Here is a 57,088-nt window from a genome sequence, read left to right on the forward strand (position 1 = left end):
CAAACACCAAAAAGCCCGCGTTAAACGCGGGCTTTTTGCTGTCTACGATTTGCCTTTCACGCATCCTTTCTCGTCGAACACGATCTCCGCGCTGCGACCTTTTTTCGCTTTGTAGGTATACCGCGTGCTCGAATTCCTTATTTTGATTGAGTGGGGTTTGCCCAGGGCGCTCTCTACGTCCTGCTGGCTCATGCCGGCGATGATGCGCTGGTTCATGATCGCTTCGCGGCGTTGCCTTGCGTCGATCAGATTTGCGCAGCGGTCTTCGAACTGGCCGACAACGGTCAGCTCCTTGCGCGAGGTTCTATTACTGGATGTTTGTCGGGGCTCTGCTTCGGGCAGTAACGACTCGGTTATCGGTCCGCTGGTGCCCGGGCTGTACGGATGAATCTGCTGCAGCGACAGGTCTTCTCCCGGGCCGCAGCTCAACGTCGTGAATGTGACGTGCCCCACACTACTTTCGCAGCGATGCACGGTCTGCCCGGCAGCCCATACAGGCAGGCAGGGCAGGGTGGCGAGCAAAAAAAGGTAATGATTGGCGGGCATGCGAGCGTCCTCCTTGACGATAAAAAACAGAAGGCTAGCCGCTGCATCTCTCCTGGGGCGTGTGTTTTCTTTTCAGGATAAGTCGTCCAAAGCCAGAGGTTCAGCCTGCGTTCAGGTTTGTCTCGCAAGCGCTTGTTCTTGCCATGATTTTTTAACGTTTTAAAGCGTCAAGCGGTGTATGATTGCGCCCGTCAGCCCCGCCGGGGCTTTGGAATATTTCCATGGACTTACCCAGTAGTTACTCAATATCTAGTTTTGCCAATCATGAATTAACTGATTGATCCTTCCGGCGTGCTCCACTGCTGGGAGTGGAGTTCGCCTATGTCCCAAGTAGAAGTCAAAAAAACGCAGGAAAGCCTTCAGGATCGTCTCGCTCAAGTCGTTGAGCTGCTGCAGCGCCAGCGGGTCGTGGAAGACCTGACGCATCGCCAGGAAGGCCCGCATCATGACCGGGTCGAGAACCTGGTCCACCGGCAGAATCTCGTTGAGCTGCAACGCAAGCTCGATGACCTGCACTCCGCCGACGTCGCCTACATTCTTGAAGCCCTGCCACTGGAAGAGCGTCTGACGGTCTGGCAGTTGGTCAAGGCTGATCGCGACGGTGACATCCTGCTCGAAGTGTCCGACTCGGTTCGTGAAACCCTGATCGCCGACATGGATGATCACGAGTTGTTGGCGGCGGCCAAGGAAATGGACGCCGACGAACTCGCAGACCTTGCGCCCGAGCTGCCACGGGACGTTGTCCACGAACTGATGGAAACCCTCGACGGCCAGCAGCGCGAGCGTGTGCGCTCGGCATTGTCCTACGACGAGGAGCAGGTCGGTGCGCTGATGGACTTCGAGATGGTGACCATCCGTGAGGATGTCAGTCTTGAAGTGGTCTTGCGTTACTTGCGTCGTCTCAAGGAGCTGCCGGGGCATACCGACAAGCTGTTTGTGGTCGATTACGACGGCGTGCTCAAAGGCGTGCTGCCCATCAAGCGTTTGCTCGTCAATGATCCGGAAAAGCAAGTGGCCGAGGTGATGGCCAGCGACCCGGTGAGCTTCCACCCGGACGAAGACGCGTATGACGCGGCCCAGGCGTTCGAGCGTTATGACTTGATTTCTGCGCCGGTGGTCGACAAGAACGGCAAGCTGATCGGCCGTCTGACCATCGATGAAATGGTCGACTTGATTCGTGAGGAAAGCGAAAGCGAAGTCCTCAACATGGCCGGTCTGCGCGAAGAAGAAGACATCTTCGCTTCGGTCTGGAAATCCCTGCGTAACCGTTGGGCCTGGCTGGCAATCAATCTGATTACGGCTTTTGTCGCCTCTCGGGTGATCGGGTTGTTCGAGGGCTCCATCGAGAAGCTGGTGGCGCTCGCGGCGTTGATGCCCATCGTTGCCGGCATCGGTGGCAACTCAGGCAACCAGACCATCACCATGATCGTCCGCGCGATGGCGCTGGACCAGGTCAGTACCGGCAATACCTCGCGATTGATGCGCAAGGAGCTGGCCGTGTCCCTGATCAATGGCGTTATTTGGGGTGGGGTGATCGGTGTGGTGGCTTATCTGCTCTACGGCAGCTGGTCGCTGGGGGTGGTCATGACCGCCGCGATGACCCTCAACTTGTTGTTGGCGGCGCTGATGGGGGTATTGATTCCCATGACCCTGGCCCGCATGGGGCGTGACCCTGCCATGGGTGCCAGCGTAATGATCACCGCCGTGACTGACAGCGGTGGGTTCTTTATTTTCCTGGGGTTGGCGACGATTTTCCTGCTCTGAATCACTCGTCAAGAAAGCCCGCCTATCTGGCGGGCTTTTTCATGGATGCTCAAAAATTCAAATCAGGGCCAAACGCCAGGCAAAAAAAAGCCAGCACAAGGCTGGCTTTAAGATATTCGTTGCGATCAGGACGCGTCTGCGGCCATTTCGGCATCATGGGCAATCAGCGAAACAAGGGCGTTTTGCTGGCGATGGGAGAGTTGTCGGAATCGTTGCAGCAGCTCGCGCTCATGCAAGGACAGCTCAGGGCTGTCCAAGCGCATGCTGAGCTCTTCACCAAGAGCGCCTTCTTGAATAAGGCTTTGCTCAAGGCGCGCGATGATTTCAGAGTTCATGCTGCGATGATGATTGCGAGCCACCTCGGCAATGCGTTCCCGCATTCCGTCTGGCAGACGTACCACGAACTTGTCAGCTGTACGGCTGGAGTAAACTGCCTGTTTCAATGGGCGCATATATTTAACCGGTTAGTTCAGGGGAGCGGTTCTCGGGATTGGCCGCAGGATGTCGTTAGGACAAGGCCTGTAGCCAAATGTTCAACCTGAATTGTTAAGAGGCCCGCATCATGCCTCAAAATTGCCAGATCATTGGCGCCAATTCTGTGACAAATATTGATCCGGGTAAAGGCGTTATGCCAGCACCCTTCATCAAAAATGCGGACTGGTTTGAAAAATCAACAGGTCCGCATTTGTGACCACTGCATCGTGTCTATGTGCCATACCGTCCGGCGGATAACCGGCGCGAGGGCAAAGGCGCGTGCTGTCCTTGTTTTGTATAGGATAGTGGCAATTTGCCGATTTACTAGCGTGAGGTGAGTCAGGGCAGATGAGTGGCGGTTGAATATCAGCTGTCTTCGACCTGTGAGTCTGGCCAGCGGTACCCTTTGGCTACACTTAAAAACCATGGACGACATGACAAACGCAGGACTGGCCGTTAACATGCACGCCGTCCTTCGCACCGCGTTTCTCGTGGTCGACTCGTGTCTCAGTAGCTCAATTGGATAGAGCATCCCCCTCCTAAGGGGAAGGTTGGCAGTTCGAACCTGCCCTGGGACACCATATTTTCTCGCACCAAACCCCTTCAAACCCCTTCAAGCCTCTTGCCTATAATCTGCTTAACGGAACGTCATTTTCGGCCGATAACCAGTTGAGCCCCGTTCTCTCCAGCGTTTCGGCGTGCAGGAACGGCGTGCAATGTGCACCACGGCACAGCCAGGACAAGAGGTTCGGAAAACCCTTGATCGTAAGTGGCTGGTGGCTATCATCTGCGCGCCTTGCCGGCTATGAGACAGCGTTTCGTTGCTTGCCATTGGGTTATCTTCTTACTTGCCTGGACATCCTCGATGCTGGCGTACCACCAAAAAAGTTTTCTGATCGTCGATGATTTCTCGGATTTTCGCAGCTCCGTCCGGTCCATGCTGCGTGAGCTGGGTGTCAAGGACGTGGACACCGCTGACACCGGTGAAGTCGCGCTGCGCATGTGCTCGCAGAAACGCTATGACTTCATTTTGCAGGATTATCACCTGGGCGACGGCCGCAAGAACGGCCAGCAGGTGCTTGAAGATTTGATGGTCGAGAAGCTGATCAGCCATGAAAGTGTGTTTCTCATGGTGACGGCTGAAAGCAGTCAGGCGATGGTGCTCAGTGCCCTGGAGCATGAGCCCGATGCGTACCTGACCAAGCCGTTCAATCGCTCCGGCCTGGCTCAGCGGCTGGAGCGGCTGGAGCAGCGCAAGACCCTGCTCAAGCCGATCCTGCAAGCCCTTGATCGTGGCAAGCCGATGGAGGTGCTCAATGCCTGCATCGCCCTGTGCAAACAGGATCCGCGTTATGGACCGTTGTGCCTGCGTTATCGGGCCGATGCGTTGCGCGACTTGAATCAGAACGAAGCCCTGGAGCGTCTGTACAACACCATCCTCGCCGACCGTCCGTTGCCATGGGCCTATGCGGGCCTGGGGAAGTTGCTATTCAAGCGTGGCCAGGTCGGCCAGGCCAAGGATGTTTATGAGAAGGCCCTGAAGGTATTTCCGATGATGCCGGCGTTGTACGACGGCATGGCAGAAGTATTGGTGGCCGAAGGCGATACGAAACAGGCGCAACACGTACTGGAAGAGGCGGTGCGCCTGTCGCCGCTGGCGGTGCGCCGGCAATCGCTGCTGGGCAAGTTGGCGATGACCAACGAAGACTACGAAACGGCATCCAAGGCTTATCGCCAGGCGGTCGGGCAGGGGGCGCAGTCGCGCTTCAAGGATCCGGAAAGCAATTTAGGCCTGGCCCATGCACTGATCAGCAAGGGCAGCGAGAAGGGTCTGGATACCCGGACCCGGCTGGAGATCAACACGACCCTCAGTGCTGTGGCCAAGGAAAACCTCAATGACCCGGGACTGCAGGTGCGGGCGCGGCTGATGAAGGCCACGAGCCTGCTGTTGAACGATGCTGAAACTGCCGAAAAGCTCACTGAGCAGGCCTTGCAGCGCCTCGACGGCATGGAGCAGTTCATGAGTGCCGAAGCGGCCTTGTTGGTGGCCAAGCAGCTACAAATGCTCGGCCAGACCAGTGCCGGCGAGTCGATGCTCAAGAACTGCGCGGAGATCTACGGCGACGACCCGACGGTGATGCAAGGCATTGCCAAGTTGACCGACGACCCGAACATTCTCAATCAAGGCAATGCCGCCGCCGAGCTGAACCGCGAAGGCGTGCGCGTCTACAAGACCGGCGCGTTGCCCGAGGCGCGGGAGCTGTTCCGTCGTGCCCTGAAGATGCAACCGAAGAACATCAGTATTGCCCTGAACATGGCGCAGTCCCTGCTGCATGGTACCGATACCAGCGTGGAATCGGAGCTGCTGCAGGAATGTCGCGCCTGCCTGAAACTGGTGGGCATGATGCCCGACACCGATGCGCGTTTTGCGCGTTATCAGAAACTGCGAAGCAAGGCATTTGGCGATGAATGACAGCGAACAGGCACTCGATTTTTCCACGGTGATCGCGTCTACCGTACACGACATGAAGAACTCCCTGACTTTGCTCATGCAGGCGCATACGCAATGGCTTGAGCGTTTGCCCGATCCCGAGCGGCAGACTTCGGAGCAGGGCGTCATCGAGTTCGAGTTCGCTCATCTCAATGGCTTGCTGGTGCAACTGCTGGGGCTGTACAAGCTGGGCGTCAACCAGCTGCCGCTGCACCCGGCCTACCATGAGTTGGATGACTTTATCGAAGCGCAGCTGGCCGGCCATCAGGACGTGTTCCGTAGCCGCGGGATCATGGCGACGTACGAAGTCGATCCGCTCAGTCCTCTGGGCTTTTTCGATCGCGAGCTGATTGCTTCGGTGCTCGATAACAGCATCAACAATGCCATTCGCCATGCGCGCCAAACGTTGTTGATCAGTGCGAGCGACGAAGCCGGGCAGTTGGTGCTGACCATCAATGATGACGGCGAAGGTTATCCGCCCGAGATGATCGAGCGTCAGGCCGAGTATGTGCAGGGCATCAACCACAGCAGCGGCAGCACCGGGCTGGGCTTGTACTTCGCCGCGCGGATCGCCGGGCTGCATCAGCGTGGCGGCCTGTGCGGGCGCACCGAGATTGCCAATGGCGGTGTGCTCGGTGGTGGGGTGTTCCGGATTTATCTGCCCTGAGCCTGCCTGCGCAAATAACCCTACCAACACAAATCCCCTGTGGGAGCGAGCAAGCTCGCTCCCACAATGTATTCCAGAAGCTTGGGGTTTATTGTCCTGGGATGCTTGATATTCCGAACAGGTGAAGCCTATTTTGTACGGGTTGCCGTTCGCGGCTCGCACATAACAAGGATTGCGTCATGACGACCGATGGCCAGCGTTCACTCGCGCAGCGACTGACGGGCATTGATGAGATTGAATGCGTTACGCCGGATTTGAATGGCGTGCCGCGAGGCAAGGTGATGACCGCCGAGGGTTTCCTCGAAGGTCGACGGTTGCAGATGGCGCGGGGCGTGCTGCTGCAATGCATCATGGGTGGTTATCCGCCGTCGCGCTTTTATGGCAGCGACGACGGCGATCTAGCGCTGGTGGCCGATCCGAAACAGATCCATCGCCTGCCCTGGAGCCAACAGCCCCGTGCCTTGGCGATTTGCGACGCCGATGAGTTGACCGGCGAAAGCTCCCGGCTTTCCACGCGCGGGCAGCTCAAGGCCGTCATCGCTCGCTATGCGGCCCTGGGCCTGGCGCCAGTCGTGGCCACCGAGCTGGAATTCTTTGTCTTCGCACCCAACCCGGACCCGACCCAGCCGTTCCAGCCGCCGGTGGGCCTGGATGGCCGTCGCGAAGAAGGTCATTCGGCATTCAGTATCAGCTCCAACAATGGCCTGCGACCGTTCTTCAGTGAAGTCTATGCATGCATGGCGGCGCTGGGCTTGCCTCGCGACACCTTCATGCATGAAATGGGCGTGAGCCAGTTCGAGATCAATCTGCTCCACGGCGACCCTTTGTTGCTGGCCGACCAGACGTTCCTGTTCAAGCACCTGCTCAAGGAAGTGGCGCTCAAGCACGGCCTGACTGTGGTTTGCATGGCCAAGCCCCTGGCCCATACACCAGGCAGTTCGATGCATATCCACCAGAGCGTCGTCGAGCTGGGCAGCGGTCGCAATGTGTTCAGTGATGCGACGGGTGAGCCGACGGCAGCTTTCCGGCACTTCATCGGCGGACAACAGGCCGGCATGGCCGATTTCACTGCGTTGTTCGCGCCGAACGTGAACTCCTACCAGCGCCTGTGCCACCCATTTGCATCGCCGAACAATGCCTGTTGGTCCCATGACAATCGTTCGGCCGGGTTGCGTATCCCTGCCAGTTCGCCGGTGGCTCGTCGGGTCGAGAATCGCTTGCCGGGAGCGGATGCCAACCCTTACCTGGCGATTGCCGCCAGCCTGGCAGCCGGGCTCTATGGCATTGAAAATCACCTGGAGCCGAGCGCCGCGATCCAGGGCGAGTTCCAAGTGCCGGATAATCTGTCGCTGCCATGTACCTTGCATGCCGCCCTGGAGCGTCTGAAGCGTAGCTATCTGGCGAAGGAACTGTTCGGTGCGGAGTTCATCGAAGGCTACGTCGCTTCGAAGTCCATGGAACTGACCAGCTTCTTTGATGAAATCACTCCCTGGGAGCGGCGTGTTCTAGCGGCCCAGGCATAACGAACCGTCGCATTAGGGCTATCTTCAGGGGTAGCCCTTACTTATCTCAAGGAGCCGCTCGGAACGCCGATGCGCCAAATCTGGAAACCTTTTCGAGCACTGTATTTCGCCTCGCTGATGATGTTGATCGGCTCGGGCTTGTTGAGTACTTACCTAGCCCTGCGTCTGGCCGCCGACCATGTCGACAGCCTGTGGGTCGGTGCGCTGATGGCCGCCAACTACTTTGGCCTGGTGCTGGGTGGCAAGATCGGCCACCGGCTGATCGCTCGCGTCGGGCATATCCGCGCCTATTCGGCCTGCGCCGGGATCGTCGGGGCGGCGGTGCTGGGCCATGGACTGGTGGACTGGTTGCCGGCCTGGATCGTGCTGCGGACGATTGTCGGCCTGGGCATGATGTGCCAGTACATGGTCATTGAGAGCTGGCTCAACGAACAGGCGGAGGCCAAGCAGCGTGGCGTGGTGTTCAGTGGCTACATGATCGCCTCGTACCTGGGGCTGGTACTGGGTCAACTGATCCTGGTCATGCACCCGGCCCTTGGGCTGGAGCTGCTGATGCTGGTGGCGCTGTGTTTCGCCCTGTGCCTGGTGCCGGTGGCGCTGACCCGGCGGATTCACCCGGCGGCGCTGCATCCGGCGCCGATGGAGCCGCGATTCTTCATCAAGCGCGTGCCGCAATCGTTGAGCACGGTGTTGGGCTCCGGGCTGATCGTCGGCTCGTTCTATGGCCTGGCACCGCTGTACGCCTCTCAGCAGGGCCTGTCGACCGAGCAGGTCGGTCTGTTCATGGGTAGCTGCATCTTCGCCGGACTGTTGGTGCAGTGGCCGCTGGGCTGGCTGTCCGACCGCTATGATCGGGCGTTGCTGATTCGGTGTTTTGCGCTGGTCCTGGTGGTGTGCGCGTTACCGCTGGCGATCCTGCCGAAAGTACCGCTGGAGGTGCTGTTCGTCGCGGGATTCTTCTGTTCGCTGGTGCAGTTCTGCCTGTATCCGCTGGCGGTGGCGTTTTCCAACGACCATGTCGAAGGGGATCGTCGGGTGTCGCTCACGGCAATGCTGTTGGTGACCTACGGCGTCGGTGCCAGTATCGGGCCGCTGGTGGCCGGGGTGCTGATGAAGATGTTTGGCAGTCAGATGCTATATGCGTTCTTCGCGTTCTTCGCGTTGGTGCTGGTGTGGCGGATCCGGCCGAAAGCGGTGACCAACCTGCATCAGGTCGATGACGCACCGCTGCATCACGTGGCAATGCCCGACAGCATGTCGAGTTCACCCCTGGTGGCGTGCCTCGATCCGCGAGTGGATGAGCAGGTGGTGCAGGAGCAGATGCAGGCGCCGGCCAATCCAGACGTTGAGTCAGAACCGGCTGCAGAGCCGGTCGCTGAAACCGAAGCGGCGCCTGACGAGCCAGAGACCCCCAGTTTTACTCAAGCCAGGCCTTGAACCAGGCATAAAAAAACGGGCAGTCACCGCAAGGGACTGCCCGTTTTTCGTGGCGCGAAGAAGATCAGAGGTCGTCTTTATCGAAACGCCGGGCTTCGCGCTGCAGCTGATAGACGAAACGCTCAACCTGCCGTTGCACCAGGCCAGTGATATTGTGGAAGCGCACACCCGCGAAGGTGGTGTTGATCCGCTCTTCGAAATGCAGGTAACGCAGTTCAACCGGTGCAGTCATGTTGCCAAAGGGCAGGGCTGCGATGAAACGTTCGTAAACCTGGCCCAATTGCAGGCGCGCGGTAATGTCGCCTTCGAAGCGCAGCTTGCAACCGGTTGCCGAGATATCCAGCAGCTTGCCGTTGACGGAGGACTTGAGCTTTTCGCCACCCAGTTCGACGTCCACCAGTTGCGCCAGTTTCAGGGCGGCGCGGAAGGCGTTGCGGCGTTGGTGGTAGACCACTTCGTCGGGCAAGGCGCCGCGATAGCAGCGACCGTCGCTGGATTCGGTGATGGTCAAGGGGCCTTTGCCTTCCCATGCGATGCGCACGCCGTCATGGAAACCCTCGACACGAAACGGTTCGCCTGCCAGCAGGAAGCGTTCACCGTCCCGGGGAATCATTTCATCCAGGGCGATGGAGTTGCTCTCGCGATCGATGTCCACCAGGTAGCTCTGGAAGCGCTGGGTACGTTCGTGGAAGGTAATGATCAACGGGTCATGGCTATCTTGCAGCATCCGCAGGTTGCCGGCGATTTCCAGGGGCGTGCTGAGCACCTTGGGTGGCTGCGGAGCATCATCCGCGTTTGAGTCATTGAACACGGTGGGTCAATCTCCAGGCAAAATACGACTACAAAAAGCCAGCATTTTGCCAGCATGTATCGCGCGTTGATAGAGCGCAGGCATTGTTCGTTTCATGCCTGGCTGAGCGGGCGGTGCTTGACCATCTTGGCGGTCGAGCCGCGAGCGTCATACAGGGTCGGCACTTCGCCGCCATTGAGGATGCGCAACTGGTTGGCAGTGGCGGCCTGCTGGACCTGGATCGACTGGCCATTGCGAACGTTGGCGGCCTGGCACTGGGCGAGCAGCTCATTGAGCACTGCGCTTTGGGACAGCAACTGATCGCCGATCGATGATTGGCTGGCCAGTTGTTCAAGGCCTTCGTGGTTGGCGGGCAGGTTGAGGCTGGCGAGGGTCTCGCTGCGCTTGCGGCCATGCTGATCGAGCAAGATGATCAATGCCTGTTTCTGCGCCAGGATATTTTCCAGCAAGGGCATATCGCGACCATACAGTGCCAGGGATTCGGCCTGCAATAACTCCAGCAATTGTTGTGCTGGAATAAAGTCGTCGGTGATCAGTTGCAACAAATTAGTGTCGTGCATGGCTGGCCTTGGGTCTTAAGCGTCCAAAAGCCTGGCGCTGGCGGCAGCCTAGCGCTGGGCTTCGAAGTTGAGCAGTTTGCTGGCTACGCGGCTGCTGTCGACTTTATAGCTGCCATCGGCGATTGCTGCTTTCAACTCGGCCACGCGGGCGTTGTCGACGACAGGTTGATCGCGCAGCTTGTCAGTGACCTTCTGCAACTGCTGAGCCTCATTGCTGAGGTGTACCGACTCTCCGTTGCTGACTTGTTCGGCCGGGGTAGGCAGCGGTGCGGATTTGTCGGTTTCGACAGTTTCCTTGCTCACGCTGGTACGCGTAGTGCCTGTCAACGGTGAAGAGCTGTTTAAACGATTGAAATCGATGACCATGGTAAAAAACCTCTGGGTATTTGGACGCTTGCCATGTTTTCGGCCATCCCCAAAAAAACTTTAGGCTCATTTATTCAATGAACGTGCGCACGTCTGCGCTTGCCTTTGCGTAAGGCACAGTCTAGGGAACACCGGGATCAAGCGCCAGCTTTCTACCCGTCTCTACCTTATCGCTACATAGCCACTTCCACCTGGCCCGGGGCCATCACCTGCGCCTTGATTACCCGTTGGGAGTTGAGGTTCTTTACCCGGATCTGTTCACGCATACCGCCGTTGGACAGGGCTTCGCCCGGCATCCGCACGGCCAAGGTTCCGCTGCGGGCGGTGATGACTACCTGGTCGCCTTTGCGGATCACTTCGGCCTGCTCCAGGTGCACCAGGGTAACGACCTGGTCGGCGACCATTGGTCGGACAAGTTTCTGGCCGATCGCCTGGTCGACGGAGGTCAGGAAACCCTGGGTGATCTGGCTGATATCCCGTTCGCGCAACATCACGTCCTGAGGCTCGACAATCCCGGCTCGCTTGAGCGGACGGGTGGTGGTGACAATTTCGCGGAACAGGCGCACTTGAGCGGGCACGAACACCGTCCAGGGGGCAGCGCTGTCACAACGCACTTTCACGGTGACGCGGCCCATGGGCCGGGCCGGGCTCTCCAGCGAAGCAGTCAATTCCTTGTCGCACATCGGCATGCGCAACCGTGGGTCGAGTTGGTTGACTTCGATTTCGTAGCGGCCTTCGGTTTGACTGGTAGCCAGGTAGTCTTCTACGGTGAATTCAAGAAAGCCCTGAGTGACGCCGATAAGTAGATCAGGCAAGGTAACCGGAACAGCAGCGAGGGCAGGGCCGCCCGAAGTGAACAGGCAGACAGCCAACAGTGCACCGAGCCAATGGCGGCAGTGAGTGATCAGGCGTCGAGAAAATGTCGTTTGTGCGTTCATGCCGGTTGAATAGCAAGCCCCGTGCCGTTTAGTGATGAATGCGCGTCGGACACATTAGCGTTAGGTAGGAGTCAGGGCATGGCGGGAGTAATGGACTCGGTAAACCAGCGTACACAGCTGGTCGGTCAGAATCGCCTGGAGCTGTTGCTGTTCCGTCTCGACGGCCAGCAATTGTATGGAATCAACGTATTCAAGGTCCGCGAGGTGCTGCAATGTCCTAAGCTGACCCTGATGCCCAAGTCCAGTCCCGTCGTGTGCGGTGTGGCGAATATCCGGGGAGCGACCATCCCGATTCTCGATCTGGCCATGGCGACCGGTTCCGGTCGGCTGCTGGATCAGAGCAATCCGTTCGTGATCATCACCGAGTACAACACCAAGACCCAGGGTTTCCTGGTTCGCTCGGTGGAGCGCATCGTCAACATGAACTGGGAAGAGATTCATCCACCACCCAAGGGCACGGGCCGCGATCACTACCTGACGGCGGTGACCCGGGTCGATAACCAGTTGGTGGAAATCATCGACGTGGAGAAGATCCTCGCCGAGGTGGCGCCGACCACCGAGACGATCTCCTTGGGTGTGGTGGATGCCGAAACCCAGCACAAGGCGATATCGCTGCGGGTACTGACTGTCGATGATTCTTCGGTAGCACGTAAGCAGGTCACCCGTTGTCTACAAACGATCGGCGTTGAAGTGGTAGCGTTGAATGACGGGCGGCAGGCGCTGGATTACCTGCGCCAACTGGTCGATGAGGGCAAGAAGCCCGAAGAAGAGTTCCTGATGATGATCTCCGACATCGAAATGCCGGAAATGGACGGGTACACCCTGACGTCGGAAATTCGCAACGACCCGCGTATGCAAAAGCTGCATATCATTTTGCATACTTCGTTGTCGGGGGTTTTCAACCAGGCGATGGTCAAGAAGGTCGGTGCCGATGACTTCCTGGCCAAGTTCCGGCCCGATGACCTGGCCTCCCGAGTCGTCGACCGGATCAAAGCAGCAGAATAAAGGTCGGGCGCGTTGTGCGCCCGGCAAGCCAACACAATGAAAGAGGCGGTATCTTGTCTACGGGTAATTTGGATTTCGAACAGTTCCGGGTCTTCCTGGAAAAAGCCTGTGGCATTTTGCTTGGTGAGAACAAGCAATACCTGGTGTCGAGCCGTCTCAACAAGTTGATGGAGCAACAGGGCCTTAAATCGTTGGGCGAACTGGTGCAGCGTATCCAGACCCAGCCGCGCAGTGGTTTGCGCGAGATGGTGGTGGACGCCATGACCACCAACGAAACCCTGTGGTTTCGCGACACCTATCCGTTCGAGGTGTTGAAGAACAGAGTGTTGCCGGCGGCCATCAAGGCCAGCCCGGGCCAACGCCTGCGGATCTGGTCGGCGGCCTGCTCGTCGGGGCAGGAACCCTATTCGCTGTCGATGTCCATCGATGAATTCGAGCGGACCAACATCGGCCAGTTGAAAGGCGGCGTGCAGATCGTTGCCACGGACCTGTCCGGGACCATGCTCAATAACTGCAAGACCGGTGAGTACGACAGCCTGGCCATTGGCCGCGGCTTGTCGCCTGATCGTCTGCAACGCTACTTCGACCCGAAAGGGCCGGGTAAATGGGTGGTCAAGGCACCGATCAAGAGCCGGGTGGAGTTCCGCTCGTTCAACCTGCTGGACAGTTATGCCAGCCTGGGCAAGTTCGACATCGTGTTCTGCCGCAACGTGCTGATCTACTTTTCCGCCGAAGTGAAGAAAGACATCCTGTTGCGGATCCACAGCACCCTCAAGCCTGGCGGCTACCTGTTCCTCGGCGCCTCTGAGGCGTTGAACGGTTTGCCCGATCATTACCAGATGGTCCAGTGCAGTCCGGGGATCATTTACCAGGCGAAGTGATTCGTTGGGGATGTCAAAAAACGGTAGTCCTCAGGGGCTCCCGTTTTTTTATGCCCGCCTACTTTCTCCCGCTCCTACAGTTGGAATGTCATTGCCCTTGAGAAGCGGCAGAAAAGCGGCAGCCAGCGGAAGCCGATTGCCGCTTTTCTGGCATTGCCGCGTTGCCGATCCTCGCAAAGCCCCGGTTTATGGGCTTTTTCAAAGTGGCACGACGCTTGCTAAGTTCATCGTACGTAAATTCTGGTCACCCATAGGTTTCCGACATGAGCATCAGCTTCGATAAAGCGCTCGGTATCCACGAAAAGGCCCTGGGCTTCCGCGCCCAACGTGCCGAAGTCCTGGCCAACAACATCGCCAACGCCGATACCCCGAACTACAAGGCTCGGGATCTGGACTTTTCTAAAGTGCTCGCCGAGCAGAACGAGAAAGCCAAGAACGGCCATTTCGCTTTGAATATGACCAACAGTCGTCATATCGAAGCCGAAGGCTTGGGCAATGGCGATGAGTCGCTGATGTATCGGACACCGATGCAGCCTTCGATCGACCAGAACACCGTGGACGCTCAACTGGAACAGTCCAACTACACGGAAAACTCCGTGAACTTCCAGGCCAGCTTCACCCTGCTCAACAGCAAATTCAAAGGGCTGGTATCGGCCCTGCGCGGAGAGTAAGCCATGTCGATTGCGAGCGTATTCAACATCGCCGGCAGTGCCATGAGTGCCCAGACCACTCGCCTGAACACCGTCGCCAGTAACATCGCCAACGCCGAGACCGTTTCGTCGAGCATCGACCAGACCTACCGCGCCCGTCACCCGGTATTCGCCACCATGTTCCAGGGCGGCCAGTCCGGCGGCAGCGACTCGCTGTTCCAGGAGCAGGACGCGGCCGGGCAGGGCGTACAGGTGCTTGGCGTGGTCGAAGACCAGAGCAACCTCGACGCACGTTACGAGCCGAACCATCCGGCCGCTGACGCCAAGGGTTACGTCTACTACCCGAACGTCAACGTCGTCGAAGAAATGGCTGACATGATTTCTGCCAGTCGTTCATTCCAGACCAACGCCGAAATGATGAACACCGCCAAAACCATGATGCAGAAGGTCCTGACCCTCGGTCAGTGATAAGGGGCGAGTCACATGAGCGTTACCAACACCACCAGTGGTTTGAGCCTTAACGAAATTCTGGCCAACTCCTCGGTCAAGACCAACGCCACTACCGATGGCCTGTCCTCGCTGACAGGTGCGACAACTGGCAAAAAGGAGCTGGGCAAGGATGCGTTCCTGCAATTGCTGGTCACCCAGCTGAAAAACCAGAACCCGCTGGAACCGCAGGATAACGGCGAGTTCGTTGCTCAGTTGGCGCAGTTCAGCAGCCTGGAAGGCATCACCACCCTTAACGACACCGTGAGCGGTCTCGCCAGCAACTACAGCTCGTCTCAGGCTTTGCAGGCTTCGTCACTGGTCGGGCGCTCGGTCATTGCTCCAGGCAACAAGGCCGTGGTCGATACCTCCAAAAGCCTTAACGGCACGGTGGTGGTGCCGACTTCGGTGTCCTCCCTCGAGCTCAAGGTCGTGGACAAGGATGGCAAGACCGTCCGCACCATCGACATGGGCAGCCAGAATGCCGGCAATGCCGCTTTCATCTGGGACGGCAAGAACGACTCGGGCACCACGGTCGAGTCGGGCACTTACACCTTTACGGCCTCGACCACCATCGACGGCAAGGCTACGTCGCTGATCACCAACCTGCCGGCAACGGTCAGCAGCGTGACGATCAGCCAGACGGGCGGTGAGCTGATGCTCAACCTGGCCGGGCTGGGCAGCATTGCCCTGTCCAAAGTACAAACTATTGGTATGTAGAGCCGACTAACCCGGCAAAAGGAGTGGAACATGTCTTTCAACATCGGCCTTAGCGGTCTCTATGCTGCCAGCAAACATCTGGACGTGACCGGTAACAACATCGCCAACGTGGCGACCACCGGTTTCAAATCGTCCCGTGCGGAATTCGAAGACGTCTACTCGGCCACCAGACTCGGCTCGGGCAGCAAGACCGTCGGCAACGGCGTGCGCCTGGCCAACGTTTCCCAGCAGTTCGGCCAGGGTGACGTCAACAACACCGGCAACGTGCTGGACATGGGGATCCAGGGTTCCGGCTTCTTTGTCCTGAGTAACGACGGTTCCCTGAGCTACACCCGTGCCGGTACGTTCAAGACCGACAAGGATGGCTTCATCACCAACACCGATGGCACCTCGCGCCTGCAGGGCTATGGTGTGGATGCCAATGGCAATATCCTCAACGGTATTTTGACCGACCTGCGCATCGACACCTCCAACCTGCCGCCGACTGCCACCAGCGTGGTTTCGTCGACGATCAACCTGAACTCGACGGCGTTGCCGATCACGGCGGCGTTCAATCCTACCGATACGGCCACTTTCACCAAGCAGTTCACCACCCCGGTGTACGACACCCAGGGTAACCAGCATTCCATGGACCAATACATGGTCAAGACTGCCGGCAACACCTGGAATGTCTATACCTTGATCGATGGTCGTAACCTGAACGGCAGTTTGCCGACTACGACGGGTGTGACCGCACCGGTTCCTTCGACCATGACCTTTGATTCGAGCGGTAAGCTGGTCCAGGTCAGCACCCCGCCAGCGACTATCAACAGCGATTTGGTACTGACCGGCTGGGTGCCAGGCACCGTAACCAACGGCGTGTGGACCGCCAACGGTGCCGCCAGTGCGCCAACCATCACGATCTCCATGGGCAACACCACCCAGTACAACGCCGACACCGCGCGCTCGATTCCGACCCAGAACGGTTACGCCACTGGCCAGATCACCAACCTGACCATCGACGGCAGCGGTGTATTGCTGGCCAACTTCAGCAACAACCAGACCAAGCCGATTGGCCAGCTGGCGCTCGCCAGCTTCACCAACGAACAAGGCCTGCAGCCTGTGGGCGGCACCAGCTGGAAGGAGACCTTTGCGTCGGGCATTCCGGGCTATGATGCCCCGCAAACCGGCACCCTGGGTTCGATCGTCTCCAACTCCCTGGAAGAGTCCAACGTCAACCTGACCAACGAACTGGTCGAGCTGATCAAGGCGCAAAGCAACTACCAGGCGAACGCCAAGACCATCTCCACCCAGAGCACCATCATGCAGACCATCATTCAGATGACTTGATAGCTGGCTGTTTTAAAAAACCGATGTCCCGAGGCATCGGTTTTTTTATGCGCGAAATTCTTCACGGAATAACGACCGTTTGTCGGCTGGCTGGTGCGGAACTTGCACTTCAGTCCCAAACGCTCACCGAGCGTCAAGTTTCCATACGACTGTCATCGAGTCTGTATTGACTGACGACAGGGATGTCACGAAAACCAAGGGACGGATACCAGTTGAAACCCCAGAACGCTATCAGTGCGCCTGTCGTTGCACCTTCATTGAAATCGGTACTGCGTCGGGGGCTGCTGGGCGCTGCGCTGTTTTCCGGTGTGATCAATATTCTGGCGCTAGTTGGCCCGGTGTTCATGCTGGAAGTCTACGACCGGGTCATTCCCAGCCAGAGCGTCCCGACCCTGATCGCCCTGGGGCTGCTGGCGCTGGGGGTTTATGCGCTTTCAGGCCTGCTGGATGTCATTCGCTCCCGGGTCATGGTTCGAATTGCCTCCTCGCTGGATCTGGCGTTGTCCGCCAAGGTCTTCAATGTCATCGCCAGTGCGTCGCTGAAAACGCCCATTACCGGCGATGCGTTGAAGCCGGCCCAGGAGCTGGATCAGATTCGCGGTTTTATTGGCGGACCGGGCCTGGTGGCTTTTTTCGATTTGCCCTGGATGCCGGTTTACCTTGCGGTTTGCTTTTATATTCATCCGTTGTTCGGCCTTTTGGCCGCCGGCCTGATGATTATCCTCATTGGTCTGACCCTGATCACTGACCGGCAAACCCGCAAACTGATGCAGGCTTCGGCCGATGCGTTGAACAAGCGCAATCACCTGGGTCAGCAAGCTCACCAGAACGCCGAAGCGCTGATGGCCATGGGCATGTTGGCCAACACGTCGAATATCTGGCAGATAAATCACAGCACCTTCATCACCCTGCAGCGCCGCTCGATCGACATTGGCGGCTTTTACGGTGGCATTTCCAAGACCTTGCGCCAGGTCGTTCAGTCGGCCGCCCTGGCCCTGGGCGCATGGCTGGTGATCCAAGGCGACTTGAGCGGTGGCACGATGATCGCGGCCTCGATTATTGTGGCGCGGACTCTGGCACCGGCGGAGCAGGTCATTGCCACGTGGCGCAGCCTGTTGGGTGCCCAGATCGCCTGGAAGAAGCTGCTGGAAGTGTTCTCGCTGTTCCCGGATGCCCAGAGCAAGACCGAGCTGCCCGCTGCCCATCGCAGTTTGCAGGTCGAAAGTGTTTTCGCCGCGCCGCCCGGCGCACAGCGCCTGACCTTGCAAAATATCAACTTCATGGTTGCCGCGGGCACCGCCGTTGGTGTGGTGGGGCCGAGCGCATCGGGCAAGTCGTCATTGGCGCGCGTGTTGGTCAATGCCTGGGCACCGGCTCGCGGGCATGTCCGGCTCGATGGCGCGCCGCTGGATCTGCTGACCGAGCAGGCTCGAGGCCGGTTGATCGGTTATCTGCCGCAAAGCGTTGGGCTGTTTACCGGAACCGTCGCCCAGAACATCGCTCGGTTGGCCCCCTCGGCACAGGACAGCGCGATTGTCAGCGCTGCGCAGTTAGCCGGGGTCCATGAGCTGATTCTGCAACTGCCTCAAGGTTATGAGACTCAAGTGGGCGAGGGGGGTATCAACCTCTCGGCCGGCCAACGACAACGGGTGGCGCTGGCCAGGGCATTGTTTGGCGATCCGTTCCTGGTGGTGTTGGATGAGCCGAATTCAAACCTCGACGCCGAAGGCGAACAGGCGCTGGCCAAGGCCATCCTGGCGCTCAAGGCCCGGGGTGCCATTGTGGTGGTGATTGCCCATCGCACCAATATCTTGTCGGTGATCGATCAGGTACTGATCCTCGAGAACGGCGTGCAAGCCGCTTACGGTCCCAGGGATGTCGTCCTTAAACGAGCTCCTGTAGCACCCCCACGGCCCTCCAATAATGTCGTGGAACTGGGAGCATCCAACTGATGCATAGCGATCAAGAAATTACCCTGACCGATTCCTTGTCCCGTCATCTGCGCTGGGGGGCGATCTCATTGGTGGTGCTGCTCGGTGGAGGGTTGACCTGGGCGGTGTGCACCAACCTGTCCGGCGCCGTCATCGCTACGGGCGTGGTTGCCGTGGAAGGCAGCGTCAAGACTGTCCAGCATCCTACCGGTGGCGTTGTCGCTGAACTCCTGGTCAAGGAAGGGCAGGCGGTCGCTGCGGGGGACGTGCTTTTGCGCCTCGACGCCACATTGCCCGCCGCCAGCCAGGCCATCGTCAGTAAATCATTGAACCAGGCTTGGGCCCGTCTCGCCCGCTTGGAGGCCGAGCGGGACAATGCCCGCGAAGTAGCGATACCCCAAGAGTTGCTGACCCGCATGAGTCTGGATGAGGCCAAGTCGGTCATGGCCATCGAGCAGCAATTGTTCCTTGACCGCCGCGCTTCCCGCGAAGGTCAGAAGAAGCAACTGCGCGAGCGCGTCCAGCAACTCAACGAAACCATTGCCGGCCACGACATCCAGCAGAAAACCAAGCTGGAAGAAGTCGAACTGATCGATAGCGAATACCAGGCCGTCAAGAAGCTGTTCGACAAAGGCATGATGACCCTTGACCGGGTCAATGCCCTGGCTCGGGGGATCGCCCGGCTGCGCGGAGAGCGTGGGCAATTGATGGCCTCCATTGCCGAGGCGCGGGGCAAGATCGCCGAGACCGAGTTGCAACGACTCCAGGTTGACCAGACTTTCCGCAGTGAAGTGTCCCAGGAGCTGAGAGATTTGCTGGCCCGTCAGGGCGAATTGATCGAGCGGGAAATCACGGCCAGCGATCAGCTCAAGCGCATCGACATCACCTCGCCTATCGCCGGGCGCGTGCAGCAACTGGCCGTGCACACAATCGGTGGCGTCATCTCACCGGCCGAGGGGCTCATGCAGATTGTGCCCGCTGACGATGAGTTGTTGGTGGAGGCGAAAATCAGTGCCCAGGACATCGACCAGCTAACGGTCGGGCAATCCGCGACTTTGCGCTTGAGCGCGTTCAACCGTAACACCACGCCCGAATTGACCGGCACGGTGGTGCGGTTGTCAGCGGATCTGATTCAGGATGAACGTACCGGAATAGGGTTTTATCGGGCGGGTATCAAGATTCCTCAAAGCGAATTGGCAAAGCTGCAAGGGCTTGCCCTGGTGCCGGGAATGCCCGTGGAGTCGATGATCCAGACCGGCTCGAGGAACGTCATGTCTTATTTGCTTAAACCGATCAGCGATCATGCTCAGCGGGCCTTCCGGGAAGGATGAGGCTCTGCTGATTAGTCGACGCACAACCGATTCATCAATACGGCAAGGAAGAAATAATGGCAGTGATAAATGGGACATCGGGTACGGACACTCTGGTTGGGACTTCGAGCGCGGATGAGCTGTACGGGTTAGCAGGGAATGACTCGCTGAGTGGTGGGGACGGCAACGATTGGCTGGAGGGGGGCGCTGGCGCGGACGTCCTGAATGGAGGAACAGGTGTCGATACGGCGTCCTACGTGAATTCGACTGCAGGAGTGACAGTCAATCTAATCACAGGGACTGGCCTGGGTGGGGATGCTCAGGGCGATACATTGACGGCCATAGAAACCGTGGTCGGCTCGTCCTTCAACGACAGGCTGACCGCCCAAAGCACCGGGCACACCCTCAGGGGCGGTGCCGGTGATGACGTTTACGTCGTCGGCGGAACGTCGGTCAACGTCATCGAAGTGGCCGGCGAAGGCAATGACGAAATCCAGACGAACCTCCTCAACCTGACGATGGCGGCCAACGTCGAGCGCCTGACCTATACCGGCACGGGCAACTTCGTCGGTTATGGCAACGCCTCGGACAACATCATCACTGGCGGAGTGGGCAATGATTTCCTGCTCGGTGGTGCGGGTGCGGACCAGTTCATCGGCGGTGCCGGAAACGACACGGTCAGCTACACCGACAGTAACGTGGCGGTGAACATCAACGCCAAGACCGGTGTGAACAGTGGCATTGCTGCCGGCGATACCTACGTGGGCATCGAAACGATCCAGGGTTCGCAGAACCACGATTCGTTTACCGCCAGCGAAGCGGCAGACCAGTTCGACGGCACCGGCGGCATCGATACCATTGACTACTCCACCTCGGCCAGTGCCGTGACCGTCAGCCTGATTGCTGGCGCAGTGGGTGTCGGCGGTGATGCGCAAGGCGACAAACTGTCGAACTTCGAAACCGTGGTCGGCTCGTCCTTCAACGACAGGCTGACCGCCCAAAGCACCGGGCACACCCTCAGGGGCGGTGCCGGTGATGACGTTTACGTCGTCGGCGGAACGTCGGTCAACGTCATCGAAGTGGCCGGCGAAGGCAATGACGAAATCCAGACGAACCTCCTCAACCTGACGATGGCGGCCAACGTCGAGCGCCTGACCTACACCGGTACGGGCAACTTCGTCGGTTACGGCAACGCCTCGGACAACATCATCACTGGCGGGGTGGGCAATGATTTCCTGCTCGGTGGTGCGGGTGCGGATCAGTTCATCGGCGGCGCCGGAAACGACACGGTCAGCTACACCGACAGTAACGTGGCGGTGAACATCAACGCCAAGACCGGTGTGAACAGTGGCATTGCTGCCGGCGATACCTACGTGGGCATCGAAACGATCCAGGGTTCGCAGAACCACGATTCGTTTACCGCCAGCGAAGCGGCAGACCAGTTCGACGGCACCGGCGGCATCGATACCATCGACTACTGCACCTCGGCCAGTGCCGTGACCGTCAGCCTGATTGCTGGCGCAGTGGGTGTCGGCGGTGATGCGCAGGGCGACAAACTGTCGAACTTCGAAACCGTGGTCGGCTCGTCCTTCAACGACAGGCTGACCGCCCAAAGCACCGGGCACACCCTCAGGGGCGGTGCCGGTGATGACGTTTACGTCGTCGGCGGAACGTCGGTCAACGTCATCGAAGTGGCCGGCGAAGGCAATGACGAAATCCAGACGAACCTCCTCAACCTGACGATGGCGGCCAACGTCGAGCGCCTGACCTATACCGGCACGGGCAACTTCGTCGGTTATGGCAACGCCTCGGACAACATCATCACTGGCGGGGTGGGCAATGATTTCCTGCTCGGTGGTGCGGGTGCGGACCAGTTCATCGGCGGTGCCGGAAACGACACGGTCAGCTACACCGACAGTAACGTGGCGGTGAACATCAACGCCAAGACCGGTGTGAACAGTGGCATTGCTGCCGGCGATACCTACGTGGGCATCGAAACGATCCAGGGTTCGCAGAACCACGATTCGTTTACCGCCAGCGAAGCGGCAGACCAGTTCGACGGTACCGGCGGCATCGATACCATCGACTACTCCACCTCGGCCAGTGCCGTGACCGTCAGCCTGATTGCTGGCGCAGTGGGTGTCGGCGGTGATGCGCAAGGCGACAAACTCTCGAACTTCGAAACCGTGGTCGGCTCGTCCTTCAACGACAGGCTGACCGCCCAAAGCACCGGGCACGCCCTCAGGGGTGGTGCCGGTGATGACGTTTACATCGTCGGCGGAACGTCGGTCAACGTCATTGAAGTGGCCGGCGAAGGCGATGACGAAATCCAGACGAACCTCCTCAACCTGACGATGGCGGCCAACGTCGAGCGCCTGACCTACACCGGTACGGGCAACTTCGTCGGTTACGGCAACGCCTCGGACAACATCATCACGGGCGGGGTGGGCAATGATTTCCTGCTCGGTGGTGCGGGTGCGGACCAGTTCATCGGCGGCGCCGGAAACGACACGGTCAGCTACGCTGACAGCAGCGCGGGCTTGACCATCAACACGCAGACGGGCGTCCATACCGGGATCGCGGCGGGGGATACCTACAGCAGCATCGAAGTGATTACAGGCTCCAATTACAGTGATGTATTTGTCGGTGACGCAGGTGTCAATGTCTTCAATGGCGGCACCGGCATGGACATGCTGAGCTTTTCCAATGAAGGCTCAGGCATCACGCTGGATCTGAGTGCGCCTTTGGTGGGGGGTATCGCGGCAGGCGATAGCTACACCTCCATTGAGATTTTCCAAGGCACTGCCCAGGCCGATACTTTCACCGGCAGTACCGCCGCTGCGGAAAACTTTATCGGTGGTGCAGGCGCCGACACGCTCAATGGCTTGGGCCGTGGTGACGGTGCCTGGTACCTGACCAGCAGCGATGCTGTGCAGATCGACCTGCTCGCGGGAACCGCGTCGGGTGGTGATGCCCAAGGCGACGTGTTGGCCAATATCGATAATCTGATCGGCTCGCAATTCAACGACACGCTGACGGGCAACGCCTACTCGAACAAGCTGGAAGGTGGTGCGGGTAACGACTTGCTCTATGGCGGTGATGGCGATGACTTTATCTATGGCGGTACTGCAACGGATACCAGCGCTCTCGGATTGACACCTTCCACCAGCGTCGAGGCCGATACGCTTTATGGCGGCAATGGCAATGACACCATGCGTAGCAGCGGTAACGACGCTGGCAGCGTGCTTTACGGCGAGGCTGGCAGTGACTCGCTGACGGTCTCTTCCGGTATTGCCTATGGCGGCGATGGTAACGACACCTTGACGGGAACCGGTTATGGCTATGAACTTCATGGTGGTGCGGGTTTTGACACCTTCAACATGAATGCGTCCGGTGACGCCTATGGCGGGGAAGGGGGGGATGCCTACGTGGTCAACTCCAAAACCATGGTCGCCATTGAAGATACAGGAACGACAGGTGCCGATACGGTCACGTTGAAAAACATCCAGAGCGTCAACGACGTGCAGGTTATCCGAATCGATACAGGCGCCTACATCTTCAATGCCGCCGATTACCAGAGCGGCAACCTGGATTCCGGTGTTTTCCTGAAAGACTGGTATGCAGGCGCAAACACCATCGAGACGTTCTTTACCAACAACGGCGACTCTTTCACCCTTCCGGTCTAAGTGCCATCTGGCCACCGCAGCATCCGTCGCTTTTCAGTGGATGTTGCGGTGAGATAAACACAAACGGCAAAGCCACAACCCTGGCTTTGCCGTTTTTTTTAGCGAACTTTCCCGCAGGCAAAAGAAAACCCCCGATAAACCAGCGGTCTATCGGGGGCTTCTTTCAGCAGGCGCCTTTACGCGCCCACCCACTCAGCTTATTGGCAAGCTTCGCAATCCGGCTCGTCAATCGCGCAGGCCTTTGGCACTGGCGCCGGACCTGCTGGAGCAGCCAGGACCGAATCGTCACCGTGGTTGCCGCCGCTGGAAACAGCGTTCAGCTTGCCGGTGTTGATGGTCGACTTCTCGGTGCTGGTGGCGGCCAGGGCACGGAGGTAGTAAGTGGTTTTCAGGCCACGGTACCAGGCCATGCGGTAGGTCACGTCCAGCTTCTTGCCCGAGGCGCCAGCGATGTACAGGTTCAGCGACTGAGCCTGGTCGATCCACTTCTGGCGACGGCTGGCGGCGTCGACGATCCACTTGGTGTCCACTTCGAACGCGGTGGCGTAGAGCGCTTTGAGCTCTTGCGGGATGCGCTCGATCTGCTGCACCGAACCGTCGTAGTACTTCAGGTCGTTGATCATGACCGAGTCCCACAGGCCGCGGGCCTTGAGGTCGCGAACCAGGTACGGGTTGATCACGGTGAATTCGCCCGACAGGTTCGATTTCACATACAGGTTCTGGTAGGTCGGTTCGATCGACTGCGACACGCCGGTGATGTTGGCGATGGTCGCGGTCGGTGCGATGGCCATGATGTTGGAGTTACGGATGCCTTTCTGTACACGGGCGCGAACCGGTGCCCATTCCAGGGATTCGTTCAGGTCAACGTCGATGTACTTCTGGCCACGCTGGGCGATCAGGATCTGTTGCGAATCCAGCGGCAGGATGCCTTTGGACCACAGCGAACCCTGGAACGTCTCGTAGGCGCCGCGCTCGTCGGCCAGGTCGCAGGAAGCCTGGATCGCGTAGTAGCTGACCGCTTCCATGGACTTGTCGGCGAACTCGACCGCGGCATCGGAACCGTACGGGATGTGCTGCAGGTACAAAGCGTCCTGGAAGCCCATGATGCCCAGGCCGACCGGACGGTGCTTGAAGTTGGAGTTCTTCGCTTGCGGCACCGAGTAGTAGTTGATGTCGATCACGTTGTCGAGCATGCGCACGGCGGTGTTCACGGTGCGTTGCAGCTTGGCGGTGTCCAGCTTGCCGTCGACGATGTGGTTCGGCAGGTTGATCGAGCCCAGGTTGCAGACCGCGATCTCGTCCTTGTTGGTGTTCAGGGTGATCTCGGTGCACAGGTTCGAGCTGTGGACCACGCCCACGTGCTGCTGCGGGCTGCGCAGGTTGCACGGATCCTTGAAGGTCAGCCATGGGTGGCCGGTTTCGAACAGCATCGAGAGCATCTTGCGCCACAGGTCTTTGGCCTGGACGACTTTGAACAGCTTGATCTTGTTGTACTCGGTCAGGGCTTCGTAGTACTCGTAGCGCTCTTCGAAAGCCTTGCCGGTCAGGTCGTGCAGGTCCGGTACTTCGGACGGCGAGAACAGGGTCCACTTGCCGTCATCGAAGACGCGCTTCATGAACAGGTCAGGGATCCAGTTGGCGGTGTTCATGTCGTGGGTACGACGACGGTCATCACCGGTGTTCTTGCGCAGCTCGATGAACTCTTCGATGTCCATGTGCCAGGTTTCCAGGTAGGCACAGACCGCGCCTTTGCGCTTGCCGCCCTGGTTGACCGCGACCGCAGTGTCGTTGACCACTTTGAGGAACGGCACGACGCCTTGGGATTTGCCGTTGGTGCCCTTGATGTACGAGCCCAACGCGCGAACCGGAGTCCAGTCGTTACCCAGGCCGCCGGCGAATTTCGACAGCATGGCGTTGTCGTGGATCGCGCCGTAGATGCCCGACAGGTCGTCCGGCACGGTGGTCAGGTAGCAGCTCGACAGCTGTGGACGCAGGGTACCGGCGTTGAACAGGGTCGGGGTCGAGGCCATGTAGTCGAAGGACGACAACAGGTTGTAGAACTCGATGGCACGGTCTTCACGCTGTTTCTCTTCGATCGCCAGGCCCATGGCCACGCGCATGAAGAAGATCTGCGGCAGTTCGAAACGCACGCCATCCTTGTGGATGAAGTAACGGTCGTACAGGGTTTGCAGGCCCAGGTAGGTGAACTGCTGGTCGCGCTCGTGGTTGATGGCCTTGCCGAGTTTTTCCAGGTCGAATTCGGCCAGCACCGGGTTCAGCAATTCGTATTCGATACCCTTGGCGACGTAGGACGGCAGGGCCTTGGCGTACAGGTCGGCCATCTCGTGGTGGGTCGCGCTCTCGGCGACTTCCAGGAAACTCAGGCCTTCGGCACGCAGGGTGTCCATCAGCAGGCGGGCGGTCACGAAGGAGTAGTTCGGCTCGCGTTCCACCAGGGTGCGCGCGGTCATCACCAGCGCAGTGTTGACGTCCTTGAGTGCGACGCCGTCATAGAGGTTCTTCAGGGTTTCGCGCTGGATCAGGTCGCCATCGACTTCTTCCAGACCTTCGCAGGCCTCGGTGACGATGGTGTTCAGGCGGCCCATGTCCAGCGGCGCCAGGCTGCCGTCGGCGCGGGCGATGCGGATCGATGGGTGAGCTTGTACCGGTGCGTCGGCCGGGGTGCGGATGGCACGTTCCTTGGCGCGCGAATCACGGTAGATCACGTAGTCGCGAGCCACTTTCTGCTCGCCGGCACGCATCAGGGCCAGTTCGACCTGGTCCTGGATTTCTTCGATGTGGATAGTGCCGCCCGATGGCATGCGACGCTTGAAGGTCGCGGTGACCTGCTCGGTCAGGCGGGCCACGGTGTCGTGGATTCGCGACGAAGCGGCAGCGGTGCCGCCTTCAACTGCGAGGAACGCTTTGGTGATGGCGACGGTGATCTTGTCATCGGTGTAAGGAACGACAGTGCCGTTACGCTTGATCACACGCAGTTGGCCCGGCGCGGTGGCGGACAGATCCGGGCTCGAATCGGCGGCCAGCGGCGCGGTGCCCTGCGGGTTCTCGCGAGTTGTGTCGGTGTGCATGGGTGTCTCCACGTTCTTTATGTTTGTTTGGGCACCATCACGGTGCCCACCGTTCCGTCCTGAAGCACTACAACCGACTGGCGCCGGGCATAACAACTTCGGGACAGTAGGAGGCAGGCGTTAAATGCCGCTTCCATCCGAAGTTCTTGGGTTCCAAGCCAAGGCTCGAAACCGGATTGCGGGGTGGCAGCAATGGACTGCAACACCCGTACCGTTTCGGTCGTTTTCGACCTTGAAACAGTTGCCATCCGCAGGGGCGGTCTGGGCTTGGGAAAAATGCGCTGTTTCAGGTAGACAGAAGCAAGAAAAGCGCTTGAATTCTCTGTCCGACTTGTGTTTGGTTTTTGGCCTAAAACCCTACATGTAGGGTTTTTTACGCGGCGGGCTACAAGATAATGCGTTTTGGGGGGTGAATGCAACGTACTACCTGTGGATAAGCCTGTGCGTAATTTGTGTGCGAAACGTGGAACTGCTCTGTAGGCCGCGACCTAGCTGGAGTGGACCTTTTTTCATCGTTTTGACGGCTCGAAAACAGCCCGATGGTTTTTTCGGGCGCGGACGTTACCACACAAGTCGCGCGCGACCGAATGCATTTGTCCGCTTGTTTTCTCCGAGGGCGACGTTTATACAATCGGCCCGTGCATGAGCATGTTTATCCTCCTTTAACATGACAAAAAGATGGGGGAGGCGCTGTGTTCGAATACCTGGAGTGGGCACCTTTTGTGGCGAGGGAGCTTGCTCGCCACAGGTGAGTGCCGATCCTTCCTTTTATATTCGCAACAAGACGAGGCCCCCGTGGAACAAGAAGCCTGGCAGGTATTGATCGTCGAGGATGACCAGCGTCTGGCCGAGTTGACCCGTGAATACCTTGAAAGCAACGGCCTGCGCGTGGCCATCGAAGGTAACGGCGCCGTGGCGGCGGCGCGGATCATCGCCGAGCAGCCGGACCTGGTGATTCTCGACCTGATGCTGCCCGGCGAGGACGGCCTGAGCATCTGCCGCAAGGTGCGCGCGCATTACGACGGGCCGATCCTGATGCTCACCGCCCGCACCGATGACACCGATCAGATCCAGGGCCTGGACCTGGGCGCCGACGACTACGTCTGCAAGCCGGTGCGCCCGCGTTTGCTATTGGCGCGCATCCAGGCCTTGCTGCGGCGTAGCGAACCGGAACCGTCGGGGCCACAAAAGCAGCGGCGCCTGCAATTCGGTCCGCTGGTGGTGGACAACGCCTTGCGCGAAGCCTGGTTGCAGGGCAATGGCATCGAACTGACCAGTGCCGAATTCGACCTGCTGTGGCTGCTGGTGTCCAATGCAGGACGCATACTGTCCCGGGAGGAAATTTTCACGGCCCTGCGTGGCATCGGTTATGACGGCCAGGACCGCTCCATCGATGTACGCATCTCGCGCATCCGCCCCAAGATCGGCGACGACCCGGACCATCCACGGCTGATCAAGACCATTCGCAGCAAAGGCTACCTGTTCGTTCCTGAAGCTTGCGTAGACCCGGCGCCGTGAACTCGATCTTCCTGCGCATCTATGGCGGCATGTGTGCCGCACTGGTGCTCGTGGCGGTACTCGGCGTGTTGGCCTTGCATCTGCTCAACCAGACCCGCAGCGAGCAATACCGCGAGCGCCTGGCCCACGGTACGTTTTCCTTGATGGCCGACAACCTGCGGGCAATGAACGACACCGAGCGTCGGCGGGCGTTGGCGGTGTGGGAGCGCCTGCTCGGCATCCCCCTGGCCTTGCAGACCTTTGCCCAGACCGACCTGGACCTCCGCCAGCGCACTGGCGTGCTGCGCGGCCAGGCATTGGTGGAGCAGACCGGGCCCCATGCGGCGAAGGTCTATCGGTTGGTCAGCGATGGCGAACAACTGATGCTGGTGGGGGAGGTCCAACAGATCAGCGAGCAACTGGCCCGGGCGACCATCTACCTGCTGGCCGACGAGCTGGTGCGCTACCCGGTCGGCGAGCAGCCTGAACGGCTCGCGCAACTCAAGCAGGAAAAAGGTTTCGGTTTCGACCTGCGCCTGATGACTGTCGCGGCGGCGGACATGGACGAAGACCAGCGCCGTCGGGTGTCCGAGGGCGACACGGTGATGGCGCTGGGCAAGGGCGGCGATTCGATCCGGGTGTTCGCCGGCATGGTCGGTACGCCGTGGGTGCTGGAGATCGGCCCGCTGTACCAGATGAACCCTTATCCACCGCAATGGTTGGTGTTGATCGCGGCGCTGGGGCTGAGCCTGATCGGCTTGATCGTCTATCTGTTGGTGCGCCAGTTGGAGCGGCGCCTGCGCGGCCTGGAATCGGCCGCGACCCAGATCGCCCAGGGCAGCCTGGAAACCCGCGTACCGGCCCGGGGGGCCGACTCGGTGGGGCGGTTGGCCGCCGCGTTCAATGGCATGGCCGAGCATTTGCAGCAGCTATTGGCGATTCAGCGTGAGCTGGTGCGCGCGGTGTCCCATGAACTGCGTACCCCGGTGGCACGCCTGCGTTTTGGCCTGGAAATGCTCGGCAGCGCCACCACGCCCCAGGCCCGGGACAAATACCTGGCGGGTATGGACCACGACATCGAAGACCTCGATCGACTGGTGGACGAGATGTTGACCTACGCGCGGTTGGAGCAGGGTTCGCCGGCCCTGAATTTCCAGCGGGTGGATCTGGATGCGTTGGTCAATCAAGTGATCGAGGAGTTGGGACCGCTGCGGGTGGGGGTTACGGTCGAGCGCGGTCTATGCCTGTCCGCCGCCGATTGTGACGGCGCCTGGGTCGAGGCCGAGCCACGCTTCCTGCACCGCGCCCTGCAGAATCTGGTAGGCAATGCCATGCGCCACGCCAGCTCGCGGGTGACCGTCAGCTATCAGGTGGGCCAGTTGCGTTGTCGGGTCGACGTCGAGGACGATGGGCCGGGCGTGCCGGAGGCGGCGTGGGAGCGAGTGTTCAAGCCTTTCCTGCGCCTGGACGATAGCCGCGCCCGTGCTTCGGGTGGTCATGGGTTGGGGTTGTCGATTGTGCGACGGATCATTCATTGGCACGACGGCCGGGCGTTGGTCGGCAAGAGCAAGAGCCTGGGTGGGGCCTGTTTCAGCTTGAGTTGGCCGAGGCATCAGGATAGGTCTTGAGAGGTGTGGCACCTGTGCCGGCCTCATCGCGAGCAAGCTCGCTCCCACAGAGGACCGCATTCCAATGTGGGAGCGAGCTTGCTCGCGATGGGGCCCTTCCAGGCACTACAGAGTTCAGGCCTTGATCCCCACCAGACTCAACAACTGCCCATCCTTGACCCCAAACTGCCCCTGCAGCTCGCTGCCATGGCACCACTCGGTCGACAGGTTCGTCAGTAGCCGAAGTCGCACCTGTCCGCTGTGTGTCCATTCCAGCACTTCGGCATGCTCGAAATAAAAGCGCTGCCCGACGATCGGGTACAGCGCCTTGAACAGGCTTTCCTTCACTGAAAAGGTCAGGGTCACCAGCAATGCCCGCTCATCTTGCGCGAGGGTGGTCATGCGCAGGAGCTCGGGCGGGGTGAGGATTTCGCCAGCCAGGCGCTCGGCCCGTTCGGCGTCGAGCAGGTTTTCCAGGTCCATGCCCAAGCCTTGCCAGTGATCTTTCCTGGCGACGATGGCCGCCGCCCGACCCGTGCTGTGGGTGATCGAACCGCTGACATGGGCCGGCCATACGGGGGCGCGATCTTCGCCGATGGGCGGCACGCAGGTCTGGCCGTTCAACTGGCGCAACGCCGCTCGGGCGCAGATCCGCCCGGCAAGAAACTCCGCCTGACGCTTGGCCACCGAACGCTGGATGCTTGCGGGTGGTTCGATGGCACTGTGCAAAAAGTCATTGCCGCTCAGCAGCAACGGATCGAAGCGGGTGCTCAGCAGCACGGTATTGGGCAGCGCATCGGGCAGGAGCCAGTGTTCATCCAGAGGCGTACAGCAGGCGGGCAGGGCGGGGAGTGCATTCATGCCCGGCATTTTGCCGGGTTGGCTTGGCGCTGGGTAGTGGGGCCGAGCTTTTGTGGCGAGGGGATAAATCCCCTCGCCACAAGGTCTGCGTCAGTTAAAAAGTTTCTTGAAGAACTTCTGCATATCCGCCCAGGACTTTTCATCGGCTTCTTTGTTGTAGCCAATGTCCGGCCCGCCATGTTCGCCGTGGCTCAGGCGGTCGGCGTCCGGGTTGCTGAAGCCGTGCTTGGCGTCCTTGAGGCTGACAAATTTATAGTCGGCGCCGGCCTTGTCCATCTCGCTCTTGAACGCGCTCACGTTGTCCCCGGTGACCATGCTGTCCAGCGCACCGTGTTCGACAAGAATCCTGGCCTTGACGCTGCCAGGCGTGGCCGGGGTGTTGGTCACCAGTGCGCCGTGGAAGCTCACCACACCGGCCAGTGGTACACCTTGGCGTGCCGCGTCCAGCACCACCTTGCCGCCGAAGCAGTAACCGATGGCGGCGATTTTGTCCGGGTCGGTCTGGGGTTGTTTCTTCAGCAGGTCGAGCCCGGCCTGGAAGCGCGCACTGGCTGCCTTGCCGTCCTTGAGCGCCGCTTGCATGAAGGCCATGGCGTCCTTGGGGTGCTCGGTGTTCTTGCCATCGCCGTACATGTCGATGGCCAAGGCGCTGTAGCCCAAGCCCGCGAGGTCACGGGCGCGGCGCTTGGCATAATCGTTCAGCCCCCACCATTCATGCACCACCACCACGCCCGGGCGTGGACCCTTGATGGCGTCGTCATAGGCGTAATAGCCGATCAGCTTTGTGCCGTCGGCACTGCTGTAGGGAATCTCTTGGGTCTGAATGGCGGCGTGGCTCGTACCGCTCAGGGCCAGAAGGACAACAGCAAGCAACCTGCGCATGACGGATCTCCTTAAAAAGTAGTTCGAACAGACTAGCCGATTCATTCAGCGCAGGTTCAGAGAACGTTCAAGAGGTGTTCAGGGAGTGCTGGTTAACGTGACTGCGACTTCACACACACTTCACGCTTCAAAGGAGCTTGACCATGACTCAGATGAAAAAACTGCTGTTGGCTTTCACCGTGTTGGGCGTCAGCGCCATGGCCCACGCCGATGACAACTTCGCCAGCCTGACCCTCGGCCAGACCAGTGACAAGGTAAAGAAATCCGATGCCTTGGACAGTGCCCTGAACAACCCCAACGCCGACGGCATCATCGGTAAGGACACCACTTACGGTGTGCGCCTGGGCCGGCAAAACGACCAGGGTCGCTACTACGCCACCTACGACAATGTCTCGGGGACCCACAATGGCATCAAACTGCGCCAGGAAAATCTGCTGGGCAGCTACGACGTGTTCTATCCGGTGACCGCCAGTACCAAACTGTTCGGCGGCGGCACGGCGGGCCTGACCAAACTGACCCAGGATTCCCCTGGCTACAGCCGCGACACTGACATCGGCTACGCGGTGGGCTTGCAGGGGGGCGTCCTGCAACAAATTTCGCAGAACACCTCGGTGGAACTGGGTTACCGTTACCTGCGCAGCAACGCCAGCACTGAGATGAGCCCGCACGGTGGCGGCAAGGTCGGCTCGCTGGACCTGACCAGCAGTGCCCAGACTTACCTGTCCGCCAACTACACGTTCTAAGCGGTCGATGGTGAGTGCATTGCGCCGGATCGGCCCAAGACGATCCGGCGCCTTTCGTTGCGAGGCGCAATGCTGGACTGTTTGATTTGCCTGGGGAGAGGCTCCATGAAATTACTGGTTGTCGAAGACGAAGCGTTATTGCGTCATCACCTGCAAACCCGTCTCACCGACAGCGGCCATGTGGTGCAGGCCGTGGCCAATGCTGAAGAAGCCTTGTATCAAGTCCATGAGTTCAACCACGACCTGGCAGTGATTGACCTGGGCTTGCCGGGCATCAGCGGGCTGGAGCTGATCCGCCGGCTGCGTTCCCAGGACAAGGCGTTCCCGATCCTGATCCTGACCGCCCGGGGTAACTGGCAGGACAAGGTCGAAGGCCTGGCCGCCGGGGCCGACGACTACCTGGTCAAGCCGTTTCAGTTCGAAGAACTGGAGGCCCGCTTGAATGCCCTGTTGCGCCGCTCCAGTGGTTTCACCCAGTCGACCATCGTCGCCGGTCCGCTGGTGCTGGACCTCAACCGCAAGCAGGCGTCCCTCGGCGAAGAGCCGTTGGCGTTGACCGCCTATGAATACCGCATCCTGGAATACCTGATGCGCCATCATCAGCAAGTGGTCGCCAAGGACCGCTTGATGGAGCAGCTTTATCCCGATGACGACGAGCGTGATCCCAACGTCATCGAAGTGTTGGTGGGACGCTTGCGCCGTAAACTGGAAGCGCCGGCCGGCTTCAAGCCGATCGACACCGTGCGTGGCCTGGGTTACCTGTTCAACGAGCGCTGCCAGTGATTCGTTCGCTACGCCTGCGCTTGATGCTGGCCGCCATGACCCTGGCGGTACTGTTCATGCTGGCGCTGTTACCGGCCATGCAAGGTGCGTTCAGCCTGGCGTTGCAGGAGTCCATCGAGCAACGCCTGGCTTCGGACGTGACCACCCTGATTTCCGCCGCCCGGGTGGAAAACAAGCAATTGAAGATGCCGGCACAGTTGCCCGATGAGCGCTTCAACCTCGCCGACGCCCGCCTGCTGGGCTACATCTATGATCGTGAGGGGCGGTTGGTCTGGCGATCCAAGGCGACCCAGGAAGAAAACATCAACTACACGCCGCGCTATGACGGCCAGGGCAACCAGTTCGCGCGCATCCGCGAGAACGACGGCCAGGAATTTTTTGTCTATGACGTCGAGATCAAGCTGCTCGGCGGCCAGAGCGCGGCGTTCAGCATCGTCACCCTGCAACCGGTGCGCGACTACGAGGTAACCCTGCAAGGGTTGCGGGACAATCTCTACCTGGGTTTTGGCGCCGCCCTGTTGGTGCTGCTGGCCCTGTTGTGGATCGGCCTGACCTGGGGGCTTCGGGCATTGCGGCGGCTGAGTCAGGAGCTGGACGAAATTGAAAGTGGAGCGCGGGAAAGCCTCAGTACCGAGCATCCCCGCGAGCTATTGCGCCTGACCGGTTCCCTCAATCGCCTGCTGGACAGCGAGCGGGAGCAGCGTAGCCGTTACCGCGACTCTCTCGATGACCTGGCCCACAGCCTGAAAACCCCGCTGGCGGTGTTGCAGGGCGTCAGCGAAGACATGGCCCGGCGCCCCGAGGATCGTGGGCAGGCCTGGGTGCTACAAACCCAGATCGAGCGCATGAGCCAGCAGATCGGCTATCAGCTGCAGCGCGCCAGCCTGCGCAAAAGCGGGCTGGTGCGCCATCAGGTGCGCTTGCGCCCGGTGCTGCAAAGCCTGTGCGACACGTTGGACAAGGTTTATCGCGACAAACGGGTCAATGTCAGTTTCGACCTGCCAGAGCACTGCCAGGTGCCGATCGAACAGGGCGCCTTGCTGGAGATGCTCGGCAACCTGCTGGAAAACGCTTATCGGCTCTGCCTGGGCGAGGTGCGCGTCAGTGTGCACCAGACGCTTGGCGGTATTGAGTTATGCGTCGAGGATGACGGGCCGGGCGTGCCACCGGATCAACGCGCGCGGATTCTCCAGCGTGGCGAACGGCTGGATCGCCAGCACCCGGGGCAGGGCATTGGCCTGGCGGTGGTCAAGGACATCATCGAAAGCTACGGCGCCAGGTTGACCCTGGGGGATTCCGAGCTGGGCGGGGCGGCTTTCAGGATTCACTTTTCGGTGGTTTGACTGGAATATTTCGCTGTGTCAGCGGGCCCTTTCGCGAGCAAGCCCGCTCCCACGCTGGATCTTCAATAGCCACAAATCTGTGTTCGCCGCAGATCAACTGTGGGAGCGGGCTTGCTCGCGAAGGGAGCGGCGGGCTCCCCACAGAAGTTGGATCTCACCACTCAATTCTCCTGCTCCCGATAAGCCCCCGGCGTCACCCCCGTCCACTTCTTGAACGCCCGGTGAAACGCCGACGGCTCCGAGAATCCCAACTGCTCGGCAATCTGCTGTAACGACAGGTCCGCGCGGCCCAGGTGATAGATGGCGATATCCCGCCGCAGCTGATCCTTGAGCTCCTGGAAGCTGGTGCCTTCCTCTCGCAGATGCCGGCGCAAGGTCTGGGGGCTGATGTGCAGATGCGCGGCGACGCTGTCCAGGTCGGGCCAGCGTGCCGTGTCGCGGCTGAGCAGGCGGCGCAACTGGCTGCTCAGGCTGTGGCCATCGTCGGGTCGCGACAGCAGGTCGGCGGGGGAGCGCTCGAGGAAATGCTTGAGGGTCCGTTCGTCCTGCAGCAACGGCATGTCCAGGTAGCGACGGTGGAACAACAGGCTGCAGCGTTGTGCTTCGAACACCAGCGGACAGGGAAACAGCAAGTCGTATTCGGCACCGTGGGCGGGCTTGGCGTAGCCGAAGGTCGCCTGTTCCAGGTCGATCCGCTGGCCGATCAGCCAACTGCCGAGGCGATGCCAGATCACCAGCAGACTTTCACTCAGGAAATGATCCGGGTCCCGCAACGTCGAGTCGTCCAGCACCAGGCGTACTCGCTCGCCTTCGGTCTCCAGCGTCAGGTCCGGGGCATCAGGGAACAGGCTGTAGAACAACAGGCCGCGCTGAAGGGCTTTACCCAGGGTGCGGCAGTGGATCAGCGCGTGACACATCATGGCAAACGTCCCGGGTTTGCTCAGGCCCCGGCCGAACCCCAGGTATTCGTCGTCCAGGCTTTGCCACAGCGCTTGCAACAGGCGGGTGAACTGTTCCGGAGCGATTCGCGCGCGCGGTTCATCCAGCAGCTCAGGGCTGATGCCCAACTGTTGCAGCAAAGGAAAATAGTCGAACCCCTGGCGACGTGCGCCGCCCAGGGCAGCGCGGGCGAAGTGACTGGCGATCGTGCGTTGGCGCATGACAAAAAATCCGTCCGTTAAGCGGGCGATGGTAGCAGGGGGTGGGGGCTGAACAAGGCGGATATCCGCCAAATCCCGGAACAGGGAGCGGCCTTCGGGCGGAAATCCGCCATCGTGTACGCCGAGTTTAACCCCTGTGGAATTCGCAAACCCGCGTGTAATACGGGGTGTAGGAGCTTTCTCGAAAATGGCATGTGCGTTGCAATACGTTGAGTAGGTCTGCCGCGTGCAGCCGACAAAAACAAATCCCTCCAGTGCAGGAGGGTTCGCGAAGTTGAGGTGCCGTGGACGACAGATGGATGTTGTCACACGGGACGCTTGAGGAAGGTTTGCCATGACGACTCGTCAGCCACTGTACAAATCCCTGTATTTCCAGGTGATCGTAGCCATTGCCATCGGTATTTTGCTCGGCCACTTCTACCCACAGACCGGTGTTGCCCTCAAGCCGTTCGGTGACGGGTTCATCAAGCTGATCAAAATGGTCATCGCCCCCATCATTTTCTGTACCGTCGTCAGCGGCATCGGCGGTATGCAGAACATGAAATCGGTCGGCAAGACCGGCGGCTATGCGCTGCTGTACTTTGAAATTGTCTCCACCATCGCCCTGCTGATCGGCCTGGTCGTGGTTAACATCGTGCAACCGGGTGTCGGCATGCACATCGATGTATCGACCCTGGACACCAGCAAGATCGCCGGTTTCATCTCGGCCGGTAAAGACCAGAGCATCATCGCCTTTATCCTCAATGTGATCCCGAACACCATCGTCGGCGCGTTCGCCAACGGCGACATCCTGCAAGTGCTGATGTTCTCGGTGCTCTTCGGTTTCGCCCTGCATCGCCTGGGGTCCTACGGCAAGCCGGTGCTGGACTTCATCGACCGCTTCGCCCACGTGATGTTCATCATCATCAACATGATCATGAAGCTGGCGCCGATCGGTGCGTTCGGTGCCATGGCCTTCACCATCGGCGCCTACGGTGTCGGTTCGCTGGTGCAACTGGGCCAGTTGATGATCTGCTTCTACATCACCTGCGTAGTGTTCGTACTGGTGGTACTGGGCGCCATCTGCCGCGCCCACGGCTTCAGCGTCGTCAAGCTGATCCGCTACATCCGTGAAGAACTGCTGATCGTGCTGGGTACTTCCTCGTCGGAATCGGCCCTGCCACGCATGCTGATCAAGATGGAGCGCCTGGGTGCCAAGAAGTCTGTAGTAGGCCTGGTGATCCCGACTGGCTACTCGTTCAACCTCGACGGTACTTCGATCTACCTGACCATGGCCGCGGTGTTCATTGCCCAGGCCACCGACACCCCGATGGACCTGACTCACCAGATCACCCTGCTGCTGGTGCTGCTGCTGTCGTCCAAAGGTGCTGCTGGCGTGACCGGTAGCGGCTTCATCGTGCTGGCGGCCACCCTGTCGGCCGTGGGTACCTTGCCGGTGGCCGGTCTGGCACTGATCCTGGGTATCGACCGCTTCATGTCCGAAGCCCGCGCCCTGACCAACCTGGTGGGCAACGCCGTTGCCACGATCGTGGTTGCCAAGTGGGTCAAGGAGCTGGACGAAGACCAGTTGCAAACCGAGCTGGCTTCCGGTGGTCGCGGTATCTCTGACGTTCGTGAAGAAGACGAGCAAACCGTGGCCGAGGGCTCGGTTCCAAGCGCTGTGAAGTAACCTTCCAGTTGCAATGAAAAACCCGCTTCGGCGGGTTTTTTTATTGGAAGAGTTCTCACGCTGAGCGCAATGGTCATCCAGACTGGCACCTGCGGTGATTGCCCTACCACCAACCCCTGCCTAGTCTTGAGTCCATCACCCACCGGAGACCGCTATGCAAGGTCCACTGGCATCGCTCAAGGTTCTGGACTTCTCGACCCTGCTGCCCGGCCCGTTCGCCTCGTTGTTGCTGGCGGACATGGGCGCCGAGGTGTTGCGCATCGAGTCGCCGACCCGCCCGGATCTCTTGCGGATACTGCCGCCCCATGACCAAGGTGCCTCGGCCAGCCATGCCTACCTCAACCGCAACAAGCGCAGCCTCGCGCTGGATCTCAAGCAACCGCAAGCCCTGGACGTGATCAAGCCGTTGCTGGAGGACTACGACATCCTGCTGGAACAGTTCCGTCCCGGTGTGATGGAGCGGCTGGGCCTGGGATACGAGGCCTTGAAGGCGATCAATCCACGGTTGATCTACGTGTCGATCACCGGCTACGGCCAGACCGGGCCCTACAAGGACCGCGCCGGGCACGACATCAACTACCTGGCCCTGGCGGGGCTGGCCAGTCACACCGGCCGTGCCGACAGCGGCCCGCTGCCGCTGGGGATCCAGGCGGCGGACATTGCCGGCGGTTCGCTGCACGGGGTGATCGGGCTGTTGGCGGCGGTGATCGCCCGTCAGCAGAGCGGGCAGGGCCAGCACTTGGACGTGAGCATGACCGACTGTGTGTTCAGCCTGAACGCCTTGGCCGGCGCCGGTTACCTGGCCTGCGGTGTGGAACCGGGTTGGGAAAACCAGATGCTCAACGGCGGCAGCTTCTATGACTATTACCGCACCCGGGATGGTCGTTGGATGTCGGTGGGCAGCCTGGAGCCGGCCTTCATGCAGGCGCTTTGCGATGCTCTGGGGCGACCGGAACTGGCGGCCCAAGGGTTGTCACCCCAGCCTGAGCAGCAGCACGCGCTCAAGCAGGCCCTGCAAGCCGAGTTCGAGAAACATGACTTCGCCGAGCTTTGCCGCTTGTTTGCCGGGATTGATGCCTGCGTCGAGCCGGTGCTGAGCCTGGACGAAGCCCTCAGGCATCCGCAATTGCAGGCCCGGGAAGTGGTGACCCAAGTGCCCCGTGGCGATGGTTCGAGCCAGGCGCAGATGGCTTGTCCGTTGAAATTTTCACAAGGGCTGCCCGAGCCTCGGCATATTGGCGCGGGGCTGGGGGCGCATACGGATCAAGTGTTGGGGGAGTTGGGGTTTAGTGCTGAGCGGATAGCTCAATTGCGTCGCAGTGGGGTGGTTTTGTAGCGCCTGTCAGGCAGCCATCGCGAGCAAGCTCGCACACACTGGATCCTGTGGGAGCGTGCTTGCTCGCGAAGGGGCCCCAAAGAACACCACAAACCTTGGCTACTCCACCCGCGTCTCCCCACTGAACACCAAGGTACTGCGACAGCTACGGCACAAATACCGCCGCCCCTGCCGCACCAGGCTGTGGCGCTGGGCCGAGAACGGGAAGTCGCTGCCGTCGCAGGGGCATTTGTAGATGTAGCGGGTCACGCTGCGGCGTTTGATTTCGTAGGTGTGGCAGCGGTTGGGCGGCAGTTCGTAGACCCCGCGCATGATCAGTTGCCACTCTTCGCCATGGGGCTGGATGCGTTCGCCAAACAGTTGATGGGCAATCAGGTGCGCGACTTCGTGGGCGACGGTCTGCTTGAGAAAATCTTCGGCGTTTTCCCGGTACAACTGTGGATTGAAGCGCAGCAGATTTTCATGCAAGTGCGCGACCCCAGCTTTCTGGCCACGCAATTTGAAGCTGACCACTGGGCGTTTGAAAGGACGTTTGAAAAAGGATTCGGCTTGTTGGTAACACTCTTCGACGCGGGTATTGAGGTGTTCGAGCATGCTTTACGGGTCTCCAGAACCCCGAGTATGCCGCAACCGCCGGCCGTTGCGAATCGCCCGGGCGCCCAGCGGTCGTTTTGCCCTCTCCAAACACAGGAAGGCCGCCTTGCGGCGGCCTGTGTTGGCAGATCCTGCTTCTTATTGGAGAGCTCTATCGTTTAATTGGTGTACACCGGGCCGACGCCCAGCCCCCAGACAATCACCGTGAACGCCATGATGGCCACCAGCACCACCAGGCCGACGGCAAGCACCGAACTGGAAAACAGAAAGCCTTCGTCCTGATGAATGCTCATGAAGGTCGGCAGGCCCACATACAGCAGGTAGACCGTGTAGCAGATCGCCGCCGTGCCGACGATCATCCCCAGCCACATGTGCGGGTAGAGCGCCGCCAGGCCGCCAATGAACAACGGTGTCGCGGTGTAGGTGGCGAACGCGATGCAACGGGCCAGGCTCGGGTTGGCGTCATAGGTGCGGGCCATCCAGTGGATGAACGCCCCCATCACCGCCACACCGCCCAGCATGGCCAGGTACGACATGACGGTCATCCACAGCGCGCTTTCCTGGGTCAGCATCACCGGTGGACGATTGCCGATGACCCATCCCACCTGCGTGGTGCCGATAAACGCCGATACCGCGGGAATGGCCGCCAGGATCAGCGTGTGGGTGAGGTACATGTGGCTGATGCTTTCCTCCTGATCGCCACGGATTTCTTTCCATTCTTGATCAGGGTGGGTAAAGAGCCCCACGACATGATGGATCATAGTCAGTCACTCCTTTGTTATTGCCATCGCCCCCCAACGGAGCGCCTACGGGCCAATGTGGCCAAGTAAGTAAAGGTCTGAATATGTGTGCGACCTTATGTCGCAGTATAGAAAGGAGTTCTCGCCAGGGGGATGGGGGGCTTAGAGCAAATCGCGCTGTAAAGGAACAGGCTAATCGCGACGTGATCTGTGTGGGCTCGCTATGGCGAAGAGATTTCCTGTGGCGAGGGCGCTTGCTCCCGCTCGGCTGCGAAGCAGACGCCAACAGGACGAGCCCAGAGGGTTGCTTCGCAACCCAGCGGGAGCAAGCGCCCTCGCCACAGGGGCGGTGCCACATTCGGGATTTTTTGCGTAAAATGCCGGCCTTTCGTCACACCTCACGGATTTCGCGTCATGGGCACTCTTACGGTCAACCAGAACAAACTGCAAAAGCGCCTGCGCCGCCAGGCCGGTGAGGCGGTCGCCGATTTCAACATGATCGAGGACGGCGACAAGGTCATGGTCTGCCTGTCCGGCGGCAAGGACAGCTATACCTTGCTCGATGTGCTGATGCATTTGCAAAAGGTTGCACCGATCAAGTTCGACATCGTCGCGGTGAACATGGACCAGAAGCAGCCCGGGTTCCCCGAGCATGTGCTGCCGGCTTACCTCGAGTCGCTGGGTGTGGAATACCACATCGTCGAGAAAGACACCTATTCGGTGGTCAAGGAGCTGATCCCTGAAGGCAAGACCACCTGCTCGCTGTGCTCACGCCTGCGTCGCGGCACGCTCTACACCTTCGCCGATGAGATCGGTGCGACCAAGATGGCCCTGGGTCACCACCGTGACGACATCGTTGAGACCTTCTTCCTGAACATGTTCTACAACGGCTCGCTCAAGGCCATGCCGCCCAAGCTGCGGGCCGATGACGGGCGTAACGTGGTGATCCGCCCGCTGGCTTATTGCAGCGAGAAAGACATCCAGGCCTATTCGGATTTCAAGCAATTTCCGATCATTCCCTGCAACCTCTGTGGCTCCCAGGAAAACCTGCAGCGCCAGGTGGTCAAGGAAATGCTCCAGGAGTGGGAACGCAAGACCCCGGGCCGTACCGAGAGCATCTTCCGTGGCTTGCAGAATGTCGTTCCATCGCAACTGGCGGACCGTAACCTGTTCGACTTCACCAGCCTGCGCATTGATGAAAACGCCACGCCGCGGTTCGTCAACGTGGTGAACCTCTGACGAGGGCAGGGGCTCCTATTCACGGCGCTCGCGAAGCGCCGTTTTCATTTCAGACCCGGGAGAGGGCATGCGCGATTACAAGTGGTTGCACGAGTATTGTCTGAACCGCTTCGGTTCGGCGGCTGAACTGGAAGCCCACCTGCCGGTTCCCAAGACCCCGGCGCAGTTGCGCAAGATCAGCGACGACCGCTACCTCTCGACCATGGCGCTGCGGGTTTTCCGGGCCGGGCTCAAGCACAGTCTGGTGGACGCCAAGTGGCCGGCTTTCGAAGAGGTGTTCTTCAAGTTCGACCCGGAAAAAGTCGTGCTGATGAGCGCCGAGCACCTGGAGCGGCTGATGCAGGACGCACGGATCATCCGCCATCTGGGCAAGCTCAAGAGCGTGCCGCGCAACGCGCAACTGATAGTGGACGTGGCCCATGAAAAGGGCAGCTTCGGTGCGCTGATCGCCGACTGGCCGGTGACTGACATCGTCGGCCTGTGGACCTACCTGAAAAAGCACGGCCATCAACTGGGCGGCCTGTCGGCACCGCGCTTCCTGCGGATGATGGGCAAGGACACCTTCGTGCCCAGCTATGACGTGGTGGCCGCGCTCAATGCCCAGGACATCATCGACAAAGTCCCCACCAGCCTGCGGGACCTGGCGACGGTGCAGAGTGCCTTTAACCAGTGGCATGAAGAGAGCGGTGGACGGCCGATGAGCCAGATTTCGATGATGCTGGCGTATACAGTGAATCATTGAGACCGAGTTGCTCCTTTCGCGAGCAAGCCCGCTCCCACAGGGATTGGTGAGCGCCGAAGATCCAGTGTGGGAGCGAGCTTGCTCGCGATAGCGGTCTATCAGGCGACGGAAATATCGCCTTCTCCCGCAAGTCGTCGATTCAACTGAAACCGCCAACGCACATACAACAAGGCCGAGCAGAACACCGCCACGCTCGCCACCATTTCCAGCATGCCGAACACCTGCCGGTTCGGGTCATAGGCCGCCAGCGCGCCCTTGATGAAATACAGGTTCACCACGAAGCACATCCACGAATGCCCGCGGGCGCTGCCACTGAGCATGCCGGGCGCGAGGATCAGCAGCGGCACCAGCTCGATCAGCAGAATCACCCAAGGCCGCGCGCCGTGCAGGTCGGCGATCAGCAGGTAATACGCACTGAGCAGCCCTACCAGGCCGAAAAAACACAGCAGGCTCAGGACGCGGGCAATGCGTACGCGCGGTTCCAGCCATTGGATAGGCGGCAGGATTTTCGGCTTCTTAGCCACGGCCGTTCTCCAGCAGTTGTGCGGTTTTCGCCAGGCGCAAGCCCAGGGCCCGACACAGCGCGACTTCATGCTCATTCAAGCCGCTTTTACCGTCGGCTCCGGCGTGATGGCTCGGGCCGTAAGGCGTACCGCCACCCTGGGTGTCGATCAGGGCCGATTCGCTGTAGGGCAGGCCGGTGATCAGCATGCCGTGGTGCAGCAACGGCAACATCATCGACAGCAGGGTGGTTTCCTGGCCGCCATGCAGGCTCGCGGTGGAAGTGAACACCCCGGCGGGTTTACCCACCAAGGCACCGGTCAGCCACAGGTTGCTGGTGCCGTCGAGAAAGTACTTCAGTGGCGCGGCCATGTTGCCGAAACGGGTCGGGCTGCCCAGGGCCAGGCCGGCGCAGTTCTTCAGGTCATCGAGGCTGGCGTACAGCGGGCCTTGCTCGGGAATGTCCGGCGACACGGCTTCGCATTCGGTGGAAATGGCAGGCACCGTGCGCAACCGTGCTTCCAGCCCGGCCTGCTCGACGCCCCGGGCGATCTGCCGGGCCATTTCGTTGGTAGAGCCACTGCGGCTGTAATACAACACCAGAATGTACGGCGTGCTCACGGCAGGATCTCCAGGATTTTCTCCGGCGGACGACCGATCATGGCTTTGTCTGCGGTTTCAAGAATCGGCCGTTCCATGAGTTTCGGGTGGGCGGCGATGGCGGCGATCAACTGAGCCTGGCTCAGGCTGGCGTCGGCCAGATTGAGCGTGGCGTATTCCTCTTCGCCAGTGCGCAGCAGTTGCCGGGCGGTGAGGCCGAGCTTGCCCAGCAGGCGTTCAAGCTGAGCGGCGTCGAGCGGGGTTTCCAGGTAGCGGACCACGGTAGGCGCCAGGCCCTGGGCCTCCAACAGTTCCAGCGCACCGCGGGATTTCGAGCAGCGCGGGTTGTGATAAAGCGTCAGATCGGTCATGAGCGGGTCGCATCTTGCGTAAGGTGGCGGCTATTCTACTGTGCTGCGAGGCCTCTAGCACCTTGCAGGGCGTTAGGTCGCGGTGACGTTCACATTCAGACTAAGGATTGGCACATGGCAAGGCGATTGACGGCAGCACTGACATTCATCGGCATCTTGTTGCTCGCCGGCTGCGGAAACGACTACGGGGTGGATCAGAACGGTCAGGCCATTGCCTCGCAGCGGCTGGACAAACAATGGCTGGTGCTCAACTACTGGGCCGAGTGGTGTGCGCCGTGTCGCACCGAGATCCCGGAGTTCAACGCCTTGGCCGAGCAGCTCAAGGGGCGCAATGTCGGTGTGTTCGGGGTCAACTTCGACCAGGTGCAGGGCGAGGAGCTCAAGAGCGCCAGCGACAAGATGGGAATTCGTTTCACCGTGCTGGCCCGGGATCCGGCCGAGATCTTCGACCTTCCACGCAGCGAAGGGCTGCCGGTGACTTACATCATCGATAACCAGGGCAAAGTGCGCGAGCAGTTGCTGGGGGAACAGACGGCGGCAGGGGTGATGGCCAAGCTTGAGGCGTTGCAGGCGCTTAAATAACACCTGTGATGATCGTTCCCACGCGGAGCGTGGGAACGATCAAGTGGGATCAGGCCTCAGCCTTCCTCCAACCACCACCGCAACGGCTTGCCTTGGGCCGGCCAGAAGCGCATCTGCTCGATGGGCGAGATGTCCCAGCGCTCGACCTTTTCCAGCGCTTGCAAAAAGCGTGTCTCTTGCTCCATCAGGGCCGGGGCGCAGAGTTTGCGAGTGCTGCCGATCTTGCCGAAGCTCAAGCGGTGGCCTTCCAGGGTGTAGGGCGCGAACCAGTGATTGCAGCCGCCGTTGCCGTAGGCCCGGCCGTCATCCCCGAGGGTGATGGTCAGGTGGCTGTAGTCCATCAATGGCCGTTCGCCGATCCATTCCAGGATGTAGCTGCGGTTATGTTGCAGTTGCACCGGCTCGGCGGCGCAACCCATCAGGCCGGCGCCGATCAGCGCGGCCAGGGCCAAGCGTTTCATCAGGCGGCTTCCTGGCATTTAGGGCACAGGTGTTTTTCACCGACAGTGGTCCAGCCCAGTTCGGCGATGCGTGCACTGGCCGCCGGTTTCTGGGCCTTGACGCCGAGCTTGGCATCGACGGCAAATTCGAAGCTCAGTTCCTTGGCGCAACTGTCGCAATTGACCTGCCAGGTGTGGATCGCCAGCTCACCGAACACCGGACCGGTGGTCATCGCGGTCCATTGACCCATGGGCTTGAGCAGATGCCGAACGGTGTCCACGGTCAGGCGCATGGACAAATCCTTGCTGCCCTTGAGGGTGACGAGCAGTACATCGTTGGCCTGGATCGAACCGCCATTGCCGGTGACCTGGTAACGGCCCGGCGCCAGGGCGCGGACCTCGGTCAAGGTGTGCTGTGGGTTCATCAGGGTGTAGCGGAAATCGTGTTCGGCCATGGGTCCTCCAAATAGGCGCGATATGCTAGCACGGGGCATGGCTTGGGATGGTCTCGATGGCGGGCATCTGGAGATCAGGCCGACGAAACTCCATCCCCTGTGGGAGCTGGCTCAAGGTTTAGCTATCTACCAGGTTTTGTGGCGTGCCTTTCGCCCAGGCGGCGATGTTGTCCAGGGTGGTCATGGCAATGGCTGCCAACGCTTCATGGGTCAGGAACGCCTGGTGGGCGGTGACGATCACGTTGGGGAAGGTCAGCAGCCGTGCCAGCACGTCGTCCTGCAGGGGCAGGTCGGAGCGGTCCTTGAAAAACAGCTGGGCCTCTTCTTCGTACACATCCAAACCCAGGTAGCCGAGCTGGCCGCTTTTCAAGGCTTCGATCAGGGCCGGCGTGTCCACCAGGCCGCCACGCCCGGTGTTGATCAACATCGCGCCGCGTTGCATCGCGGCCAGCGATTGGGCGTTGATCAGGTGTCGGCTATGTTCGTTGAGCGGGCAGTGCAGGCTGATGATCTGCGCTTGCGCCAGCAGATCGGCCAGGGGCAAGTAGCGCGCCCCCAAGGCTTCGACCTGCGGGTTGGGGTACGGGTCATAGGCCAGCAACTGGCAGCCGAAGCCGGCCATGATCCGTGCGAACGTCGCGCCGATCTGCCCGGTGCCGATCACGCCGACCGTCTTGCCCACCAGGTCGAAACCGGTCAGCCCATGGAGGCTGAAATTACCATCCCGGGTGCGGTTGTAGGCGCGGTGCAGGCAGCGATTGAGGGCCATGATCAACGCCACGGCGTGTTCGGCCACGGCGTGGGGCGAGTAGGCCGGAACCCGGACGATGCTCAATCCCAGGCGTTTGGCAGCGAGCAGGTCGACATGGTTGTAGCCGGCCGAGCGCAGGGCGATCAGCCGGGTCCCTCCGTTCGCCAGTCGTTCCAGCACCGGGGCACTGAGGTCATCGTTGATAAAGGCGCACACCACGTCATGTCGTTCGGCCAGGGCCACGGTGTCCAGGTTCAAGCGTGCCGGCTGGAACTGCAATTCAAGGCCGGCAGGCGCCAGGGCGTTGCTGAAGCTGTCGCGGTCGTAGGTCTGGCTGCTGAAAAGAATCACGCGCATGGCGGCCTCCTGGCATAAAAAAATAAGCCCGTCCGGGTAGGAGCATGGATTTTCAGCGATTCCGGCTCCAAGGGTATTGCCCTGGATCAGGCGCTGATACGCGCCTCGCTCGCCAGGCGATTGATGGCGCGCTCCAGTTCTTCCAGGGCGGCGGCAGCCTTGGGGTCCTGTTGCTTGAGCAGGGTTTCGCTGCGCTGGCAGGCCGCGCGCAATTGCGGGACGCCACAGTAGCGTGTGGCGCCGTGCAGGCGGTGGACCCGTTCGATCAGGGCATTTTGATCGTTGGCTTCGCTGGCCTGGCGGATCGCTTCGCGGTCGGCTTCCAGGGACGCCAGCAGCATCGCCAGCATGTCCGCCGCCAGGTCGGCTTTGCCGGCGGCCAGGCGCAGGCCCTCTTCGTGATCGAGCACCAGCAGTTCGCCGGTGCCCTGGGCATCGCCGCTGCGCTCTGGCGACTGATTGCGCAGGGCCAGGCCGGTCCACTTCAGCACCACTTGGGCCAGTTGCCGCTCGCTGATGGGTTTGGTCAGGTAGTCGTCCATGCCGCTTTGCAGCAAGGCGCGTTTTTCGTTGGCCATGGCGTGGGCGGTGAGGGCGACGATCGGCAATGGCGTGCAGTGCCGCTCGCTTTCCCACTGGCGGATCGCCTCGGTGCTCTGGCGACCGTCCATGCCCGGCATCTGCACGTCCATCAACACCAGGTCGAAGGTTTCCTTTTGCACGGCCTTGACCGCCGCGTAGCCGCTTTCCACGGCCAACACCTTGGCGCCCATGTCTTCGAGCAGGGTTTGCACCAGCAGCAGGTTGGCCGGGTTGTCGTCCACGCACAGCACTTTGGGTGCGCGGCTGGCCACCGGTTCGTGGGGTTCGCTGCGGGGCGGCCGCGGGTTGACCAGGTCGGAAAGCGAGCGGCGCAACTTGCGGGTGCAGGCCGGCTTGGCCTGCAACTGGCTGTGGGGGTTGGGCACCGAGAGGTGGTACAGCGTCTGTTCGGTGGTGGGGCACAGCACCAGCACTTTGCAGCCCAGGTGCTCCAAGTCCCAGATGTGCTGGTTGAGGCGTTCCGGCGGCATGTCGTTGCTGGTGATGCCGAGTACGGCGAGGTCGATTGCCTGATCGGTCTGGTGGGCGATGGTCACGCCGTTGGTCAGGTTTTCAAGGGTGTTGAAGGGCGTCACTTGCAGGCCGCAGTCTTCGAGCTGGTGCTGCAAGGCCTGACGGGCCAGTTCATGGTTTTCCAGCACCGCCACGCGCCGGCCCAGTAACGGCGGGCCAGGCAGGTCTTCGGCATCGTCACGGGTCTTGGGCAAGCGCAGGCTGATCCAGAACTCCGAGCCTTCGCCCGGTGTGCTGTCAACACCGATCTCGCCGCCCATCTGTTCCACCAGGCGCTTGGAAATCACCAGGCCCAGCCCCGTGCCACCCGGTTGCCGGGACAGCGAGTTGTCGGCCTGGCTGAACGCCTGGAACAGCGCCCGCACATCCTGGTTGGACAGGCCGATGCCGGTGTCCTGGACGCTGATGCGTAACTGCACGCTGTCTTCGTGTTCGTCCTCGAGCATGGCCCGGGCGACGATGGTGCCTTCGCGGGTGAACTTGATGGCGTTGCTCACCAGGTTGGTGAGGATTTGCTTGAGACGCAGCGGATCGCCCACCAGCGACAGTGGCGTGTCCCGGTACACCAGGCTCACCAGCTCCAGTTGTTTGGCGTGGGCGGCGGGGGCGAGGATGGTCAAGGTGTCCTGCAGCAGATCGCGCAGGTTGAACGGAATGTTGTCGAGCACCAGCTTGCCGGCCTCGATCTTGGAGAAGTCGAGGATCTCGTTGATGATCCCCAGCAGGCTGTCGGCGGACTTTTCAATGGTGCCCAGGTAGTCGAGCTGGCGCGGGGTCAGTTCGCTTTTCTGCAACAAGTGGGTAAAGCCGAGGATGCCGTTGAGCGGCGTGCGGATTTCATGGCTCATATTGGCCAGGAATTCGGACTTGATCCGGCTCGCTTCCAGGGCCTCCTTGCGGGCCAGGTCCAGCTCGATGTTCTGGATCTCGATGGTTTCCAGGTTCTGGCGCACGTCTTCAGTGGCCTGGTCGATGCTGTGCTGCAATTCTTCCTGGGCGTTCTGCAAGGTGCCGGCCATGCGATTGATGCCCGAGGCCAGTTCATCCAGCTCCTGGCTGCCCAGTGGTGGCAGGCGGGTTTCCAGATGACCGTCCTTGAGTTGGGCCACGGCCTGTTTGATCAGGCTCAGCGGTCGGTTGATCGTGCGGCCCATGCGCAAGGCCAGCAACGCGGCCAGGCCCAGGCCGGCGCCGATCAGCAGCAGGCTGGCGAACAGGCTGCGGTAACCGCGCAGTAACATGCCGCTGTGGGACAACTCCAGCTCGACCCAGCCCAGCAGGCGGTCGGCTTCTTCAGGGATCAGTTCGCCGGCCAGGTTGCGGTGTTTACCGAACACCGGCAGCAGGTAGCGCGTGGCGTCGTTGCCAGTGCGCTGCAGCAATTGCGCACTATTACCTTCCGGTGCGCGGTTGAGCATGGTCGGACCGGCATGGGCCAGCGGCGTGCGGTCGGGGGCGAGGAAGGTGACGGCGCGTACATCCGTCTCTTCGAGGGACTGCGTCGCGATGCGCTCCAGCAGATCGCTGTCCTGGCGGCTCATGGCCGGGGCGACCAGCGGCGCGAGCTGTTCGGCGATCATCTCGCCCCGTTGCAGCAACTGGGCGTGCAGGTCCGCTTGCTGCATCCAGGTGAAATAACCACCCAGCACCAGCGCCATCAGGCTGGTCGGCAACAGGGTCAGCAACAACACGCGGCCTTTGATTCCCAGTTTCTTGAGCACACTTGTCTCCTGCATCCAGCGGTCTGATTGAGCTTTGCGCGCATCCGGCACGCAATACCTGCGCAGTGTAGCGATTTGCAGGCGGGCAATCTTCGTAAAGTTCATGTCGCTGTGCATCCTTACGGGCTTACATCCGGCAGCCCCCCACGCGCGTTGCTTATTCCCATAAGCCATAACCACCACACTTTGCGTGATATGGCCTTGCAAGGTTTGCCGGTATGATAGGCGCCCCCGCAGTCCGGATTGCGAATACGCCATGACTTTGCAGTACCCAACCATCGCCGATTGCGTCGGCAACACTCCGCTGGTCCGTTTGCAGCGCCTGCCTGGCGTTACCAGCAATACGCTTTTGCTCAAGCTCGAAGGGAATAACCCAGCGGGTTCGGTCAAGGACCGGCCGGCGCTGTCGATGATCACCCGTGGTGAATTGCGCGGGCAGATCCAGCCTGGCGATACGCTGATCGAAGCGACCTCCGGCAACACCGGCATCGCCCTGGCCATGGCGGCGGCGATCAAGGGCTACAAGATGATCCTGATCATGCCCGACAACTCCAGCGCCGAGCGTAAGGCGGCGATGACTGCCTACGGTGCCGAGTTGATCCTGGTGACCCAGGAGGAGGGCATGGAAGGTGCCCGGGACCTGGCCGAGCGCATGCAGGCCGAAGGCCGTGGCAAGGTGCTGGATCAGTTCGCCAACGGCGACAATCCCGAAGCCCACTACACCACCACCGGCCCTGAGATCTGGCGCCAGACCGACGGCACCATCACTCATTTCGTCAGCTCGATGGGCACTACCGGCACCATCATGGGCACTTCGCGCTACCTCAAGGAACAGAATCCGAACGTGCAGATCATCGGCCTGCAACCGATGGAAGGCTCGGCCATCCCCGGTATCCGGCGTTGGCCTGAAGAGTATCTGCCGAAGATCTACCAGGCCGAGCGCGTGGACCGCATCATCGACATGGCCCAGAGCGAAGCCGAGGACGTGACCCGTCGCCTGGCGCGCGAAGAAGGCATCTTCTGTGGCGTGTCTTCGGGCGGTGCCGTCGCGGGCATGCTGCGCCTGTCGAAGGAAGTTGAAAACGCGGTGATCGTCGCGATCATCTGTGACCGTGGCGACCGTTACCTGTCGACCGGCATTTTCGACGCGCCCAACTGATGGCCAAGCAAGAGAGAGGTTTGCGCTTTCAGCCCAGCGGCGGAAGCCGGACCCCGCAAGTGCCCACCGGTAAAAAGCAGCGCTTGACCATCGAGCGCCTGGCCAACGATGGCCGAGGCATCGCCTTTGTCGACGGGCGCACCTGGTTTGTCATCGGTGCCCTGGCCGGCGAAGAGGTCGAGGCGCGGGTGTTGGGCGCCCATGGCAAAGTGGTCGAGGCCCGCACCGAGCGGGTGTTCCTGTCCAGTGAACTGCGGCGAGCGGCACCCTGCGTCCATGCCGGTCGTTGCGGCGGTTGCAGCGTCCAGCATTTGCCCCATGAAGAACAACTTGCCCTGAAACAGCGCATGCTCGCCGAGCAGTTGTCGCGAGTGGCCGGGGTGGAACCGGATGAATGGGCCGCGCCGTTGAGCGGACCGGAATTCGGTTATCGGCGTCGCGCCCGCGTGGCGGTGCGCTGGGACCAGAAGGCGAAAAAACTCGACGTGGGCTTCCGTGCCGTTGGCAGCCAGGACATCGTCGCCATCGGCGATTGCCCGGTGCTGGTACAGCCCTTGCAGCCGATCATGAGCCGCTTGCCGGACATGCTCCGACGCTTGAGCAAACCCCAGGCGCTGGGGCATGTGGAATTGTTCGCCGGTTCGTCCCTGGCAGTGTTGCTGCGGCACATGGCGCCGTTGTCGGACGCCGACCTGAGCATCCTCAAGGATTTCTGTGCGTTCCACGAAGCCCAGTTGTGGCTGCATGGCGAAGGCGAGCCACAACCGGCCGAGCCGGGACAAACCCTGGGGTTCCGCTTGCAGGCCTGGGATCTTGACCTGGCTTACCGGCCAGGGGACTTCATCCAGGTGAACGCCGGGGTCAACGAGGCGATGATTGCCCAGGCGCTGCAATGGCTCGCGCCGCAAGCCGAGGAGCGGGTGCTGGATCTGTTCTGTGGCCTGGGCAACTTTGCCTTGCCGCTGGCCAGGAGCGTGCGCCAGGTGGTGGCCGTCGAAGGCGTGCAGACCATGGTGGACCGTGCGGCGGCGAATGCCCTCAGCAACAATTTGAATAACACTGCCTTTTTTCAGGCCGATTTATCCCAGCCACTGGCGGGTGCGCAATGGATCGGCGAAGGCTTTTCTGCGGTACTCTTGGACCCACCCCGTGACGGTGCTTTCGAGGTGGTGCGCAAGTTGGCGTCCCTGGGCGCCAGACGGTTGGTATATGTATCGTGCAACCCGGCAACTTTGGCCCGGGACACGGTCGAATTGATCAAGCAGGGCTACCGGTTAAAACGTGCCGGGATTCTCGATATGTTTCCTCAGACGGCACATGTCGAGGCCATGGCGTTATTTGAAGCGAGCCAGGATGGCTTGTCCGACTGACCCGTTCGTGCCAACGCGCCACAGCCTTGGGCGCACACACGAACACCAAAGGGCAGCGATGTTGACGCATTGAATCTGCGTCGTAGGGAAGGTAAGTAAAGATGGTACAGGTGAGAGCACACCAGCCGATCAACACCGACGGCAGTATCAATCTCGAGGCTTGGCTCGATCACGCGGTCAGTATCGACACGGCACTGGATCGCGAAGCCTTGAAGGCCGCCTGCGAGTTCGCTCGTGAGGCGGAACAGCAACACAACGCGGCGAAGAACCTATGGTCCGAAGGCACCTCGAGTTTCCAGACGGGCCTTGAGATCGCCGAGATCCTCGCCGACCTCAAACTCGACCAGGATTCGCTGGTGGCGGCGGTGTTGTACCGTGGCGTGCGCGAAGGCCAGATCCAGCTCCCGGTGGTCAGCCAGCGCTTCGGCACGGTGGTCGCCAAGCTGATCGACGGCGTGCTGCGCATGGCCGCCATCAGCGCCAGCCTCAGCCCGCGCCAGTCCATGGTGCTGGGCACCCAGGGCCAGGTGGAAAACCTGCGCAAGATGCTGGTGGCGATGGTCGACGACGTGCGCGTCGCGCTGATCAAGCTGGCCGAACGAACCTGCGCGATCCGTGCGGTGAAAGCCGCCGATGACGAAAAGCGCAACCGCGTCGCCCGGGAAGTGTTCGACATCTACGCGCCCCTGGCCCACCGTCTCGGCATCGGCCATATCAAGTGGGAGCTGGAGGACCTGTCCTTCCGTTACCTGGAGCCCGACCAGTACAAGCAGATCGCCAAGCTGTTGCATGAGCGGCGCCTGGACCGCGAGCGCTTCATCACCGATGTGATGACCCAACTGCGCGAAGAATTGCAGGCCACCGGCGTGGAAGCCGACATCAGTGGCCGGGCCAAGCACATCTATTCGATCTGGCGCAAAATGCAGCGCAAAGGCCTGGAGTTCAGCCAGATCTACGACGTTCGCGCCGTGCGTGTACTGGTCCCGGAAATGCGCGACTGCTACACCGCGCTGGGGATCGTCCACACCTTGTGGCGGCACATTCCCAAGGAGTTCGACGACTACATCGCCAACCCCAAGGAAAACGGCTATCGCTCGCTGCACACTGCGGTGATCGGCCCCGAGGGCAAGGTGCTGGAAGTGCAGATCCGCACCCACGCCATGCACGAGGAGGCCGAGCTGGGCGTCTGCGCGCACTGGAAATACAAGGGCACCGACGTCAAGTCCGGGTCGAACCACTACGAAGAAAAAATCTCCTGGTTGCGTCAGGTGCTCGAGTGGCATGAAGAGCTGGGTGACATCGGCGGTCTGGCCGAACAGCTGCGGGTCGATATCGAACCGGATCGGGTCTACATCTTCACCCCCGACGGTCACGCCATCGACCTGCCCAAGGGCGCGACGCCGCTGGACTTTGCCTACCGGGTCCACACCGAGATCGGCCACAACTGCCGTGGCGCCAAGATCAACGGGCGGATCGTGCCGCTCAACTACAGCCTGCAGACCGGTGAACAGGTCGAGATCATCACCAGCAAGCACGGCACGCCGAGCCGTGACTGGCTGAACCCGAACCTGGGCTACATCACCACATCGCGGGCGCGGGCGAAGATCGTCCACTGGTTCAAGTTGCAGGCGCGTGACCAGAACGTCGCCGCCGGCAAGACCCTGATCGAGCGCGAACTCAGTCGCCTGGGCCTGCCTCAGGTGGACTTCGACAAGCTGGCCGAAAAGGCCAACATGAAGACCGCCGAAGACATGTTCGCCGCCCTCGGTGCCGGCGATCTGCGTCTGGCACAACTGGTCAACCTGGCCCAGCAACTGGTGGAGCCGGAACGCGGCAACGAACAACTGGAACTGATCCCGCGCAAGGCCACCGGCTACAAGCCAGGCAAGCGCGGCGATATCCAGATCCAGGGCGTGGGCAACCTGATGACCCAGATGGCGGGCTGCTGCCAGCCGTTGCCGGGGGATGCGATCGTCGGCTACATCACCCAGGGCCGTGGCGTGAGCATTCACCGCCAGGACTGCGCCTCGGTGCTGCAACTGGCCGGCCGTGAACCGGAGCGGATCATCCAGGTCAGCTGGGGCCCGGTGCCGGTGCTCACCTACCCGGTGGACATCGTCATCCGCGCCTACGACCGCTCCGGCCTGCTGCGTGACGTGTCCCAGGTGTTGCTGAACGAGCGGATCAACGTGCTGGCGGTCAACACCCGTTCGAACAAGGAAGACAACACCGCGCTGATGTCCCTGACCATCGAGATTCCGGGGCTGGATGCGCTGGGGCGGTTGCTGGGGCGGATTTCCCAGCTGCCGAACATCATCGAGACCCGGCGCAATCGGACGCCGGGTTAATCGCAGTCCAAATGTAGGAGCAAGCCTGTGGGAGCAAAGCTTGCTCGCGATAACGGTGGGTCAGTCCCCATATAGGTTGGGGTCACCACCGCAATCGCGAGCAAGCTTTGCTCTCACAGACCTGCTCCCACAGGCTTGCTCTCATTGGGTTATTTCCCACAGTGTTTTGTGTGATGGGACGGATTTAATGTACAGCCTTGAAGACCTGCTCCACCTGATGAGCCGCCTGCGCGACCCGCAGTACGGCTGCCCGTGGGACATCAAGCAAACCTACGCCACCATCGTTCCCCATACGCTTGAGGAAGCCTACGAAGTGGCCGATGCCATCGAGCGCGGCGACTTCGATCACTTGCAGGGCGAGCTGGGCGACCTGTTGTTCCAGGTGGTGTATTACAGCCAGCTGGCCCGGGAAGAAAATCGCTTCGAATTCGCCGGCGTGATCGACAGCATCACCCGCAAGCTGATCCGGCGCCATCCCCATGTGTTTCCTACCGGTGACCTCTACGCGCCCGTGGACATCCCGCGCCTGAGCGAAGAGCAGGTCAAGCGGCGCTGGGAGGAAATCAAGGCCGAGGAGCGTGCTGAGAAAGCCTCGGCGCCGGAGCAGTTGTCGTTGCTCGACGATGTGCCGGCGGCCTTGCCGGCGTTATCCCGCTCGGCGAAGTTGCAAAAGCGTGCCGGTCAGGTCGGTTTCGACTGGCCAGGCCCGTTGCCGGTGCTCGACAAAGTCCGCGAGGAACTGGACGAAGTGCTCGAAGCCATGGCCGACAATGACCCGGTGGCCATCAGCGATGAGATCGGCGATCTGCTGTTCAGTGTGGTGAACCTGGCTCGCCACCTCAAAGTTGACCCGGAAACGGCCCTGCGTGGCGCCAACGGGAAATTCGAAAGACGCTTCCGATTTATCGAACAGGCATTGCGCGACACCCACCGTCCCATGGAAGATTGCACCCTCGAAGAGTTGGACGCCTTGTGGGGCGAAGCCAAACGCCAGGAAAAGAATTTGCCCAGCTGTGGCTGAGGCCGTTGCCTAAGTGAGTAAGCACCATGAGCCTTTCCCTTCGCGACCAGTTGCTCAAAGCAGGGCTGGTCAACCAAAAGCAGGCCAAGCAGGTCGGCAAAGAGAAACAGAAGCAGCAGCGTCTGGCCCACAAAGGCCAGATCGAACTGGATGACTCCCAGCAGCGCGCGGCCCAGGAGGCCATGGCCGAGAAGGTCAAGCGCGACCAGGAACTCAATCGTCAGCAACAGGAAAAGGCTGAGCAGAAGGCCCGGGCTGCGCAGATCAAGCAATTGATCGAAGTCTCGCGCCTGCCGAAGCTGACCACTGAGGACTATTACAACTTCGTCGACGACAAGAAGGTCAAGCGCCTCTCGGTCAACACCCTGATGCGCAATAAGCTGAGCAGTGGCTCGCTGGCGATCGTCCATCATGCCGGCGGTTACGAAGTGATCCCACGCGAAGCGGCCCTGAAGATCCAGGAGCGCGACCCCCAGCGCATCGTCCAGCTCAATACCCAGACCGAAGAGGTGGATGCGGATGATCCGTACGCGGCGTATCAGATTCCTGATGATTTAATGTGGTAAGCCGGGCGCAATGCCATTGAGCTGAAACACAGAACCTGTGGGAGCGAGCTTGCTCGCTCCCACAGGATTTTCATCGCCAATTCTTACGATTCTGCCATCTCGCGCGAGCGCAGCCTTTCTTCGCGCTCCAGCTCAGCCTTGTAGCTATGGGCATCCGTCTCGGAATGGAACATCCCCACCAGCAAATCCTGTTGATGCACATCCCAGATCCGGATACCGGCGGCAATGCCTTCGTGGGACATATGGGCGTCATCACGTTCAGTTACTTTCACAGTCATCTTGCAAGCTCCAATCTCTGTTATCTGCAGCAAGGCGTGTGCAGGACTTTGTTATAGATTTGGATAGCCGGCTAAGTAAATGCCTGGGTTCGTTAAGAAGTTTTCATGAAAAACTCAATATTCCTGCAGGCCAGGCAGTGCGCGGCATTCTGTCGCAGGAGGTGTTCATGAAGAAGGTTTCATGCAGGAGGTAATCCTTCGGTAAATGCAAAAACCTGTGGGTTCATTTGGGTAATCAGGAAACCCAGGCAAAAAGAAGCCCCGCATAGGCAGGGCTTCTTGTTTTCGGCGTGGCTCAGCTGCCTTTCACAGCCTTGCCGTTGACCGTACCGTCCAGGAGCATGATGTTGTACTCCTTGCCGTCAGTCTCGACCTGTTGCAGGCGCACCAGCAGGTAGTCCCAGTCCTTGGCGAACCAGAGCACGGTGATGCGTTTGCTTTGTGTCGGGTCACGCACGCGCTCGACCTTGATTGCGTCGATCTGGCCGGCCTTGGTGTCGACCTTTTCCGAACCCAGCACGCGGAAGTCATAGGTATCGACTTCGCCGTCATCGACGACCTGATAGCTCATGCTTTTCTTGCCGGCCGCTACGTCGTGCTGCAGGGCCAGCTGATAAGTGGATTTATCGACCATGCCACGGTTGAGCGGCAGTTTGACCGCGTCGCCGCGATCGGTGCCGGTGACCATCTTGGTGTTCCAGTCGAAGTCCAGGTCGGCCTTCTTGGCTTTGCCCAGGCCACCGCGTTCGAAGTGATAGGACTGTGGCAGCAGGGTGTCCTTGTCCAGGGTCAGGGTGCTTTCTTCAGTCAGGCTGGCGATCATCATCGAAGCCTTGAAGCTCAGCTTCCAGGTGCCGTTGGCCTCCTTGGTCAGGTTGCGCTCGGCGGTGCCGCTCATGGGCAACTGTTTCCAGTCGGCGGTGTAGCTGGCGGAGAACGGTTGAAGTTCCGCAGCCTGTGCCAGGGGCAAGGCCAGCAGAGCGCAAGCGAAGAGCAGGGCGCGACGCATAAAATCTCCTAGTATCGAATCAAATGGCCGCTGGCGGCGAGTAACTGGCCGTCCAGTGAGGCACCGCGATCGTCGAGGGTCAACCGTCCTTCGGCAAACCAACGCACGGCCATCGGGTAGATCTGGTGCTCGCGGGCGTGAACCCGTTGCGCCAGGCTTTGTGGCGTGTCGTGCAACTCTACCGGTATTACTGCCTGTACGACCAGTGGTCCGCCATCGAGTTCCTCGGTGACGAAGTGCACCGAGCAGCCATGCTCCGTGTCACCGGCCTCCAGCGCCCGCTGGTGAGTGTGTAACCCTTTGTATTTGGGCAGCAGCGAGGGATGGATATTGAACAGGCGGCCCTGGTAGTGACGCACGAAACCGGCGCTGAGGATGCGCATGAAGCCGGCCAGTACCACCAGGTGCGGATTGAAGGTGTCGATCTGTTCGATCAGTGCGGCGTCGAAGGCTTCGCGGCCCTCGAACGCCTTGTGATCCAGGACGCGGGTGTCGATCCCCGCATCCTTGGCGCGTTGCAGGCCGTAGGCGTCGGCGCGGTTGGAAATCACCGCGCGGATACGGACCGGGCTGTCGCCGGTCC

General features: G+C 60.5%; 51 protein-coding genes and 1 tRNA gene (1 of these 52 running past the window's edge). 30 read left to right on the top strand and 22 right to left on the bottom strand.

Annotation, left to right across the window (positions count from 1 at the left end; genetic code table 11):
* Window positions 1-42: 42 nt before the first annotated feature.
* Window positions 43-546: a cell envelope protein SmpA gene (locus tag ACWNZ1_RS16650; protein WP_256453617.1), complete on the bottom strand. Its 504-nt coding sequence runs from the start codon at window positions 544-546 to the stop codon at window positions 43-45.
* A 321-nt stretch (window positions 547-867) separates the two neighbouring features.
* On the opposite strand from ACWNZ1_RS16650, the gene mgtE reads away from it, so the two are divergent.
* Window positions 868-2,310, top strand: coding sequence for a magnesium transporter (mgtE, locus tag ACWNZ1_RS16655; protein WP_135846796.1), 1,443 nt, complete (start codon window positions 868-870; stop codon window positions 2,308-2,310).
* A 125-nt stretch (window positions 2,311-2,435) separates the two neighbouring features.
* Here the strand turns inward: mgtE and ACWNZ1_RS16660 are convergent, their stop codons facing one another.
* On the bottom strand, window positions 2,436-2,762 hold the full coding sequence (locus tag ACWNZ1_RS16660) for an Arc family DNA-binding protein (protein WP_077048487.1): 327 nt from the start codon (window positions 2,760-2,762) through the stop codon (window positions 2,436-2,438).
* Window positions 2,763-3,288: 526 nt separating this feature from the next.
* Between ACWNZ1_RS16660 and ACWNZ1_RS16665 the strand changes: the two genes are divergently transcribed.
* From ACWNZ1_RS16665 to ACWNZ1_RS16685, 5 genes are all read left to right on the top strand, one after another.
* Window positions 3,289-3,365: transfer RNA gene (locus ACWNZ1_RS16665), tRNA-Arg, on the top strand.
* A 284-nt stretch (window positions 3,366-3,649) separates the two neighbouring features.
* The gene (locus ACWNZ1_RS16670; RefSeq protein ID WP_135846795.1) at window positions 3,650-5,257 is read left to right on the top strand and encodes a tetratricopeptide repeat-containing response regulator; all 1,608 of its coding nucleotides are present in this window, start codon (window positions 3,650-3,652) and stop codon (window positions 5,255-5,257) included.
* Entirely contained in the window at window positions 5,250-5,942 is a 693-nt protein-coding gene (locus ACWNZ1_RS16675) for a sensor histidine kinase (RefSeq protein ID WP_135846794.1), read from the top strand. The genes ACWNZ1_RS16670 and ACWNZ1_RS16675 overlap by 8 nt, the downstream gene beginning before the upstream one ends.
* Before the next feature lie 281 nt (window positions 5,943-6,223).
* Window positions 6,224-7,465: a glutamine synthetase family protein gene (locus tag ACWNZ1_RS16680; protein WP_256454425.1), complete on the top strand. Its 1,242-nt coding sequence runs from the start codon at window positions 6,224-6,226 to the stop codon at window positions 7,463-7,465.
* A 69-nt stretch (window positions 7,466-7,534) separates the two neighbouring features.
* Window positions 7,535-8,902 carry an MFS transporter gene (locus ACWNZ1_RS16685; protein ID WP_135846792.1) on the top strand — a complete coding sequence of 456 codons (1,368 nt, stop codon included), beginning with the start codon at window positions 7,535-7,537 and terminating at the stop codon, window positions 8,900-8,902.
* Window positions 8,903-8,966: 64 nt separating this feature from the next.
* Here the strand turns inward: ACWNZ1_RS16685 and ACWNZ1_RS16690 are convergent, their stop codons facing one another.
* The 4 genes from ACWNZ1_RS16690 to flgA form a co-directional block, all read right to left on the bottom strand.
* Window positions 8,967-9,713: a flagellar brake protein gene (locus ACWNZ1_RS16690; RefSeq protein ID WP_135846791.1), complete on the bottom strand. Its 747-nt coding sequence runs from the start codon at window positions 9,711-9,713 to the stop codon at window positions 8,967-8,969.
* Window positions 9,714-9,805: 92 nt separating this feature from the next.
* A complete protein-coding gene (locus ACWNZ1_RS16695; RefSeq protein ID WP_456027747.1) occupies window positions 9,806-10,273 on the bottom strand; it encodes a flagella synthesis protein FlgN in 468 nt (155 codons plus the stop codon).
* Window positions 10,274-10,321: 48 nt separating this feature from the next.
* A complete protein-coding gene (flgM, locus tag ACWNZ1_RS16700; protein WP_135846789.1) occupies window positions 10,322-10,639 on the bottom strand; it encodes a flagellar biosynthesis anti-sigma factor FlgM in 318 nt (105 codons plus the stop codon).
* A 173-nt stretch (window positions 10,640-10,812) separates the two neighbouring features.
* Window positions 10,813-11,577, bottom strand: a complete 765-nt coding sequence (gene flgA / locus ACWNZ1_RS16705; protein ID WP_456027748.1) for a flagellar basal body P-ring formation chaperone FlgA — start codon at window positions 11,575-11,577, stop codon at window positions 10,813-10,815.
* Window positions 11,578-11,655: 78 nt separating this feature from the next.
* On the opposite strand from flgA, the gene ACWNZ1_RS16710 reads away from it, so the two are divergent.
* The 9 genes from ACWNZ1_RS16710 (at window position 11,656) to ACWNZ1_RS16750 (ending at window position 23,575) form a co-directional block, all read left to right on the top strand.
* Window positions 11,656-12,582, top strand: a complete 927-nt coding sequence (locus ACWNZ1_RS16710) for a chemotaxis protein CheV (protein WP_135846787.1) — start codon at window positions 11,656-11,658, stop codon at window positions 12,580-12,582.
* Window positions 12,583-12,635: 53 nt separating this feature from the next.
* On the top strand, window positions 12,636-13,463 hold the full coding sequence (gene cheR, locus ACWNZ1_RS16715; RefSeq protein ID WP_135846786.1) for a protein-glutamate O-methyltransferase CheR: 828 nt from the start codon (window positions 12,636-12,638) through the stop codon (window positions 13,461-13,463).
* Window positions 13,464-13,726: 263 nt separating this feature from the next.
* The gene (gene flgB, locus ACWNZ1_RS16720) at window positions 13,727-14,134 is read left to right on the top strand and encodes a flagellar basal body rod protein FlgB (protein WP_135846785.1); all 408 of its coding nucleotides are present in this window, start codon (window positions 13,727-13,729) and stop codon (window positions 14,132-14,134) included.
* A gap of 3 nt (window positions 14,135-14,137) precedes the next feature.
* Window positions 14,138-14,581 carry a flagellar basal body rod protein FlgC gene (gene flgC, locus ACWNZ1_RS16725; RefSeq protein WP_135846784.1) on the top strand — a complete coding sequence of 148 codons (444 nt, stop codon included), beginning with the start codon at window positions 14,138-14,140 and terminating at the stop codon, window positions 14,579-14,581.
* Between the two features lie 15 nt (window positions 14,582-14,596).
* The gene (gene flgD / locus ACWNZ1_RS16730; protein ID WP_135846783.1) at window positions 14,597-15,319 is read left to right on the top strand and encodes a flagellar hook assembly protein FlgD; all 723 of its coding nucleotides are present in this window, start codon (window positions 14,597-14,599) and stop codon (window positions 15,317-15,319) included.
* Between the two features lie 30 nt (window positions 15,320-15,349).
* Window positions 15,350-16,648, top strand: coding sequence for a flagellar hook protein FlgE (gene flgE / locus ACWNZ1_RS16735; protein ID WP_256453616.1), 1,299 nt, complete (start codon window positions 15,350-15,352; stop codon window positions 16,646-16,648).
* Window positions 16,649-16,860: 212 nt separating this feature from the next.
* A complete protein-coding gene (locus ACWNZ1_RS16740; protein ID WP_456027749.1) occupies window positions 16,861-18,600 on the top strand; it encodes a type I secretion system permease/ATPase in 1,740 nt (579 codons plus the stop codon).
* Window positions 18,600-19,910 carry an HlyD family type I secretion periplasmic adaptor subunit gene (locus tag ACWNZ1_RS16745; protein WP_256453614.1) on the top strand — a complete coding sequence of 437 codons (1,311 nt, stop codon included), beginning with the start codon at window positions 18,600-18,602 and terminating at the stop codon, window positions 19,908-19,910. The genes ACWNZ1_RS16740 and ACWNZ1_RS16745 overlap by 1 nt, the downstream gene beginning before the upstream one ends.
* Before the next feature lie 56 nt (window positions 19,911-19,966).
* A complete protein-coding gene (locus ACWNZ1_RS16750; RefSeq protein ID WP_456027750.1) occupies window positions 19,967-23,575 on the top strand; it encodes a beta strand repeat-containing protein in 3,609 nt (1,202 codons plus the stop codon).
* A gap of 197 nt (window positions 23,576-23,772) precedes the next feature.
* On the opposite strand, the gene ACWNZ1_RS16755 is transcribed toward ACWNZ1_RS16750, so the two are convergent.
* Entirely contained in the window at window positions 23,773-26,664 is a 2,892-nt protein-coding gene (locus tag ACWNZ1_RS16755; RefSeq protein WP_456027751.1) for a ribonucleoside-diphosphate reductase subunit alpha, read from the bottom strand.
* Window positions 26,665-27,459: 795 nt separating this feature from the next.
* Between ACWNZ1_RS16755 and ACWNZ1_RS16760 the strand changes: the two genes are divergently transcribed.
* Complete coding sequence (locus ACWNZ1_RS16760; RefSeq protein WP_135846777.1) at window positions 27,460-28,182, top strand: response regulator; 723 nt, start codon at window positions 27,460-27,462, stop codon at window positions 28,180-28,182.
* A complete protein-coding gene (locus ACWNZ1_RS16765) occupies window positions 28,179-29,789 on the top strand; it encodes an ATP-binding protein (protein WP_135846776.1) in 1,611 nt (536 codons plus the stop codon). The genes ACWNZ1_RS16760 and ACWNZ1_RS16765 overlap by 4 nt, the downstream gene beginning before the upstream one ends.
* A gap of 114 nt (window positions 29,790-29,903) precedes the next feature.
* Here the strand turns inward: ACWNZ1_RS16765 and ACWNZ1_RS16770 are convergent, their stop codons facing one another.
* Window positions 29,904-30,629 carry a 4'-phosphopantetheinyl transferase family protein gene (locus tag ACWNZ1_RS16770; protein WP_256453613.1) on the bottom strand — a complete coding sequence of 242 codons (726 nt, stop codon included), beginning with the start codon at window positions 30,627-30,629 and terminating at the stop codon, window positions 29,904-29,906.
* Between the two features lie 90 nt (window positions 30,630-30,719).
* Window positions 30,720-31,511 (bottom strand): dienelactone hydrolase family protein, encoded by a 792-nt coding sequence (locus ACWNZ1_RS16775; protein WP_135846774.1) that lies wholly within the window; start codon window positions 31,509-31,511, stop codon window positions 30,720-30,722.
* A gap of 143 nt (window positions 31,512-31,654) precedes the next feature.
* On the opposite strand from ACWNZ1_RS16775, the gene ACWNZ1_RS16780 reads away from it, so the two are divergent.
* The 3 genes from ACWNZ1_RS16780 to ACWNZ1_RS16790 all read left to right on the top strand — a co-directional run bounded on the left by ACWNZ1_RS16780 (window position 31,655) and on the right by ACWNZ1_RS16790 (window position 34,380).
* Window positions 31,655-32,254 carry a hypothetical protein gene (locus ACWNZ1_RS16780; protein WP_135846773.1) on the top strand — a complete coding sequence of 200 codons (600 nt, stop codon included), beginning with the start codon at window positions 31,655-31,657 and terminating at the stop codon, window positions 32,252-32,254.
* A 105-nt stretch (window positions 32,255-32,359) separates the two neighbouring features.
* A complete protein-coding gene (locus ACWNZ1_RS16785; protein ID WP_456027752.1) occupies window positions 32,360-33,037 on the top strand; it encodes a response regulator in 678 nt (225 codons plus the stop codon).
* Window positions 33,034-34,380 carry an ATP-binding protein gene (locus ACWNZ1_RS16790; protein WP_135846771.1) on the top strand — a complete coding sequence of 449 codons (1,347 nt, stop codon included), beginning with the start codon at window positions 33,034-33,036 and terminating at the stop codon, window positions 34,378-34,380. Before ACWNZ1_RS16785 ends, ACWNZ1_RS16790 begins: the two co-directional genes overlap by 4 nt.
* A 161-nt stretch (window positions 34,381-34,541) precedes the next feature.
* On the opposite strand, the gene ACWNZ1_RS16795 is transcribed toward ACWNZ1_RS16790, so the two are convergent.
* Window positions 34,542-35,540 (bottom strand): AraC family transcriptional regulator, encoded by a 999-nt coding sequence (locus tag ACWNZ1_RS16795; RefSeq protein WP_135846770.1) that lies wholly within the window; start codon window positions 35,538-35,540, stop codon window positions 34,542-34,544.
* Between the two features lie 334 nt (window positions 35,541-35,874).
* Between ACWNZ1_RS16795 and ACWNZ1_RS16800 the strand changes: the two genes are divergently transcribed.
* Window positions 35,875-37,209 carry a dicarboxylate/amino acid:cation symporter gene (locus ACWNZ1_RS16800; protein WP_135846769.1) on the top strand — a complete coding sequence of 445 codons (1,335 nt, stop codon included), beginning with the start codon at window positions 35,875-35,877 and terminating at the stop codon, window positions 37,207-37,209.
* A gap of 154 nt (window positions 37,210-37,363) precedes the next feature.
* A complete protein-coding gene (locus ACWNZ1_RS16805) occupies window positions 37,364-38,545 on the top strand; it encodes a CaiB/BaiF CoA transferase family protein (protein ID WP_135846768.1) in 1,182 nt (393 codons plus the stop codon).
* A 99-nt stretch (window positions 38,546-38,644) separates the two neighbouring features.
* Here the strand turns inward: ACWNZ1_RS16805 and ACWNZ1_RS16810 are convergent, their stop codons facing one another.
* Window positions 38,645-39,139: a SprT family zinc-dependent metalloprotease gene (locus ACWNZ1_RS16810; RefSeq protein WP_135846767.1), complete on the bottom strand. Its 495-nt coding sequence runs from the start codon at window positions 39,137-39,139 to the stop codon at window positions 38,645-38,647.
* Window positions 39,140-39,297: 158 nt separating this feature from the next.
* Window positions 39,298-39,900, bottom strand: coding sequence for a Yip1 family protein (locus ACWNZ1_RS16815; protein ID WP_135846766.1), 603 nt, complete (start codon window positions 39,898-39,900; stop codon window positions 39,298-39,300).
* Window positions 39,901-40,293: 393 nt separating this feature from the next.
* Between ACWNZ1_RS16815 and ttcA the strand changes: the two genes are divergently transcribed.
* Both ttcA and ACWNZ1_RS16825 read left to right on the top strand, forming a co-directional pair.
* Window positions 40,294-41,118 (top strand): tRNA 2-thiocytidine(32) synthetase TtcA, encoded by an 825-nt coding sequence (gene ttcA, locus ACWNZ1_RS16820; RefSeq protein ID WP_058542563.1) that lies wholly within the window; start codon window positions 40,294-40,296, stop codon window positions 41,116-41,118.
* A 67-nt stretch (window positions 41,119-41,185) separates the two neighbouring features.
* Entirely contained in the window at window positions 41,186-41,860 is a 675-nt protein-coding gene (locus tag ACWNZ1_RS16825) for a DNA-3-methyladenine glycosylase I (protein ID WP_135846765.1), read from the top strand.
* Window positions 41,861-41,958: 98 nt separating this feature from the next.
* On the opposite strand, the gene ACWNZ1_RS16830 is transcribed toward ACWNZ1_RS16825, so the two are convergent.
* From ACWNZ1_RS16830 to arsC, 3 genes are read right to left on the bottom strand one after another with little or no spacing between them, the layout of a single operon-like run.
* Window positions 41,959-42,384 (bottom strand): DUF2069 domain-containing protein, encoded by a 426-nt coding sequence (locus tag ACWNZ1_RS16830; protein ID WP_256453610.1) that lies wholly within the window; start codon window positions 42,382-42,384, stop codon window positions 41,959-41,961.
* Window positions 42,377-42,982, bottom strand: coding sequence for an NAD(P)H:quinone oxidoreductase (gene wrbA, locus ACWNZ1_RS16835; protein ID WP_135846763.1), 606 nt, complete (start codon window positions 42,980-42,982; stop codon window positions 42,377-42,379). The genes ACWNZ1_RS16830 and wrbA overlap by 8 nt, the downstream gene beginning before the upstream one ends.
* Window positions 42,979-43,332: an arsenate reductase (glutaredoxin) gene (gene arsC / locus ACWNZ1_RS16840; protein ID WP_135846762.1), complete on the bottom strand. Its 354-nt coding sequence runs from the start codon at window positions 43,330-43,332 to the stop codon at window positions 42,979-42,981. Before arsC ends, wrbA begins: the two co-directional genes overlap by 4 nt.
* Window positions 43,333-43,446: 114 nt before the next feature.
* On the opposite strand from arsC, the gene ACWNZ1_RS16845 reads away from it, so the two are divergent.
* A complete protein-coding gene (locus ACWNZ1_RS16845) occupies window positions 43,447-43,914 on the top strand; it encodes a TlpA family protein disulfide reductase (protein ID WP_456027753.1) in 468 nt (155 codons plus the stop codon).
* 56 nt (window positions 43,915-43,970) lie between these two features.
* Here ACWNZ1_RS16845 and ACWNZ1_RS16850 read toward each other — a convergent pair whose 3' ends face one another.
* The 4 genes from ACWNZ1_RS16850 to ACWNZ1_RS16865 all read right to left on the bottom strand — a co-directional run bounded on the left by ACWNZ1_RS16850 (window position 43,971) and on the right by ACWNZ1_RS16865 (window position 48,754).
* Entirely contained in the window at window positions 43,971-44,375 is a 405-nt protein-coding gene (locus ACWNZ1_RS16850; RefSeq protein ID WP_135846760.1) for an META domain-containing protein, read from the bottom strand.
* Window positions 44,375-44,809: a hypothetical protein gene (locus ACWNZ1_RS16855; protein ID WP_135846759.1), complete on the bottom strand. Its 435-nt coding sequence runs from the start codon at window positions 44,807-44,809 to the stop codon at window positions 44,375-44,377. The genes ACWNZ1_RS16850 and ACWNZ1_RS16855 overlap by 1 nt, the downstream gene beginning before the upstream one ends.
* A gap of 118 nt (window positions 44,810-44,927) precedes the next feature.
* On the bottom strand, window positions 44,928-45,917 hold the full coding sequence (locus tag ACWNZ1_RS16860) for a 2-hydroxyacid dehydrogenase (protein ID WP_256453608.1): 990 nt from the start codon (window positions 45,915-45,917) through the stop codon (window positions 44,928-44,930).
* A gap of 86 nt (window positions 45,918-46,003) precedes the next feature.
* Complete coding sequence (locus ACWNZ1_RS16865) at window positions 46,004-48,754, bottom strand: response regulator (RefSeq protein ID WP_135848054.1); 2,751 nt, start codon at window positions 48,752-48,754, stop codon at window positions 46,004-46,006.
* A gap of 256 nt (window positions 48,755-49,010) precedes the next feature.
* Between ACWNZ1_RS16865 and cysM the strand changes: the two genes are divergently transcribed.
* From cysM to ACWNZ1_RS16890, 5 genes are all read left to right on the top strand, one after another.
* Window positions 49,011-49,913, top strand: a complete 903-nt coding sequence (cysM, locus tag ACWNZ1_RS16870; protein ID WP_135846757.1) for a cysteine synthase CysM — start codon at window positions 49,011-49,013, stop codon at window positions 49,911-49,913.
* Window positions 49,913-51,283: a 23S rRNA (uracil(1939)-C(5))-methyltransferase RlmD gene (gene rlmD / locus ACWNZ1_RS16875; protein ID WP_256453607.1), complete on the top strand. Its 1,371-nt coding sequence runs from the start codon at window positions 49,913-49,915 to the stop codon at window positions 51,281-51,283. Before cysM ends, rlmD begins: the two co-directional genes overlap by 1 nt.
* Before the next feature lie 101 nt (window positions 51,284-51,384).
* Window positions 51,385-53,631, top strand: coding sequence for a GTP diphosphokinase (relA, locus tag ACWNZ1_RS16880; protein WP_135846755.1), 2,247 nt, complete (start codon window positions 51,385-51,387; stop codon window positions 53,629-53,631).
* Window positions 53,632-53,818: 187 nt separating this feature from the next.
* Window positions 53,819-54,652 (top strand): nucleoside triphosphate pyrophosphohydrolase, encoded by an 834-nt coding sequence (mazG, locus tag ACWNZ1_RS16885; protein WP_135846754.1) that lies wholly within the window; start codon window positions 53,819-53,821, stop codon window positions 54,650-54,652.
* A 26-nt stretch (window positions 54,653-54,678) separates the two neighbouring features.
* Window positions 54,679-55,218, top strand: a complete 540-nt coding sequence (locus tag ACWNZ1_RS16890; protein WP_135846753.1) for a DUF2058 domain-containing protein — start codon at window positions 54,679-54,681, stop codon at window positions 55,216-55,218.
* Window positions 55,219-55,301: 83 nt separating this feature from the next.
* Here the strand turns inward: ACWNZ1_RS16890 and ACWNZ1_RS16895 are convergent, their stop codons facing one another.
* From ACWNZ1_RS16895 to purN, 3 genes are all read right to left on the bottom strand, one after another.
* On the bottom strand, window positions 55,302-55,496 hold the full coding sequence (locus ACWNZ1_RS16895) for a hypothetical protein (RefSeq protein ID WP_025215049.1): 195 nt from the start codon (window positions 55,494-55,496) through the stop codon (window positions 55,302-55,304).
* A 295-nt stretch (window positions 55,497-55,791) separates the two neighbouring features.
* Window positions 55,792-56,505, bottom strand: coding sequence for a DUF3108 domain-containing protein (locus ACWNZ1_RS16900; RefSeq protein WP_134925419.1), 714 nt, complete (start codon window positions 56,503-56,505; stop codon window positions 55,792-55,794).
* An 8-nt stretch (window positions 56,506-56,513) separates the two neighbouring features.
* A protein-coding gene (purN, locus tag ACWNZ1_RS16905; RefSeq protein WP_135846752.1) for a phosphoribosylglycinamide formyltransferase crosses the window boundary here: on the bottom strand, window positions 56,514-57,088 show its 3' portion. 76 nt of this gene lie beyond the right edge of the window; the window shows 575 of its 651 coding nt (coding positions 77-651); its start codon lies beyond the right edge, outside the window — the gene reads right to left on this strand; it ends in the stop codon at window positions 56,514-56,516.

It is taken from the genome of Pseudomonas sp. CFBP 5748, from assembly GCF_053850495.1.

Excerpts from the sequence above, each read along its gene's own strand:
- flgM (WP_135846789.1), bottom strand. The coding sequence starts at position 10,639 with ATGGTCATCGATTTCAATCGTTTAAACAGCTCTTCACCGTTGACAGGC.
- ACWNZ1_RS16890 (WP_135846753.1), top strand. The coding sequence starts at position 54,679 with ATGAGCCTTTCCCTTCGCGACCAGTTGCTCAAAGCAGGGCTGGTCAAC.
- ACWNZ1_RS16900 (WP_134925419.1), bottom strand. The coding sequence starts at position 56,505 with ATGCGTCGCGCCCTGCTCTTCGCTTGCGCTCTGCTGGCCTTGCCCCTG.
- ACWNZ1_RS16850 (WP_135846760.1), bottom strand. The coding sequence starts at position 44,375 with ATGAAACGCTTGGCCCTGGCCGCGCTGATCGGCGCCGGCCTGATGGGT.
- ACWNZ1_RS16770 (WP_256453613.1), bottom strand. The coding sequence starts at position 30,629 with ATGAATGCACTCCCCGCCCTGCCCGCCTGCTGTACGCCTCTGGATGAA.
- ACWNZ1_RS16680 (WP_256454425.1), top strand. The coding sequence starts at position 6,224 with ATGACCGCCGAGGGTTTCCTCGAAGGTCGACGGTTGCAGATGGCGCGG.
- flgD (WP_135846783.1), top strand. The coding sequence starts at position 14,597 with ATGAGCGTTACCAACACCACCAGTGGTTTGAGCCTTAACGAAATTCTG.
- mgtE (WP_135846796.1), top strand. The coding sequence starts at position 868 with ATGTCCCAAGTAGAAGTCAAAAAAACGCAGGAAAGCCTTCAGGATCGT.
- mazG (WP_135846754.1), top strand. The coding sequence starts at position 53,819 with ATGTACAGCCTTGAAGACCTGCTCCACCTGATGAGCCGCCTGCGCGAC.
- ACWNZ1_RS16800 (WP_135846769.1), top strand. The coding sequence starts at position 35,875 with ATGACGACTCGTCAGCCACTGTACAAATCCCTGTATTTCCAGGTGATC.
- ACWNZ1_RS16755 (WP_456027751.1), bottom strand. The coding sequence starts at position 26,664 with ATGCACACCGACACAACTCGCGAGAACCCGCAGGGCACCGCGCCGCTG.
- ACWNZ1_RS16750 (WP_456027750.1), top strand. The coding sequence starts at position 19,967 with ATGGCAGTGATAAATGGGACATCGGGTACGGACACTCTGGTTGGGACT.
- ACWNZ1_RS16695 (WP_456027747.1), bottom strand. The coding sequence starts at position 10,273 with ATGCACGACACTAATTTGTTGCAACTGATCACCGACGACTTTATTCCA.
- ACWNZ1_RS16775 (WP_135846774.1), bottom strand. The coding sequence starts at position 31,511 with ATGCGCAGGTTGCTTGCTGTTGTCCTTCTGGCCCTGAGCGGTACGAGC.
- ACWNZ1_RS16660 (WP_077048487.1), bottom strand. The coding sequence starts at position 2,762 with ATGCGCCCATTGAAACAGGCAGTTTACTCCAGCCGTACAGCTGACAAG.
- cysM (WP_135846757.1), top strand. The coding sequence starts at position 49,011 with ATGACTTTGCAGTACCCAACCATCGCCGATTGCGTCGGCAACACTCCG.
- ACWNZ1_RS16855 (WP_135846759.1), bottom strand. The coding sequence starts at position 44,809 with ATGGCCGAACACGATTTCCGCTACACCCTGATGAACCCACAGCACACC.
- ACWNZ1_RS16815 (WP_135846766.1), bottom strand. The coding sequence starts at position 39,900 with ATGATCCATCATGTCGTGGGGCTCTTTACCCACCCTGATCAAGAATGG.
- ACWNZ1_RS16780 (WP_135846773.1), top strand. The coding sequence starts at position 31,655 with ATGACTCAGATGAAAAAACTGCTGTTGGCTTTCACCGTGTTGGGCGTC.
- ACWNZ1_RS16845 (WP_456027753.1), top strand. The coding sequence starts at position 43,447 with ATGGCAAGGCGATTGACGGCAGCACTGACATTCATCGGCATCTTGTTG.
- ACWNZ1_RS16745 (WP_256453614.1), top strand. The coding sequence starts at position 18,600 with ATGCATAGCGATCAAGAAATTACCCTGACCGATTCCTTGTCCCGTCAT.
- ACWNZ1_RS16710 (WP_135846787.1), top strand. The coding sequence starts at position 11,656 with ATGGCGGGAGTAATGGACTCGGTAAACCAGCGTACACAGCTGGTCGGT.
- ACWNZ1_RS16895 (WP_025215049.1), bottom strand. The coding sequence starts at position 55,496 with ATGACTGTGAAAGTAACTGAACGTGATGACGCCCATATGTCCCACGAA.
- flgB (WP_135846785.1), top strand. The coding sequence starts at position 13,727 with ATGAGCATCAGCTTCGATAAAGCGCTCGGTATCCACGAAAAGGCCCTG.
- ACWNZ1_RS16650 (WP_256453617.1), bottom strand. The coding sequence starts at position 546 with ATGCCCGCCAATCATTACCTTTTTTTGCTCGCCACCCTGCCCTGCCTG.
- ACWNZ1_RS16810 (WP_135846767.1), bottom strand. The coding sequence starts at position 39,139 with ATGCTCGAACACCTCAATACCCGCGTCGAAGAGTGTTACCAACAAGCC.
- flgE (WP_256453616.1), top strand. The coding sequence starts at position 15,350 with ATGTCTTTCAACATCGGCCTTAGCGGTCTCTATGCTGCCAGCAAACAT.
- ACWNZ1_RS16860 (WP_256453608.1), bottom strand. The coding sequence starts at position 45,917 with ATGCGCGTGATTCTTTTCAGCAGCCAGACCTACGACCGCGACAGCTTC.
- relA (WP_135846755.1), top strand. The coding sequence starts at position 51,385 with ATGGTACAGGTGAGAGCACACCAGCCGATCAACACCGACGGCAGTATC.
- flgC (WP_135846784.1), top strand. The coding sequence starts at position 14,138 with ATGTCGATTGCGAGCGTATTCAACATCGCCGGCAGTGCCATGAGTGCC.
- ACWNZ1_RS16785 (WP_456027752.1), top strand. The coding sequence starts at position 32,360 with ATGAAATTACTGGTTGTCGAAGACGAAGCGTTATTGCGTCATCACCTG.
- flgA (WP_456027748.1), bottom strand. The coding sequence starts at position 11,577 with ATGAACGCACAAACGACATTTTCTCGACGCCTGATCACTCACTGCCGC.
- arsC (WP_135846762.1), bottom strand. The coding sequence starts at position 43,332 with ATGACCGATCTGACGCTTTATCACAACCCGCGCTGCTCGAAATCCCGC.
- ACWNZ1_RS16685 (WP_135846792.1), top strand. The coding sequence starts at position 7,535 with ATGCGCCAAATCTGGAAACCTTTTCGAGCACTGTATTTCGCCTCGCTG.
- ACWNZ1_RS16825 (WP_135846765.1), top strand. The coding sequence starts at position 41,186 with ATGCGCGATTACAAGTGGTTGCACGAGTATTGTCTGAACCGCTTCGGT.
- ACWNZ1_RS16795 (WP_135846770.1), bottom strand. The coding sequence starts at position 35,540 with ATGCGCCAACGCACGATCGCCAGTCACTTCGCCCGCGCTGCCCTGGGC.
- ttcA (WP_058542563.1), top strand. The coding sequence starts at position 40,294 with ATGGGCACTCTTACGGTCAACCAGAACAAACTGCAAAAGCGCCTGCGC.
- ACWNZ1_RS16670 (WP_135846795.1), top strand. The coding sequence starts at position 3,650 with ATGCTGGCGTACCACCAAAAAAGTTTTCTGATCGTCGATGATTTCTCG.
- ACWNZ1_RS16805 (WP_135846768.1), top strand. The coding sequence starts at position 37,364 with ATGCAAGGTCCACTGGCATCGCTCAAGGTTCTGGACTTCTCGACCCTG.
- ACWNZ1_RS16675 (WP_135846794.1), top strand. The coding sequence starts at position 5,250 with ATGAATGACAGCGAACAGGCACTCGATTTTTCCACGGTGATCGCGTCT.
- rlmD (WP_256453607.1), top strand. The coding sequence starts at position 49,913 with ATGGCCAAGCAAGAGAGAGGTTTGCGCTTTCAGCCCAGCGGCGGAAGC.